The sequence below is a fragment of the Vagococcus sp. genome (assembly GCF_052102835.1).
Lineage (GTDB): Bacteria > Bacillota > Bacilli > Lactobacillales > Vagococcaceae > Vagococcus.
In genome coordinates, this window is the sequence record NZ_JBQEIL010000008.1 from 57,672 (window position 1) to 114,838 (window position 57,167).

51 protein-coding genes (1 of these 51 only partly in view) are annotated in these 57,167 nt (G+C 33.7%); 10 read left to right on the forward strand and 41 right to left on the reverse strand.

All coding sequences use genetic code 11. The features are described from left to right. The 3 genes in view from ACTJFD_RS08865 to ACTJFD_RS08875 are tightly spaced (each overlapping or abutting the next) and all read right to left on the reverse strand, a layout consistent with a single transcriptional unit that may run on beyond the window. A protein-coding gene (locus ACTJFD_RS08865) for an amino acid ABC transporter ATP-binding/permease protein (RefSeq protein WP_442261011.1) crosses the window boundary here: on the reverse strand, positions 1-569 show its 5' portion. The gene continues 1,060 nt to the left of window position 1, outside the view; the window shows 569 of its 1,629 coding nt (coding positions 1-569); it begins with the start codon at positions 567-569; its stop codon lies off the left edge, out of view. Further along, positions 553-2,301: an ABC transporter ATP-binding protein/permease gene (locus ACTJFD_RS08870; protein ID WP_442261012.1), complete on the reverse strand. Its 1,749-nt coding sequence runs from the start codon at positions 2,299-2,301 to the stop codon at positions 553-555. The genes ACTJFD_RS08865 and ACTJFD_RS08870 overlap by 17 nt, the downstream gene beginning before the upstream one ends. Then, positions 2,298-2,705 carry a YbaN family protein gene (locus ACTJFD_RS08875; protein WP_442261014.1) on the reverse strand — a complete coding sequence of 136 codons (408 nt, stop codon included), beginning with the start codon at positions 2,703-2,705 and terminating at the stop codon, positions 2,298-2,300. Before ACTJFD_RS08875 ends, ACTJFD_RS08870 begins: the two co-directional genes overlap by 4 nt. 263 nt (positions 2,706-2,968) lie before the next feature. Here ACTJFD_RS08875 and ACTJFD_RS08880 point away from each other — a divergent pair, with 263 nt between their 5' ends. The 3 genes from ACTJFD_RS08880 to ACTJFD_RS08890 all read left to right on the forward strand — a co-directional run bounded on the left by ACTJFD_RS08880 (position 2,969) and on the right by ACTJFD_RS08890 (position 5,324). Then, on the forward strand, positions 2,969-3,721 hold the full coding sequence (locus ACTJFD_RS08880; RefSeq protein WP_442261015.1) for a DUF6681 family protein: 753 nt from the start codon (positions 2,969-2,971) through the stop codon (positions 3,719-3,721). 54 nt (positions 3,722-3,775) lie between these two features. Next, a complete protein-coding gene (locus tag ACTJFD_RS08885) occupies positions 3,776-4,798 on the forward strand; it encodes a DNA/RNA non-specific endonuclease (RefSeq protein ID WP_442261017.1) in 1,023 nt (340 codons plus the stop codon). Between the two features lie 199 nt (positions 4,799-4,997). Next, the gene (locus ACTJFD_RS08890) at positions 4,998-5,324 is read left to right on the forward strand and encodes a hypothetical protein (protein WP_442261018.1); all 327 of its coding nucleotides are present in this window, start codon (positions 4,998-5,000) and stop codon (positions 5,322-5,324) included. Between the two features lie 55 nt (positions 5,325-5,379). Here ACTJFD_RS08890 and ACTJFD_RS08895 read toward each other — a convergent pair whose 3' ends face one another. The 3 genes from ACTJFD_RS08895 to gdhA form a co-directional block, all read right to left on the reverse strand. Continuing rightward, entirely contained in the window at positions 5,380-6,213 is an 834-nt protein-coding gene (locus ACTJFD_RS08895) for a bifunctional 5,10-methylenetetrahydrofolate dehydrogenase/5,10-methenyltetrahydrofolate cyclohydrolase (protein WP_442261019.1), read from the reverse strand. Between the two features lie 269 nt (positions 6,214-6,482). After that, the gene (locus ACTJFD_RS08900; protein ID WP_442261021.1) at positions 6,483-7,829 is read right to left on the reverse strand and encodes a glucose-6-phosphate isomerase; all 1,347 of its coding nucleotides are present in this window, start codon (positions 7,827-7,829) and stop codon (positions 6,483-6,485) included. A gap of 126 nt (positions 7,830-7,955) precedes the next feature. Next, on the reverse strand, positions 7,956-9,305 hold the full coding sequence (gene gdhA / locus ACTJFD_RS08905; protein WP_442261023.1) for an NADP-specific glutamate dehydrogenase: 1,350 nt from the start codon (positions 9,303-9,305) through the stop codon (positions 7,956-7,958). Positions 9,306-9,469: 164 nt separating this feature from the next. Between gdhA and ACTJFD_RS08910 the strand changes: the two genes are divergently transcribed. After that, entirely contained in the window at positions 9,470-10,738 is a 1,269-nt protein-coding gene (locus tag ACTJFD_RS08910) for an NAD(P)/FAD-dependent oxidoreductase (protein WP_442261025.1), read from the forward strand. 131 nt (positions 10,739-10,869) lie between these two features. Here ACTJFD_RS08910 and ybaK read toward each other — a convergent pair whose 3' ends face one another. From ybaK to ACTJFD_RS08925, 3 genes are read right to left on the reverse strand one after another with little or no spacing between them, the layout of a single operon-like run. Continuing rightward, positions 10,870-11,355 carry a Cys-tRNA(Pro) deacylase gene (ybaK, locus tag ACTJFD_RS08915; RefSeq protein ID WP_442261027.1) on the reverse strand — a complete coding sequence of 162 codons (486 nt, stop codon included), beginning with the start codon at positions 11,353-11,355 and terminating at the stop codon, positions 10,870-10,872. Further along, positions 11,348-12,133, reverse strand: coding sequence for a type I 3-dehydroquinate dehydratase (gene aroD, locus ACTJFD_RS08920; protein WP_442261029.1), 786 nt, complete (start codon positions 12,131-12,133; stop codon positions 11,348-11,350). The genes ybaK and aroD overlap by 8 nt, the downstream gene beginning before the upstream one ends. An 18-nt stretch (positions 12,134-12,151) precedes the next feature. Then, positions 12,152-13,336, reverse strand: coding sequence for a class I SAM-dependent rRNA methyltransferase (locus ACTJFD_RS08925; RefSeq protein ID WP_442261030.1), 1,185 nt, complete (start codon positions 13,334-13,336; stop codon positions 12,152-12,154). Between the two features lie 211 nt (positions 13,337-13,547). Here ACTJFD_RS08925 and ACTJFD_RS08930 point away from each other — a divergent pair, with 211 nt between their 5' ends. The 3 genes from ACTJFD_RS08930 (at position 13,548) to ACTJFD_RS08940 (ending at position 17,174) form a co-directional block, all read left to right on the forward strand. Further along, positions 13,548-15,686, forward strand: coding sequence for an LTA synthase family protein (locus ACTJFD_RS08930; protein ID WP_442261031.1), 2,139 nt, complete (start codon positions 13,548-13,550; stop codon positions 15,684-15,686). Positions 15,687-15,822: 136 nt separating this feature from the next. Beyond that, positions 15,823-16,614 carry an FtsX-like permease family protein gene (locus tag ACTJFD_RS08935; protein WP_442261032.1) on the forward strand — a complete coding sequence of 264 codons (792 nt, stop codon included), beginning with the start codon at positions 15,823-15,825 and terminating at the stop codon, positions 16,612-16,614. Further along, entirely contained in the window at positions 16,614-17,174 is a 561-nt protein-coding gene (locus ACTJFD_RS08940) for a hypothetical protein (protein WP_442261034.1), read from the forward strand. The genes ACTJFD_RS08935 and ACTJFD_RS08940 overlap by 1 nt, the downstream gene beginning before the upstream one ends. A gap of 58 nt (positions 17,175-17,232) precedes the next feature. On the opposite strand, the gene ACTJFD_RS08945 is transcribed toward ACTJFD_RS08940, so the two are convergent. The 9 genes from ACTJFD_RS08945 to pcrA form a co-directional block, all read right to left on the reverse strand. Further along, positions 17,233-17,673 carry a gamma-glutamylcyclotransferase family protein gene (locus ACTJFD_RS08945; RefSeq protein WP_442261035.1) on the reverse strand — a complete coding sequence of 147 codons (441 nt, stop codon included), beginning with the start codon at positions 17,671-17,673 and terminating at the stop codon, positions 17,233-17,235. A 14-nt stretch (positions 17,674-17,687) separates the two neighbouring features. Then, on the reverse strand, positions 17,688-19,499 hold the full coding sequence (gshAB, locus tag ACTJFD_RS08950) for a bifunctional glutamate--cysteine ligase GshA/glutathione synthetase GshB (protein WP_442261037.1): 1,812 nt from the start codon (positions 19,497-19,499) through the stop codon (positions 17,688-17,690). Between the two features lie 294 nt (positions 19,500-19,793). Beyond that, positions 19,794-21,173 carry a 23S rRNA (uracil(1939)-C(5))-methyltransferase RlmD gene (gene rlmD, locus ACTJFD_RS08955; RefSeq protein ID WP_442261038.1) on the reverse strand — a complete coding sequence of 460 codons (1,380 nt, stop codon included), beginning with the start codon at positions 21,171-21,173 and terminating at the stop codon, positions 19,794-19,796. 56 nt (positions 21,174-21,229) lie between these two features. Further along, positions 21,230-22,252 (reverse strand): diacylglycerol kinase, encoded by a 1,023-nt coding sequence (locus tag ACTJFD_RS08960; protein WP_442261039.1) that lies wholly within the window; start codon positions 22,250-22,252, stop codon positions 21,230-21,232. A gap of 22 nt (positions 22,253-22,274) precedes the next feature. Next, positions 22,275-23,705, reverse strand: coding sequence for an Asp-tRNA(Asn)/Glu-tRNA(Gln) amidotransferase subunit GatB (gene gatB / locus ACTJFD_RS08965; protein WP_442261041.1), 1,431 nt, complete (start codon positions 23,703-23,705; stop codon positions 22,275-22,277). Further along, on the reverse strand, positions 23,705-25,174 hold the full coding sequence (gene gatA, locus ACTJFD_RS08970) for an Asp-tRNA(Asn)/Glu-tRNA(Gln) amidotransferase subunit GatA (protein WP_442261042.1): 1,470 nt from the start codon (positions 25,172-25,174) through the stop codon (positions 23,705-23,707). The genes gatB and gatA overlap by 1 nt, the downstream gene beginning before the upstream one ends. Beyond that, positions 25,174-25,479 carry an Asp-tRNA(Asn)/Glu-tRNA(Gln) amidotransferase subunit GatC gene (gatC, locus tag ACTJFD_RS08975; RefSeq protein WP_442261043.1) on the reverse strand — a complete coding sequence of 102 codons (306 nt, stop codon included), beginning with the start codon at positions 25,477-25,479 and terminating at the stop codon, positions 25,174-25,176. Before gatC ends, gatA begins: the two co-directional genes overlap by 1 nt. Before the next feature lie 42 nt (positions 25,480-25,521). Next, positions 25,522-27,546 carry an NAD-dependent DNA ligase LigA gene (gene ligA / locus ACTJFD_RS08980; protein WP_442261044.1) on the reverse strand — a complete coding sequence of 675 codons (2,025 nt, stop codon included), beginning with the start codon at positions 27,544-27,546 and terminating at the stop codon, positions 25,522-25,524. 19 nt (positions 27,547-27,565) lie between these two features. Next, positions 27,566-29,812: a DNA helicase PcrA gene (gene pcrA, locus ACTJFD_RS08985; protein ID WP_442261046.1), complete on the reverse strand. Its 2,247-nt coding sequence runs from the start codon at positions 29,810-29,812 to the stop codon at positions 27,566-27,568. A 157-nt stretch (positions 29,813-29,969) separates the two neighbouring features. Here pcrA and ACTJFD_RS08990 point away from each other — a divergent pair, with 157 nt between their 5' ends. Both ACTJFD_RS08990 and ACTJFD_RS08995 read left to right on the forward strand, forming a co-directional pair. Beyond that, on the forward strand, positions 29,970-30,380 hold the full coding sequence (locus ACTJFD_RS08990; protein ID WP_442261048.1) for a DUF4430 domain-containing protein: 411 nt from the start codon (positions 29,970-29,972) through the stop codon (positions 30,378-30,380). Next, positions 30,373-30,891 carry an ECF transporter S component gene (locus ACTJFD_RS08995; RefSeq protein ID WP_442261049.1) on the forward strand — a complete coding sequence of 173 codons (519 nt, stop codon included), beginning with the start codon at positions 30,373-30,375 and terminating at the stop codon, positions 30,889-30,891. Before ACTJFD_RS08990 ends, ACTJFD_RS08995 begins: the two co-directional genes overlap by 8 nt. 193 nt (positions 30,892-31,084) lie before the next feature. Here the strand turns inward: ACTJFD_RS08995 and rpoD are convergent, their stop codons facing one another. The 18 genes from rpoD to ACTJFD_RS09085 all read right to left on the reverse strand — a co-directional run bounded on the left by rpoD (position 31,085) and on the right by ACTJFD_RS09085 (position 51,356). Then, the gene (gene rpoD, locus ACTJFD_RS09000) at positions 31,085-32,209 is read right to left on the reverse strand and encodes an RNA polymerase sigma factor RpoD (RefSeq protein ID WP_442261051.1); all 1,125 of its coding nucleotides are present in this window, start codon (positions 32,207-32,209) and stop codon (positions 31,085-31,087) included. Positions 32,210-32,232: 23 nt separating this feature from the next. Next, complete coding sequence (gene dnaG, locus ACTJFD_RS09005; RefSeq protein WP_442261053.1) at positions 32,233-34,089, reverse strand: DNA primase; 1,857 nt, start codon at positions 34,087-34,089, stop codon at positions 32,233-32,235. Positions 34,090-34,251: 162 nt separating this feature from the next. Then, positions 34,252-36,597, reverse strand: coding sequence for a cation-translocating P-type ATPase (locus ACTJFD_RS09010; RefSeq protein ID WP_442261055.1), 2,346 nt, complete (start codon positions 36,595-36,597; stop codon positions 34,252-34,254). Positions 36,598-36,763: 166 nt separating this feature from the next. Beyond that, a complete protein-coding gene (locus ACTJFD_RS09015) occupies positions 36,764-37,972 on the reverse strand; it encodes a PASTA domain-containing protein (RefSeq protein WP_442261056.1) in 1,209 nt (402 codons plus the stop codon). 181 nt (positions 37,973-38,153) lie between these two features. Then, positions 38,154-40,484 carry an Ig-like domain-containing protein gene (locus ACTJFD_RS09020; RefSeq protein WP_442261058.1) on the reverse strand — a complete coding sequence of 777 codons (2,331 nt, stop codon included), beginning with the start codon at positions 40,482-40,484 and terminating at the stop codon, positions 38,154-38,156. Between the two features lie 105 nt (positions 40,485-40,589). Continuing rightward, entirely contained in the window at positions 40,590-40,733 is a 144-nt protein-coding gene (locus ACTJFD_RS09025; protein WP_442261060.1) for a hypothetical protein, read from the reverse strand. Between the two features lie 189 nt (positions 40,734-40,922). Next, the gene (gene glyS, locus ACTJFD_RS09030; protein ID WP_442261062.1) at positions 40,923-42,998 is read right to left on the reverse strand and encodes a glycine--tRNA ligase subunit beta; all 2,076 of its coding nucleotides are present in this window, start codon (positions 42,996-42,998) and stop codon (positions 40,923-40,925) included. Position 42,999: 1 nt separating this feature from the next. Next, the gene (gene glyQ, locus ACTJFD_RS09035) at positions 43,000-43,899 is read right to left on the reverse strand and encodes a glycine--tRNA ligase subunit alpha (RefSeq protein ID WP_442261064.1); all 900 of its coding nucleotides are present in this window, start codon (positions 43,897-43,899) and stop codon (positions 43,000-43,002) included. 65 nt (positions 43,900-43,964) lie between these two features. Beyond that, on the reverse strand, positions 43,965-44,129 hold the full coding sequence (locus tag ACTJFD_RS09040) for a hypothetical protein (RefSeq protein ID WP_442261066.1): 165 nt from the start codon (positions 44,127-44,129) through the stop codon (positions 43,965-43,967). 47 nt (positions 44,130-44,176) lie between these two features. Beyond that, positions 44,177-44,956: a DNA repair protein RecO gene (gene recO, locus ACTJFD_RS09045; RefSeq protein WP_442261068.1), complete on the reverse strand. Its 780-nt coding sequence runs from the start codon at positions 44,954-44,956 to the stop codon at positions 44,177-44,179. A gap of 82 nt (positions 44,957-45,038) precedes the next feature. Next, the gene (gene era / locus ACTJFD_RS09050) at positions 45,039-45,944 is read right to left on the reverse strand and encodes a GTPase Era (RefSeq protein ID WP_442261070.1); all 906 of its coding nucleotides are present in this window, start codon (positions 45,942-45,944) and stop codon (positions 45,039-45,041) included. A gap of 15 nt (positions 45,945-45,959) precedes the next feature. Then, positions 45,960-46,349, reverse strand: coding sequence for a diacylglycerol kinase family protein (locus tag ACTJFD_RS09055; RefSeq protein WP_442261072.1), 390 nt, complete (start codon positions 46,347-46,349; stop codon positions 45,960-45,962). After that, complete coding sequence (ybeY, locus tag ACTJFD_RS09060; RefSeq protein ID WP_442261074.1) at positions 46,333-46,809, reverse strand: rRNA maturation RNase YbeY; 477 nt, start codon at positions 46,807-46,809, stop codon at positions 46,333-46,335. The genes ACTJFD_RS09055 and ybeY overlap by 17 nt, the downstream gene beginning before the upstream one ends. Positions 46,810-46,811: 2 nt before the next feature. Next, positions 46,812-49,010 carry an HD family phosphohydrolase gene (locus ACTJFD_RS09065; RefSeq protein ID WP_442261075.1) on the reverse strand — a complete coding sequence of 733 codons (2,199 nt, stop codon included), beginning with the start codon at positions 49,008-49,010 and terminating at the stop codon, positions 46,812-46,814. 22 nt (positions 49,011-49,032) lie between these two features. Beyond that, positions 49,033-49,992, reverse strand: a complete 960-nt coding sequence (locus ACTJFD_RS09070; protein ID WP_442261077.1) for a PhoH family protein — start codon at positions 49,990-49,992, stop codon at positions 49,033-49,035. Positions 49,993-50,152: 160 nt separating this feature from the next. Further along, positions 50,153-50,596 carry a GatB/YqeY domain-containing protein gene (locus ACTJFD_RS09075; protein WP_442261078.1) on the reverse strand — a complete coding sequence of 148 codons (444 nt, stop codon included), beginning with the start codon at positions 50,594-50,596 and terminating at the stop codon, positions 50,153-50,155. 25 nt (positions 50,597-50,621) lie between these two features. Then, a complete protein-coding gene (gene rpsU, locus ACTJFD_RS09080) occupies positions 50,622-50,798 on the reverse strand; it encodes a 30S ribosomal protein S21 (protein ID WP_071456767.1) in 177 nt (58 codons plus the stop codon). A 111-nt stretch (positions 50,799-50,909) separates the two neighbouring features. Continuing rightward, entirely contained in the window at positions 50,910-51,356 is a 447-nt protein-coding gene (locus ACTJFD_RS09085) for a Fur family transcriptional regulator (protein WP_442261093.1), read from the reverse strand. 69 nt (positions 51,357-51,425) lie between these two features. On the opposite strand from ACTJFD_RS09085, the gene ACTJFD_RS09090 reads away from it, so the two are divergent. Further along, a complete protein-coding gene (locus tag ACTJFD_RS09090; protein ID WP_442261080.1) occupies positions 51,426-52,247 on the forward strand; it encodes a pyruvate, water dikinase regulatory protein in 822 nt (273 codons plus the stop codon). A 42-nt stretch (positions 52,248-52,289) separates the two neighbouring features. On the opposite strand, the gene ACTJFD_RS09095 is transcribed toward ACTJFD_RS09090, so the two are convergent. The 5 genes from ACTJFD_RS09095 to xerC are packed head-to-tail and all read right to left on the reverse strand — an operon-like array spanning position 52,290 to position 56,918. Next, positions 52,290-53,159 (reverse strand): aldose 1-epimerase family protein, encoded by an 870-nt coding sequence (locus ACTJFD_RS09095; RefSeq protein WP_442261082.1) that lies wholly within the window; start codon positions 53,157-53,159, stop codon positions 52,290-52,292. Between the two features lie 21 nt (positions 53,160-53,180). Beyond that, positions 53,181-53,975 carry a GTP-sensing pleiotropic transcriptional regulator CodY gene (gene codY, locus ACTJFD_RS09100; protein ID WP_442261084.1) on the reverse strand — a complete coding sequence of 265 codons (795 nt, stop codon included), beginning with the start codon at positions 53,973-53,975 and terminating at the stop codon, positions 53,181-53,183. A 37-nt stretch (positions 53,976-54,012) separates the two neighbouring features. After that, positions 54,013-55,419 carry an ATP-dependent protease ATPase subunit HslU gene (hslU, locus tag ACTJFD_RS09105; RefSeq protein ID WP_442261085.1) on the reverse strand — a complete coding sequence of 469 codons (1,407 nt, stop codon included), beginning with the start codon at positions 55,417-55,419 and terminating at the stop codon, positions 54,013-54,015. 12 nt (positions 55,420-55,431) lie between these two features. Beyond that, positions 55,432-55,980: an ATP-dependent protease subunit HslV gene (gene hslV, locus ACTJFD_RS09110; protein ID WP_442261087.1), complete on the reverse strand. Its 549-nt coding sequence runs from the start codon at positions 55,978-55,980 to the stop codon at positions 55,432-55,434. 41 nt (positions 55,981-56,021) lie between these two features. Continuing rightward, complete coding sequence (gene xerC, locus ACTJFD_RS09115; protein WP_442261089.1) at positions 56,022-56,918, reverse strand: tyrosine recombinase XerC; 897 nt, start codon at positions 56,916-56,918, stop codon at positions 56,022-56,024. Between the last annotated feature and the right edge of the window lie 249 nt (positions 56,919-57,167).

Genomic DNA, 57,167 nt, shown 5'->3' on the forward strand with positions numbered 1-57,167 from the left:
TAATTATCACCAATACTTCTTGCTTTTTGATATTGTAAAATTGGCAATAAAATACCCAAAATCGCATAAATTAGTAACGTGAAAGCGCCTAAAACTAAACTATAACTCGCAAAAAACGCAAAAAGCCCAAACGTCATAACTAATCCAATCAAAGCAGGTGAAATCGTATGAGCAAAAAATATTTCTAGCATCTCAACATCACTTGTAATTAGCGCAATGTAGTCACCTTTCTGACGTGAGAGTAACTTAGCAGGAGCTAATGTTCTTAATTTTTTAAACAGAGCATGACGCACATTAGCTAAAGTATGAAAGGCTATATAATGATTCATATATTGTTCACCATACCTCGCAATTCCCCGAACTAAAACCAAAACTAGAAATATTATAGCTAGAAAAGGCATTTGTTTTTTCATCATAATTAAAAATATTAAACTTTCAATACCAATGTATGATATTAAAATGACTGATGAGTAACTAATGACACCTAACAATACTGCTGTAAAAACTTGAAATGGGACTTTTTTAACAAAAGAAAGTAACCATTTAACTGTTTTAATTGTTTCTTTCATTGTATAAATCCTCCCCTACCAACGCTCGTTCTCGATTAACGAATTCATAGTACAAACTCTTCTTAGCATACAAATCACCTGGTTTACCTTGCTCAGCCAACTTACCTTTATTCAAAACAATAAGCCAATCCATCTCTTGAACTGTATAAATTCGGTGTGAAATAAAAATAACAATCGCATTATAAGATAACTCTTGAACAGCTCTTAAAATAGCAACTTCACTTTCATGATCAACACTAGAAGTGACTTCATCAAATACATACACTTTTTTCTTAGCTAATAATGCACGCGCCACAATAAAACGTTGTTTTTGTCCACCAGAAAAAGCAGCTCCATTACTTTTGATTGTTTCATTTAACTCCAAAGGTAAAGATTGAACGAACTTTGTTAAATGTACTTGTTCAAGCACTCTCCACAAATCATCATCAGTTGCTTGTGAATCACCCATCAGCAAATTATCTTTAATCGTTCCCTCAAACAAGTAACTTTTTTGATTAACAACTAAAAATGTTTCTTCATAAAAAGAATTAGTAAATTCATTTAAGTTGGTTTGATCGATTAAAATCGTCCCCTCATAATTAAAATAATCACCACTTAAAATTTTACTAAGTGTGCTTTTTCCTGAACCCGAATGGCCAATAACCCCATAGACTTTGCCCTTTTCAAAACGTGTGTTTATTTGCTCTAACGCCGGTTCATTTTCATTATATGAGAATGTTAATTCCTCAACGGTTAGTTCATTAAAATAATCTAGATCATTTATTACACCAGAAGTACGTGTTGCTGTATCTAAAAAATCAAACAAACGTTTAGAAGCACTAATTCCATTCATTGCAACGTGAAAGAAGGCACCCAATTGACGGAGTGGAATAAAAAATTCAGACGCTAATAAAATAAAAGTAAGGGTTTGAGCAAAATTGATAGCCCCTAGAGAGTAACCTCTCAATGCTAAAAAGATGCCTAACGCAGCACCTCCATAAGCCACAATATCCATAACAATTAAAGAATTTAATTGCATACTCAAAAGTCGCATCGTTGCCTTTCTAAAAGATTCTGCATTTCGATCCATCTGTTTCTGTTTATTTTGATCTTGATTCAGTACCTTAAGTGTTGTCAATCCCATTAAATTTTCATAAAACTGCTCGCCTAAAATAAGATAACCGTCCCAATAATTTCCTAAAACACGTTTAGCAATTTTCATAATAGCCATAATCGATATTGGAATTAGCGGAATACAAACTAACAAAACAAGTGCTGGTTTTAAATACATGAAAGCCAATATTAAAAAGACAGTGAAAGTAGATAATAAACTGTAAAATAATTGAGGGATAAAACGAGCAAAATAATTCTCTAATTGTTCAACTCCTTCAACTGATAATTGAGTTAACTCACTGCTTCCTAACTTTTGATGTTGACTAATACCTACTTCTGTACTTTTAGTCAAGACTGCTTTCCGAATATCTAACCGTAAACGTCGTGAAACAGCATGAGAGTATTGGTGCAAATAATAATTGGCAATCGATTTAACAATCAAAGCTACCACTACCACCATACTCATCCGAACGATTAAATGTAAGGGAAGTTTAAACGTTTCAAAATAATGCGTTATTCCTCTAATCAGCATAAAAATAATGGCTAAGTTTGCGATTAACATTAGCCATTTGGTTAATACTATTCCCCAAAGATATTTTTTATCCTTTTGAAGTAAACCTAATAATCGTTGATTTATCATGACTTAACTTTTTCAACCTCACTTTTTTGTTTCACTAACTTGACTTCTTTCTTTTTAAAGTAAAAATAAAAGAAAAAACAGTGAGCTGTGAAAATAATAACTAAACAAGCCCTCATTAACGTATTTGGAACCAATACGAAAGGAACCGCCATGATAATAAAAATCACGGTTAGAGCTTTCCGACGCTGCTTAAAAGTCATTTGTTTTTCAAGCACCATCTGTTTAACATATTTATGGTACCAATTACTTGATACAAATTTGTCATGAAAGTTCTTCGAGCTTCTTAACCAACAAAACGTCGTTAATAAATAAAATGGGACGGTTGGCAATAATGGAATCAGAATCCCAATCGTTCCTAAAACAAAAGCAATACACCCAACGATAAAAAAGAATATTCGTTTCATCTAAATCCTCCCAACCTTTGATACTATATCTAGTCTAATTGAAAACAATTATCAATGCAATGACTATTGTTAATAAAAACACACTTTTCTATAGAAATAAAATTAAAATGATTATATCACAAAATATTGATCATAAAAATGCGTTATAATAACAAAAGATAATTTTATTTCAATATACTTTCATATTACAGACATTTTTTGCTATAATGGTTTATAATTAGTCAATTATTCTCAGTTTAAAAAGGAGAGAAAAGAGGAAAAAAATGAAAAAGTTAATGTTCGGTTTATTACTATTGCCTACCGGACTTGCGATTTTTCTGTTATTATTAGCTACCTATAAGTCTGATTTGCAAGTCTTACTATTTAGTATCACCATTTTCTTAATGTTAATCGCGATAGAAATCCTTCTTTTTGAAAGTATTATTAAATCAAAAAAACGTAAAGGAGAAAAAAAATATTTAAATAAAACTTCCGATATAGAGGATGAATTAAAGCAAGTCGAAATATCTAACACAGACATAGATAATGAATTTGATTATGAAATTACACCCAAATTCGAATTTTTCAGTACTTCCGTATCAGGTGTAAAGTACGATGGCCGAAATCGACGGTTAAGAAATTATGTTGAAAAGCTAAAATTTGAAAATTATTTTTTCTTTTCTTACGATGGCCTTTCAGATGAAGAATTGACTGAAAAACTGAAACAAAAAGATAAAATTTGGGAAATCAATGAAGAGTTCTTACCTTGGGCTGAAATTAAATTCGAACCTAATAAATATGATGAAAAAGCAATTGCAGTCTACGTTGGGGAAAATGAATCTGAAGCTTTTAAAGTCGGATATATTCCTAAAAGAAATAACCGTCGTTTATTGCATCTTTTAGAAGACCACAAATTTGTTGATGTTGGTGCTAAAATCAGTGGGGGAACCTTTAAAACGTTATCACAAACTGGTGATGTTTGCTTTAGCGAAAGTCCTTATCGACTTGAACTAAATATTACGTTAAAATTAAAGTAAAGAAAGCATTTATTTAAATGCTTTTTTATTTTTTGAAAAGGAGTTTTTTTATTTATGGCATTATCTTCAGTTTTTACTTTAACAAAAAGAAAGCAGCAAAAACAACTTCGGAATAAACTGATGATTGTCTTTGGTCTATTTTTTATCTTAACAGGATGCTCACCTACTAAACAAACTATGAACTCTAGTGATGAGACGTCCTCTCCCCATCAGTCAACAGCGATAAAAGAAGACATTTCAACCAATGATCATCAAAAACAAGCTTCTATTAAACAAGATAATCATCGCAGTGAGACCTTACAATCGCTCGCTAATAAAGAATTTGATGGTACCCAAACCATCACAATCAATCATAATCTCCCTCAATTTTCTAAAGAGGATTTATCAATTGATAAAGGTGGTTGGGAAAAATATGGCGAATTAGATTCTTTAAACCGAGCAACTTCTGCCGAGGCAATGCTTAATCAATCCATTATGCCAACAAAAAAACGAGGAAGCATTTCAAATGTAAAACCTTCTGGTTGGAAAAACAAAAAAATTAAAGGGGGCTATCTCTACAATCGCTCACATCTTATCGGGCATGCTTTAGCGGGAGAAGATGATAATTGGCAAAACCTTATCACCGGGACTAGTCAGTTAAATAACCCAGAAATGTTGCGTCACGAAATGGATGTTAAACACTATCTTGATCAAAGTGCCAATCACTATGTTCGCTATTCAGTCACTCCCATTTATCGTGACAATGAACTTGTAGCTCGGGGAGTCCAGATGCAAGCGCAATCAATTGGTGATAATGCTCTCCAATTTAATATTTATATTTTTAACGTACAAGATGGCGTAACTATTAATTATCAAGATGGTTCAAGTCAAATTGAAACTACTGCTCTCGAACAGACAACGACAAATAAAAGCAATAGCAACACGCAACACACAGCAACGACTGAAATAGAATCTGTATTTATCACACCTAGCGGTTCAAGATACCATACTCATCCGCATGGCAAAGGAAATTTCAAACCCGCAACACTGCAGGAAGCAAAAGAGAAGGGATACACTCCTTGTAAAGTTTGTTATTAGAAAAACTTTTTATTTATAACTTATAAACAAAATTTTTAAAAGATAATGAACATTAGTTTCCAAAAACGTATGAATTAGGTTATAATAGAGATAGTTTATTTTTTTGGAGGATCTTTAGTGAAATTAACAAAATTAGTGATGGGGGGGGCTCAGTATTTTAATTGCAATCCCTCTTTTAATCCAAACACAACTAGTTAAATTGAAAATATTACCAATTGAAGCTTTTGACATTAGCAAAACAATGGGTGTTTTACTTGCTCTTATCATGATTATCACAGGTTTCATTACCATTTTTACGCGAACGCATCAACAAGCTGATTTACTAATAGCTGCTCCTTATATTATTTTTGGATTCATTTGTTTACCCTTTTCCGGTCATTTTTTAGCTCTACAAAAATGGGCTATTTTTAGTATTATTTTCGGGTTAATTTTTATGGCCCTTCAAGCTCTTTTAATAAAAAAACAAATAGAAAAAAGAAAAAAAATTCGACAAAAACGAAGAGGGACTTCCAAAAAAAAGCATTAACCATAATCATAAAAAAGCTTTCCTTTCTCCAGTTTTTAGAGAAAGGAAAGCTTTTTTATTTATTTTCAAATGATTGAACAACATGTTCAGCCAATGTATAGGTCGTTACTGTCCCAACACCCCCAGGTACAGGCGTAATACTTTTCACCTTATCGTAGACACTTTCGTAATCAACATCACCACACAAATGTCCTCTCTTATCAACATTGATTCCAACATCAATAACAACGGCTCCTTCTTTAACATACTCTTCGTTTACTAATGATGGTACACCGGTCGCCGAAACAATGATCTCAGCTCGTCGACACTTTTCTGCTAGGTTAACAGTGTCAATATGACAAACCGTTACCGTGCACCCCGCTTCAACTAACAATAAACTTAGTGGTCGGCCAATCACAAAGCCAAAGCCAATTATAACAACATCTTTCCCTTTTAATTCTATCTCTTGATAGGCTAAAATTTTTAAAACTGCTTCTGCCGTACAAGGTAAAAAGCCTTTTTCATTATCTAAATAAATTTTTAGTGTATTAATCGCACCAATACAATCAACATCCTTACTAGGATCAATTTGCGCTACCACATGCTCTAAACTCAAATGTGAAGGTACTGGATTAAATAACAATATTCCATCAATTTCCTCATCATTGTTTAATTGATCAAATTCGAAATCAAATTTTTGTTGAGAAATATCATTCGCTAAATGCGTTGTTAAAACTTTAATATTCAAACGCTTCATGACTTTAGTTAGTGATGTTTCATAGGCCGAATCGCTTGTCTTATGTCCAACTCTTAAAATAGCTAGTGTCGGTAACCGGCCTTCATATTGTTTATTAGCTAACGCTATCTCTATTTTTTCAACAACTCTTTTTCCCGAGATATCCTTTATCATACAATCCTCCTTAAAAAAATAAAAAAATATACTTATCCATTTTAACACAAATTTTATGATGACAGCATGCACACTTCTAGTAAATCAAACAATTTTCTGTCGAGGGTTCAATAAAGAAGATATTTAGGTAAAAAAGAGCATTAAAAAAGGATGAATATGAGAAAGTTCTCAAATTCATCCTTTAACTGAAAAGTTCTATTTAACAATGTTGTCTCATAGAAAAGTGAGACAGACAAGTTGCTTTAAAACAAATGATACCTTTTGGCCTTTTATAGACGTTCGTTTAACTCTTTAGCTAAATCTTCAAATCCTGGTTTACCTAAAAGTGCGAACATATTTTTCTTGTAAGCTTCGACACCTGGTTGATCAAATGGATTAACACCGTTTAGATAGCCTGAGATACCTACTGCAATTTCAAAGAAATACATTAAATAGCCTAAAGTATAAGCATCTGTCTGAGGGATGTTGATCACAAAGTTAGGGACATCACCATCAGTGTGTGCCAATAAAGTACCTTGGAAGGCTTTAGTATTAACGAAGTCAATCTCTTTGCCTTCAATATAGCCTAACCCATCTAAGTCCTTATCCATTAAGGGGATTTTAACATCATGACGAGCTTTATCTACTTTGATCACCGTTTCAAAAATATTACGACGGCCTTCTTGAATATACTGACCTAACGAATGTAAATCAGTTGAGAAATTAGCACTTGAAGGATAGATTCCTTTTTGATCTTTTCCTTCAGACTCACCAAACAACTGTTTCCACCATTCAGAAAAATATTGTAAGTTTGGTTCGTAATTAATTAATAGCTCTGTTACTTTACCTTTACGATATAACACGTTTCTTAAAGCTGCATACTGATAAGCTTGATTCGTTTTTAAGTCATCAGAGGCATATTCACTTCTAGCATCCGCTGCGCCTTTCATCAAACCATCAATGTCAGCACCAGTTACAGCAATTGGTAATAAACCAACAGCAGTTAAAACTGAAAAACGACCGCCAATATCATCAGGAATAACAAACGTTTCCCAACCTTCAACATCCGCTTCAACTTTAACAGCGCCTTTAGCTTTATCTGTTGTCGCATAAATACGTTTGTTTGCTTCTTCTTTACCATACTTACTAATTAATAATTCTTTAAAGACACGGAATGCAATTGCTGGTTCCGTTGTCGTACCTGATTTTGAAATAACGTTAACTGAAAAATCACGATCTCCGATGACATGGATTAAATCAGCTAAATAACTTGAACTAATACTGTTACCAGCAAAGAAAATTTGTGGTGCTTTGCGTTCAGTACTATCTAGTAAATTATAAAATGAATGATTTAAGAAATCAATCGCTGCTTTCGCCCCTAAATATGAACCTCCAATACCAATCACTACCAAAACATCTGAATCGGATTGAATTTTCTTAGCCGCTGTTTTAATGCGTGAAAATTCATCCTTATCATAATTAACTGGTAAATCAATCCAACCTAGATAATCACTTCCTGCACCTGTTCCTTCACGTAATTCTTTATGAGCTGCACTTACTTGAGATTGCATATAAGCCAATTCATTTTCTCCGATAAATTTACTTACTTTAGAATGATCAAAATTGATATGTGCCATAATTACCCTCCTAAGTTTTTTAGTGTTATAACACTTCAACATTCATATTTTACCATTTTTTCGTGTAATTCACATTAAAATTTCTGAAAAACACAAATTTGTTACGGCTAACACTTTCAATTCTGGTTAGACAAGTCCTTGAAGGGTCATTGCCAAAGCCACTCGCTCAAAACCAGCGATGTTGGCACCTGCCATTAAATCCATAGGCGTTGAATATTCATTTGCTGTGTCGCGACATTTTTTATAGATATTTTCCATAATCTCATCTAGCTTTTCATCAACTTCTTCAAATGTCCATGGTAAACGCTGTGAATTTTGTGACATTTCTAAGCCGGAAACAGAAACTCCACCTGCATTAGCCGCTTTTCCAGGACAATAAATGACCTGATTTTCTTTTAAAATAGTCACAGCTGTTAAAGTTGTTGGCATATTTGCCCCTTCTGCTACAATTTTAACCCCTTGAGCTATCATATTTTGTGCTTGTTCAGCTGAGATTTCATTTTGAGTTGCACATGGTAAGGCAATTTCATATTTTTCATGTGTTTCCCAAATATTTTGTCCTTCAAAAAACTGAGCGTGAGGATGTATTGTTAGATATTCGTTAATCCGACCACGTTTTACTTCTTTAATTTCTTTAACAGTCGCTAAATCAATTCCCTCATTATCAATAATATAACCAGATGAATCAGAACAGCCGATAACTTTTGCTCCTAACGCTTGAGCTTTTTCAATCGCATATATTGCGACATTTCCACTACCTGAAACAATGACTTTTTTATTTTGTAAAGTTTCGTTAATATCTGCTAGTAAATGTTTCACAAAATAAACTAAGCCATAACCGGTTGCTTCCGTTCGAGCAAGACTACCCCAAAAAGCTAGTGGTTTTCCTGTTAATACACCTGCTTGATAACTATTTAAACGTTTGTATTCACCAAATAAATAACCGATTTCTCGACCACCCACTCCAATATCTCCCGCAGGAACATCTTGATTCGGTCCAATATATTTTTGCAACTCTTGCATAAAACTTTGACAAAATCGCATAATTTCAGCATTTGATTTACCCTTAGGATCAAAATCACTACCTCCCTTTCCGCCACCAATCGGAAGTTGAGTTAAACTATTTTTAAAAATTTGCTCAAACCCTAAAAATTTAACAATACTTTGGTTCACCGTTGGATGAAAACGTAAACCTCCTTTATAAGGTCCTAACGCGGAGTTATACTGAACTCGAAAACCTGTATTCACTTTCCAGTCACCCGTATCTGCTTGCCAAGGAACTCTAAATTCAATAATTCTTTCTGGAATCACCAAAAGTTCTAGTAAATTATTCGCCACATATTGTGGATTCTTCTCTAGAAAGGGAGCGACGGTGCCCAAAAATTCATCGACTGCCTGCATAAACTCAGGTTGGTGCGCATAATTTTGTTCTAATTTTATTTTTAATTCATATAAATAAGTTTGGACTTCTGTCATCAATAACCACTCACTTTCAATTGCTAATTTGTTAATAGTATACACTATTTATGGCGATTCTTTAAATAATTGATTAACTTTTTTCTAATTATCATACGAAATGAATAAAAAAAAAACGATATTATATGTTAAACTTAGATGACTTAAACTTAAGGAGGAAACACATGAATTTTGATGTAATCGTCATCGGTGGCGGCACTAGTGGACTAATGGCGGCTATCAGTGCAGCTGAACATGGAGCAAAAGTTGCTATCATAGAAAAAAATAGACAACTGGGTAAAAAACTACGACTCACAGGAGGTGGGCGTTGTAATGTGACTAATAACCGACCACCTGAGGAAATTATTGAATTTATCCCTGGCAATGGGAAGTTTCTATATAGTGCTTTTTCACAATTTAATAACTACGATATTATGTCTTTCTTTGAATCACACCAGATTCCATTAAAAGAAGAAGATCATGGTCGAATGTTTCCAGTCGCTAATACGTCAAAAGCTATTGTCGCTGGTTTAACTGAACAATTAGAAAAAAATAAAGTTACTGTTTTTTTGAAAACCGAAGCAGAAGAAATTATATGTGATCACGAGAGTATCACTGGTGTCAAAACAAATGAAGTAGTTCTTACTGCACCGTGCGTTATCCTATCAACAGGTGGTAAAACCTACCAGTACACCGGTTCAACTGGCGATGGCTACCACTTAGCTAAATCTCTAGGCCACCATGTGACACGACTTTTCCCAACAGAATCACCCATTAAATCAGATGATCCAGTCATCAGTTCAAAAAAACTACAAGGTTTAGCTCTTCGAGATGTTAGCCTCTCTGTGATCAATCAAAAAGGTAAAACAATCGTATCACATCAAATGGATCTCTTGTTTACACACTTCGGAATATCAGGTCCGGCTGCTCTAAGATGTAGTATGTTTGTCAATCAAGAACTGGCAAAAGGAATAAAAAAAGTCCCCTTACAATTAGATAGCCTTCCTAAATTAACAGCACAAGAAGTTAAGCAACAATTATTAATAAAAATATCAGAAGAACCAAAAAAAGCCATAAAAAATGGCTTTAAAGGAATTTTACCCGATCGTTATCTTGAATTTTTAATTGAGCTAGCCGCTATCGATGAAACATTACCATTAAAACAATTAACAGATGAACAACTAGATGGGTTAGTCAATAAAATAAAAAATTTCAGCCTTACCGCATATGCTACCTATCCTTTAGATAAATCTTTTGTTACTGGAGGGGGGATTGAATTAAGAGAAGTTCAACCTAAATCAATGGAAAGCAAGCTCATCAATGGCCTCTTTTTTACAGGTGAATTATTAGATATCAATGGTTATACTGGTGGTTATAACATCACAGCCGCATTCATTACTGGCTATGTTGCAGGTAAACACGCTGCTGAGATTTCCAGTTATCATCATTATTAATCATAAAAAACCTCTCTTGAATAAAAATAGTTGACTTTGGCTATCTTTTATCCAGGAGAGTTTTTTTGTGAGCAATATAATAAATCATATGGATAGTTTTTTCAATCCACATGATTTATTATGCACCCTTTTTAAGTTGTAATATCTGCGACTGTTATCCCAATAATTTTTATCAAATCATTTGGATTTATTCCTAATTGAATTCCTCTACGACCACCTGAAACATGAATTTTAGTTAATCCGATAGCTTGTTGTGCTAAATAAGTTGACAGTTTTTTCTTCATTCCAACGGGGGAACACCCCCCATGAACATAACCTGTTAACGGTTCTAACTCTTTCATCGGTAACATTTCAACTTTTTTATTACCACTTACTTTCGCTATTTTTTTCAAATCTAATTCATGATCCGCAGGGACAATCGCTACTAACGCACCTGTCACATTACCAACAGCTACCAACGTTTTAAAAATAGTTTCTTCTTTTAAACCAAGTTGTGCTGCCGTATATTTTGCACTAACATGAGATTCATCCCAGTCATATTCAGTCACTTCAAATTCAATTTTTTTTTGCTCGAGAAATCGAATAGCATTTGTTTTTTGAATTTTTTTCTTACTCAATAAAACCCCTTCTTTTTTCTTCTTTATCAAATAATTTAAAACCACTTCTTAATTCCTCAATCGTCATCTGTCCCGGAGCAGAACTCTGTTTACCATTATTGGCAAACGTCATCACGGAACCAAATAATTCACCTGTAAAACGGGTTAGCTTTCCTAACTCTCCCATACCCAATAGGACAAAGGGCGCATCTGGATGTTTCATCTTAACCTGATTTGAAGCACTTAAAATAGTTAAAACATCTTCCATACTATTCGGTGTTACAGCAATTTTACTGATATTAGCACCCAAAGTGACCATATCAGTAATTGTTTCAACTAATTCATCTTTATCCGGTGTCAATAATGTATTATGATGTGAAATAAGTACTTTCACATTATTTTCATACGCAAATTCCATAATATTTAAATTAAATTCTGGTAATCGAGCAAGCTCTAAATCAATCGCATCAACTAAGCCTGTTTTAATCATATAATGATTCAATCGAAAATAAAAATCATCGTCAATTTCTTGTCCGCCACCCTCTTCTAAAGAACGGAACGTGAAAATTAAAGGTTTATCTTCAATAGCATACCGAATAAAATAAGCGGCTTTACGCATAAAGGTTAAGTCATTAATATACATAAAGTAATCCGCGCGCCATTCAATAATATCACAGTCTAATTTACTAACACGCATCGCTTCTGAAAATAACTCTTTAAAATTATTTGCGATGAGTGAAACACATACTTTAGGGTCACTATTACCCAAAGTTAAATTTCTAATTTTAAAATTTTCCATAATCTTCGATCCCATCCATTAATAAATTTGATAGATTAATACTTTCAAATAATTTCCTTCAGGATAATGTTTTGAAACTGCAAAATCCGTTGGTAATTGATTTAAAAATAATTTCTTATATTTTCGTTCATTTTTCTTAATTCCATTTTCAATCATCTCTTCAAAACGCTTAAGCGAAACATTCGCTGCATTACTTGATGCAATCAATGTCCCCTCAGGATTTAATATTGCAACTGCTTCTTCGACCAATTCAGCATAATTTTTAGCCACCGAGAAGGTCTTTTTCTTATTTCTTGAAAAGCTAGGTGGATCTAAAATAATCAAATCAAACTTTCGATCTTTTTTCATTGCATATTTATAGTAATTAAAAACATCCATTACGATAATTTCCTGCGTTTCTGGATCAATTGCATTGACTTCAAACATCTCTTGTGTTTTATTTAGACTTCTTTTTGCTAAATCAACACTCGTTGTCTCTAATGCCCCACCCATCAAAGCGGCTACAGAAAAAGCTCCTGTGTAACTAAACGTGTTTAAGACTTTTTTACCCATACTTAGTTCTTCCATTAAGCGTTGACGAACATCCCGCTGATCAAGAAAAATACCTGTCATTAACCCATCATTCAGATGGGTTGCATAATTAATCCCATTTTCCTTAATCAGTAAAGGTGTAGGTGCTTCTTTCCCTGATATAAAACTAGAATCAGCTAAAGTTAACTTAGACTGAAATCTAACCTTTTCATAAATCCCTATTATTTCATTTTTTAAAATTTTTTCAATAATTTTTATGATATCTTCTTTAAAAGAATAGATTGTTTCATTATACCATGAAATAACCAGATATTTATCATACCAGTCGATTGTAATCCCACCAAATCCATCACCTTCGCCATTAAATAAACGAAAAGCTGTAGTGTCATCATCATTCATTAGTACTTGACGATTACTAAATGCGGTGATAAATATGTTTTCTAAAAAAGAGACACTAATCGGTTCATCTTCAGAAAAACTCAATAACCAACCAATTCCTTTATTTTGTACTCCAAGATAACCATAACCTAAAAATCGTTTTTTTTCATCAATAAACTTTAACCATTCATTCGGAATGCTTTCAAGCTGATGTAATAAGTCATGTGGTGATATTAATGGAAATAAGTGTTTAAACTTCTTGTTTTTTTCATTTTTAATTACAATTTCTTTCATTGTTTCGTGTTATCCTCTATTCTAATCTGTCATATATAATACTATATCAGTTTTTGATAAAGTAAGCTAAAGTTTTTTAGCTTTTACAACCCTCTCATTCCATATTAATATGTAATTGACACAATTAATGGATAAAGGTAAAATGATAGAGGTATGTTCAATTTTATATTTGAACAAATGACTAGTTACAGTTTAGAAAGGAAGATTAGTCTTGAAACATAACTATCAAAAAAATTGGATAAATTCCAGACTTGGATTTTTTGCTACACTAGCATTCTTTTTCTGGGTCAAAACGTGTATTGCGTATTTTGTTGATTTCAATTTAAATATGGAAAATATTTTTCAGTATTTTATTCTGATTATAAATCCAATCGCAACCACTCTTTTGTTATTTTCAGCAGCTCTCTATGTTAAAAACCCTAAAAAATCATATATTGTCTTGCTAATTATCTCGTTCTTAACAACACTTTTACTTTATTCAAATATTATTTATTATCGGGAATTTACCGACTTCATCACTGTGAATACAATGCTTGGAGCAGGTAAAGTGAGTTCTGGATTAGGTAAAAGTACAATTAAGATGATGCGACCTTACGATATCATTTATTGGATTGATATCATTGGTTTAAGTTTAGCGTTAATCTTTAAAAAAATAAAAATTGATACTCGTCCTATAAAAGCTCGAGGTGCCTTAGCGGTCACAAGTTTTGCTGTTTTCTTATTTGCAGTGAATTTAACATTAGCTGAAGCCGATCGCCCTGAACTTTTAAAAAGAACTTTTTCAAGAGATCATATTGTTAAATATTTAGGAATGAATGCTTTTACTGTTTATGATGGTGTTCAAACTTATAATGCTAGCCAACGTCGTGCTCAAGCAAGTGAAAATGATTTAGTCAGCGTTCAAGAATATGCTAAGGACCACTATGCTAAACCAAATGAAGAATTATTTGGAATGGCTAAAGGACGTAATGTCATTTATATCCATTTAGAAAGTTTCCAACAATTTTTAATTGATTATAAGTTAAAAGATGAAAACGGTGTTGAACATGAAGTCACTCCATTCATCAACCAACTTTATCATTCCAATGAAACCTTTAGTTTTGATAATGTTTTCCATCAAGTAGGTTCTGGTAAAACAAGTGATTCTGAAACTCTTTTAGAGAATTCATTCTTTGGACTTGGTCAAGGTCCGCTATTTAGTCAATTGGGTGATAAAAATACGTTCCAAGCCGCTGCAAATATCTTAAATCAAGAAGCAGATTACACAAGTGCTGTTTTTCATGGTAATGGCGGGTCTTTCTGGAACCGTAATGAAACTTACAAGCATCTAGGTTATGACTACTTCTTCGACGGTAGTTACTATGATGTTAATGAAAGTAATTCGTTCCAATATGGTTTACATGATAAACCGTTTATGTCACAATCTGCTCAATATTTGGAACACTTGCAACAACCATTCTATACTAAATTTATCTCAGTCAGTAATCACTATCCTTATTCACCTCTAAAAGGAGATGAAGGTGGTTTTCCAATGGCAAATACACCTGATGCAACGATTAATGGTTACTTTGCTACTGCCAATTACTTAGATAAATCCATTGAAGAATTTTTCAATTATTTAAAGGAAACAGGTGTTTATGATAACTCAATGATTATCCTATATGGTGATCACTATGGTATTTCAAACTCACGTAATAAATACCTTGCTGACTTGTTGGATAAGTCAAAAGATGATTGGGGAGATTTCGATGATGCCCAACTTCAAAGAGTACCATTGATGTATCATATTCCTGGCCAAACAAAAGGTAAAGTTTCTCATACTTATGGTGGTCAAGTTGATATGTTACCAACATTATTACACCTACTAGGGATTGATAATTCTAAATACATTCAATTAGGACAAGATATGTTCTCTAGTGAAAAAGACCAAATTGTGGCCTTTAGAAATGGTTCATTTATGACTCCAAAATATACCGTCGTTGGACAAGCCGTTTATCTGAATGAAACAGGCGAGTTATTAGAAGAACTTACACCTGAACAAACAACGGAGATAGAAGATCTTAGAGAAAAAGTAACCACTCAGTTAAATTCATCAGATGCCCTAACAAATGGTGATTTATTAAGGTTCCATACTGATAGTGGATTAAAACCTCTTGATCCTAAATTATTCGATTATAAAAACGGACTAGAAAAAGCCGAAGCGATTGAAAAAGAAAAGGGAAGTAAATCAACTAGTATCTATTCACAACATGGTAACAAATCGACAGCAGATTTATTTAAAACTAAAACTTACCAAGAGTACCATGGTAATGCAACAACGACGTCGTCTAGCACAACAGAAAACAAATAAAAATAATTTAAGATGTACTATTCTTACACTTTTTTAAGAATAGTACATTTTTCGTTCGATGATTAATTTCGGTTTATTCATATTTTTTTCACATCTTCACGTTATAATTTTATTGACAATTGATGGAGGGATACAAATGAATTTGATCAAACAGTCTTATCGCGCAATTAAATATCATAAACGAAATACATTGTTATTCTTTGTGTTCTTTTCTGTATTTCTTATTTTATTCGTTGTCAATAGTCAACTGATTTTAACCCAACGAGCGTCTAATCAATTAATACAAGACAAGTGGGACAGCTTTAAAGCGATTACTTCTTTTTCTTCAACTAATTTACATGAAGAGATTATTAAGAACAATCACAATATTTTAAGCCTTTATAATCACTATTTTATTTTATTGATTACATTTTCGTTTGGCATCTTCTTCTTATATGGACTCGTTACAACTACTTTAAGACGTCAAGAAATATCTTATATGAAAAATCTTGGCTTAAAGAAATTACAAGTTGTTAAACATCTCTATACTGAATTAATTTTAATTTCTGTTGTTAGTTTTCTTGCCATCACTTTCGTTCTCTGCGTTGCTCAAAATTTATTTATTCAGACGACCGCTCAAATTAATCATCAAGTAGCAACACGTGAGTTGTCTGATCAAAAAATTATATTTAATCAAATTTCTCAAGATGATGCTTCCTTAGTCCCTACGACAAAAGAAATCGACAAAAAGATAATCAACAGTTCTCAGTTGTTTTTACCTTTTAATGAACGATCAATCTTTTCTAATAATCATCAAACAGATAATATTGAACGGTTAACCTCAAATATCTCAAGAAACTTTTTATTTTTAATTGTTCTCTGTGGGATAGCAACCCTTTCAGGTTCTTTACTCTATCTCTCATTTTTATATAAAAGGAAGGTTAGTTAATGACTCAATTACCTACAGATCAAACACAATCACTAGCTTCATTAATTTCTGATAAAATTACACTCGTTTTCGACAATCATAAAAACGAAGCAAATGATGCTGATTTTTCCTCTATGGAATGGGACCCCTCATCCTGTGAAGAAGAACTCTCGTTTTTTGATTTGTCCTCTAAAGTAAATGTCATGATCCCTTTTCTTACCGTGCAGGAAAACTTGTTACTAGGTATCTCAAGAAAAGACACCGATAATGTTATCGATGCAATTTTAACCCAACTGCCTATTTTTCATTTACCAAAACGTATTCTAGAAGCTTCGGCAAATGAAGTCACTCAAAAAGAGCAAGTTTTACTTCAAATCATACGTGCAATCTCTTTAAAAAAAATTGTCGTTTTTGATCATATTGACAAAGATAAAAAACAATCTTTGTTCATCAATAGTATCCTACCTGCGCTCTTCAAAATAAAAAAGAATCAGATAATTTCGGTCATTATTTTGACTGATGACAAGGAACTACTAGACTCCGTTTATTATGATCAAGTCTTTTTTATTAAAACTAAATAGAAAAACCTATTTGAGTAAATTCAGTACTACGTACTTACTCAAATAGGTTTTTCTGTTTTTAAATAAATAATGATTCCTGATAGGCTTTTTCAAGTATACTTCTAGCAAACAATGCACTCTCATATCCCTCACAAATTGTATTAAAATACTCTTCTGAAGGGGTTGCTCTTTCCGCTATTGGATTCATGATATAAATCATGACACTCAAAACTCTACCTTGCCATTCAACTTCTACTAACTCTTTACTGTACATTGAAGGATAGTCTTCATATAAATCTAACGCTACTTCGTCCTCTGCCGTAATTTTCCAAATTAAAACAGGGACTTCACTTGCTTTAGCTTTACTTACCGTTGCATAAGCATGTTCTGTTACTCTTCTAAATTCCAATTTATAATCCTTTAAGACCGTCGCTCCTAAAACAATCGCAGACGGACAACGTTGTTCCATTTGTCCTAAATTTAAATTAGAACCGTATGCTAAATAATAGCGTTCTTTCATGCAAGTACCTCCTTTTATTTACTTGTTTCCTTAATTTCTGGAAATAATTTTTCTAACATTTTACTAGCTAAGGGACGACCTTTACCCTTGAATGGATACATATGCATATGAATTGCTGGGTTAAAATTAGCTTCAATAATACCATAATCCAATGAGATTTGATTAGCTGGGCGATGATGATCTTCAATCATTAAATCAATCCCCGATACAAAAGCGCCTAGTGACTGAACTGCATCTGCTGCGATTTTTTTATAACTCTCATCCATATCATCCGTCATATCTATCGAATCTCCACCCGTACTAACATTTGAATTCTCTCTAAGGTAAATTACCTGTCCCTCCGTTGGAATGCTGTGGATGGTCATTCCTTGCGTTTTAAGCATTAGCTTTTCAACATCATTCAATTTAATAAGTTGTAACGGACGACGATAGTGTGTTCCTCGTAATGGATCTTGATTTTTCTGGTTAACTAATTCTTCGACTGTTCGGATGCCATCTCCTTTAATATTAGCTGGGACACGGAGAATTATCCCTTCAACTTCACCATCTAACACATAAAAACGATACTCCGTTCCAGAGATAAATTCTTCAATTAAAATATGCTCATCCTCTTCAAAAGCAATCCGAATTGCCTCGTTGAAATCAACTTGAGTAAATCCTTCTTCAAATATTGAAATTCCTAAACCAAAATTAGTCGATTTAGGCTTCACTACTATCTTTTGATGACAAAATTCGATATAACTCGCTTCGGCAATCGAAAAAGAACTATACTCTTGTCCCATGGGTACACGAAAACCATTTTCATTCAAAATATTTTTTGTGACTGTTTTATTTTCCATAATTAGGGGTGAAACATAACTATCTAAACTTGTCATATTTGTGTTTTTAACATACTCAACATGATTTTGATAATAAAGCTTCACAAATTGATCATTACTATCTAAGATTTCAAAATTAATTCCCTTTTCAATCGCACTTGCTAACATTAATTGTGTTGAAAGCTCCATTTCCTCAAAACCAGGTAATTGAAAAGGATTATCCCAAATGTAGTCATGGTATTCTTGATTTTTTTCTATGGACGACTTTGTTGGAAATGTTAAAGTCTTGACTTTGGTTAATGATTCAACTAATTCTAACTCCGGACTATTTCCATTAATTTGAGCTAACATTACTGATAATTCTTTCGATAATTCAAAAACATTGGCCACTTTTTTTTCCTCATTTAAGGCATAGAACGCATAGAGAAACAATAATTTTAAACTCATCAAATGCTCAGAAGTTAAGGATTGGTCTGTTTCCTGACTTAATTCTAAATTTGAAAAGGAGAAAACCTTTGTTTCTTTTTCAAATTTAATTTCAAGGTTTTGTTTAAAAATAGGGCCTAACATAGGGATTAATAGATAAAGGCGATCTACCAAAGTTTGACTTAACTCTAATAAAATATCTTTATTTTCTATTTCAAGTTCCGATTGGAAAAAAGAATTTAATTTAACTTGAAATTCCCAACAACCACTCTTAGCCTGTGTGTCTAAGTAAAAGGGCTTGCCCATTTTCCTCAAAAAAACAGCTTGTTCTGCAGCCAAATATTGAAGAATAGAAAGTTCGCTAAATAAAAAAGGCGTCCTAAACTGAACTTTTTCATTTTGTAAATCTAAAAAAATAGAGTGTTCATTTTTTTGAAAGTAGGAAGTATTCTCCTGTTTACTTTTTATTCTATTACCTTGTGAATCCACACAACCTTTTTTCAAAATGACACTAAAATGAACTCTTTTAAAATACTCAATTAATTGTCGCTTTTCATTTAATAATTTTGGAATGTCTAGCATAAGTCGCTCTCCGTATCCTGTTATATTTATCAAAACGCTGATAATTTTCGTTTCAGATATAAGTAAATAATAGCATTGCCTCTGCTCTAGGGCAAATACTTCCTATTTTAAAACTAAACGTCTTTGATAAAGAGTTGCAATTTAAAACTGACTAACTTAATTTTTTATAATAAAAAAACAGAACTTTTTGAAGCGACCCCCAAAAATCAGATTTTTAATCTAACTTCTAGGGCCACTGCATTTACAGCTCTGTTTTCGATTTGAAGCTATTCAATTTTAACGATTGTTTCTTTCTTAACGTCTTTCTAAAAGTGCAACACTTTCCACATGTGATGTTTGAGGGAACATATCAATCGGTTGAACTTGTGATGTATGATAACCCAACTCAGCATAAAGTGCTAAATCACGAGCAAACGTTGCTGGGTTACAAGAAACATAAACAATTTTCTTAGGTTTCATTTCAACTGATGCTGTAATAAAACTTTCATCCAACCCTTTTCTTGGTGGGTCAACAAAAATAACATTTGGTTTAATTCCCTTTTCTAACCATTGTGGGAAGACAACTTCTGCCTTACCTACTTTAAACTCAATATTTTCAATTTCGTTTAGTTCAGCGTTGATTTTCGCGTCATTAATTGCTTCTTTGATGACTTCAACACCATAAACTTTTTTAACTTTATCCGCTAAACTAATCCCAATTGTCCCGATTCCACAATAAGCATCAATCACAACATCTGTTGGTTTCAAAGTCGCTAGTTCCATCGCTTTTTGGTATAAAACCTCCGCTTGTAAAGTGTTGATTTGATAGAATGAACGAGCGGAAATACGATATTCTTTTTCTAATAAATAATCAATAATATATTCTTTTCCGGATAAGCAAACAAATTCGTCTGATAATAAAACATTTGTTTTTTCAGGTTGGACATTTTGCATAATTGAGATTACTTCTGGCAAAGCTTCTTCAATCTCTTTACACATTGCCTCTGAATTAAATAATTTTTTCTTTCGCGTCACAAAAACAATCATCATTTGATTCGTAAAATGACCTTTACGAACCATAACTGTTTTGATAGTTCCAGAATTATCAGCTTCATTATAAGGCTTTACATGATATTTTTTTAAAATATCTTTGATTACAACTAAAGCATCGTCAATTTTTTTATCTTGAATATAAAAATCATTAATTGCCACTAAATCATGACTATTCTTACGATAAAAACCAACTTCTAACTCACCATCAATTTTTCGAACTGGAATTTGTGCTTTATTACGATAATGTAATGGGTCAGCCATTCCTAAAACTGGTAAAACTTCAACATTTGTCAATTTAGCAATTTTTGTAAGGCAATTTTCGACTTGTTGTTGTTTAAATAATAATTGACGCTCATAGGTCATATGGTGTAGTGGTGCAATCCCTGTTCTGATTAAAGATTCATCGATTTCTTCTACTCGATCTGGACTTTTAGTGACCCAATTTAAAACTTTTGCAAAACCAAATTTTTTGCCTACTTTTAAAATTAAAACTTCAACTACTTCGCCTGGAATCGCATTTTCAATAAAAAGGGGATAACGTTCAACTTTGGCAACGCCTAAACCTTCATGTGTAAAATCAACAATTTCAACTTCTAACGTTTCATTTTTTGTTACTGGAATTTCTTTATTTGTTTTTTTCATATTTACCGTCCTTAGATTATTTAAAAAAGGAAAGACTAGACACTAATTGTCCAGTCTTAATCTTCATTGGAAATTTTACCATCACCATCAATATCTTCGTTGGTGAGTTTTTCAACCTGTTTAATAAATTCATCGCTAGCTTTCTCTGCTTCACCCGAAACAGCCGATTCAGGGATTTCATCAAGATTAGCATAAATTTCAATATGTTGCTTTAAATTTTCGAAAGTCATCGGTGCATCCCCACCATATTCACCATCTAAATTTATCATCATTCTAAAATCTGGATCAATTGCATCAGCATAAAGTTTAGATGTTTTAACATAAATAATTCGTGGATCATTAACATGTTTCCCACCATTAATCATTAATGCAACCAAATGCATAATTTCAATAACATTGGCTGTTTTAACAATAATTAAAGAAAATTTACCATCATCTAGTTGAGCATCTGGCGATATTTTTTCAAAACCACCAATTGAATTAGTTAAACCCAAAAAGAACATCGAGGCTTTTCCTTCATAAACCCCGTCATCGTATTCCAGTTTCATTTCAATTGGTTTCACACGAGGTAACATCTCTGCTCCTTTAACAAGATAAGCAAGGTAGCCAAAAAGACTTTTTAAGTGAGAAGGAACTTCGTAAGTCAATTCTGTTAAGTACCCACCCGCTGCAATATTCATAAAGTAAGTTTCACCTGCTTTACCAATATCAGAATGAATCGTTTGGTTTTTCAAAATAACTTTAGCTGCTTCAACAAAATTATCTCGAGGAATTCTTAAAGCTCTTGCAAAGTCATTAGTTGTCCCACCAGGAATAATCGCTAACTTAGGTCTTTTTTCTAACCCTGCAATTCCGTTAATTACTTCGTTAATCGTACCGTCACCACCTGCCGCAACCACTAGTTCAAAACCATCCAATGCGGCACGTTTTGCTTCTTTTTTTGCAGAATTTGGTTCAGGTGTGGTCGCAAAAGCACTTGCTTCATATCCTGCTTGTTCCATCACATTCAAGATATCAACGATACTTTTTTTCAATGCTTCTTTTCCCGATGTTGGATTGTAAATTAATCGTGCTCTCATGTCATCCTCCTATCCAACGTTTTTAACGTTTTGATAATTCTTGATTTAGTAATTGGTTCACAACTCCAGGATTTGCTTTTCCTTTTGTTGCTTTCATCGTTTGACCTACTAAGAAACCTACGGCACGGTCTTTACCATTTTTAAAGTCTTCAATTGATTGTTCGTTTTTATCTAAAATATCATTAATTATTGGTAATAATTGAGCGGGATCAGAAAGTTGAACTAATCCTTTCGCCTCAACCACTTCTTTTGCATTTCCACCATTTTCAATTAATTCTTTAAACACCTTTTTAGCAATTTTTGAACTGATCGTTCCATCAGCAATCAGATTAATCATTCCCGCTAAATTCTCAGGTGTTAACTTAGTTTCTAATAGCTCTAATTTTTCACTATTTAAATAAGCAGAAACTTCACCCATTAACCAGTTAGAAGCTTGTTTAGCATCTGCACCATTCGCAAGTGTGTTGTCAAAGAAATCTGACATTTCTCGAGATAGTGTTAAGACCATCGCATCATATTCGGGTAAACCAAGCTCTTCTACATAGCGTATACGACGAGCTTGAGGTAACTCAGGAAGGCTTTCTCTTACTTTTTCTACCCATTCATCTGAAATCTCAAAACGAGGTAAATCTGGTTCTGGGAAGTAACGATAATCAGCCGAACCTTCCTTTACACGCATCAGTAATGTCTTTTTCGTTGCTTCATCATAACGACGTGTTTCTTGTTGGATAATTCCTCCTGATAAAAGAACACGTGCTTGACGTTTTTCTTCATGTTGTAATCCTAGTTTTACATGACTTAATGAGTTTAAGTTTTTTAATTCTGTTTTTGTACCAAATTCTTCTTGCCCATAAGGTCGTAATGAAATATTAGCATCACAACGCATCGACCCTTCTTCCATTTTAACGTCACTGACGCCTGTAAATTGAATGATTGAACGAACGGCTTCTAAATAGGCATAAGCTTCTTCAGGCGAACGCATATCAGCTTCAGAAACAATCTCAATCAAAGGAGTCCCTTGACGATTTAAATCAACATAAGAAAAACCATCTGTTCCATGAATATTTTTCCCAGCATCCTCTTCCAAGTGAACACGTTCAATTCTAATTTTTTTCTTTTTACCTTCTACCTTAATTTCAACCCAACCATCGTGTCCGATTGGCTCATCAAATTGTGAAATTTGATAAGCTTTTGGGTTATCAGGGTAAAAATAATTTTTACGATCAAAATGGGTCTCTTGTGAAATTGTACAATTTAAAGCAAGTGCTGCTTTCATACCATATTCTAAGACACTTGTATTCATTACTGGCAAGACACCAGGCATACTAAAATCAACAACGTTGGTATTTGTGTTCGGTTCTGCTCCAAAATGAGCGGCAGAAGATGAAAATATTTTACTATCTGTTTTTAATTCAACATGGATTTCTAATCCGATGACTGTTTCAAAATTCATTAATCCCGACCTCCTAGAATTACTGGTTTCATTTTATGGAACTCTGTTGCCTCTTCAAATGCTGCCGCAGCTTGATACATCGTGACTTCATCAAAATAATTACCAATTAATTGTAAGCCAATTGGTAGTCCTTCAGAGAAGCCAGCAGGAATACTCATACCAGGTAAACCAGCTAAGTTAACAGGAATAGTTAAAACATCACGCATGTACGCTGTAACAGGATCATCTGCATCCGCACCAAAATCATAAGCAACAGTTGGTGAAACGGGACCTAAAATTAAATCAACCTCTTTAAAAGCTGCTTTAAAGTCATTAATTATTAATGTACGAACTTGACCAGCTTTTTTAAAATACGCATCATAATAGCCAGAACTTAATGAGAAGCTTCCTAACATAATGCGACGTTTAACCTCTGTTCCAAATCCTTCAGAACGAGAATTCACGTAAACATCATCTAAATCGTGGACATTTTCAGAACGATAACCATAACGAATACCATCAAAACGTTGTAAGTTTGATGAGGCTTCTGAAGAAGCGATAATATAATAGACTTCTACTCCATATTTAGAATGTGGCAAGCTGATTTCTTTAACAGTTGCACCTAACGCTTCATAAGTTTTAACTGCATCGTTAACTGCTTTTTTCACATCCGGATGTACACCTTCACCCATAAATTCTTTAGGCACACCGATGGTTAGACCTTTAACGTCTTGACCGATTTTACTAGTAAAATCTGGAACTGCAACTTTTGAACTCGTACTATCTTTAGCATCGTAACCAGAGATAGCATTTAAAACCAGTGCATTGTCTTCAACTGTACGTGTCATTGGCCCAATTTGATCTAAACTAGAGGCAAATGCGATCAAACCAAAACGAGAAACACGACCGTATGTTGGTTTTAACCCTACAATACCATTAAATGAGGCTGGTTGGCGAATACTACCTCCTGTATCGCTTCCTAAAGAAGCTGGAATTTGGCCAGCTGCAACTGCGGCGGCAGAACCTCCCGAAGAGCCTCCCGGTACTTTGCTTTCATCCCAAGCATTTTTAGTCTTTTTAAAGTAAGAAGTTTCCGTTGTTGCGCCCATTGCAAACTCATCCATATTTAATTTCCCAACTGGAATCAGATGATTTGCATATAAATTCTGAACACTTGTCGCATCATATACAGGTTCAAAATTATATAACATTTTACTTGCCGCTGTTGTTAGTAAATCTTTTGTAACAATATTATCTTTAATCCCAATTGGAACACCTGCTAAAGGTGTTGCCACAGTGATTCCTTCTTGATCTAATTTTTCGGCTTGTTGTAATGCTTTTTCTTGGTTTAATGTAATAAAAGCATCGATTTTAGGTTCCGTTGCTTCAATGCGTTTAAATGTTTCGGATACAACTTCTTTAGCAGATACTTCTTTTGTTTGTAAACGTTGTGCTAATTCTTTAACAGATAATTCATGTAATTTTGTCATTATGCATCTGCCTCCCCATTATCGATAATCACAGGTACTTTAATAAAGCCATCCTCTGTCTGAGGCACATTCTTCAATAACTCATCTCTTGATTCACCTGGAATAACGATGTCTTCTCTCATCACGTTAATTTCTGAAGCAACATTAGAGGTAAATGGTACTCCTTCAGTATCGATTGAATCTAACGTTGCGACCATATCAATAATTTGACTCATTTGGCCTGTAAATGTTTCTAGCTCTTTATCACTAAAAGATAATTTTGATAAATTTGCGACTCTTTTAATTTCTTCATTTGTAATTGCCATTTATGTCCCTACTCTCTTTTCTTTAATCATAACATCTCTATTTTATTCAACTTTCGAACTATTTTCAATGGCTGTTATCATTTGTTTTTCATTCCAAACTAAAATGCCTAATTTTTCAGCTTTTGCTAATTTGCTTCCTGCCTCTTCGCCCGCAACAACAATGTCGGTTTTCTGGGAAACACTACCAGTAACTTTCCCACCAAGTCTCTCAATTTTTTCTTTAGCTTCCGTCCTTGTATAATCATACAACTTACCCGTTAAAACGACTGTTTTATCTTTAAAAGGCGATTCGACAGACTCTAACGTGGCACTCGTCACTCCAAGATAAGTCAGATTAACGTTTAACTCTTTAAAAGATTGAATTAATTGTTGAGTTTCTATTTTTTCAAAATATTTTTCGAGACTATCCGCAATGATTGGACCAATTGTTTCTATTTCATTCAATTCCTCTTTAGTGGCAGCCATAATTTGATCAATATTCCCAAAGTGAGCCGAGATAATCTTAGCTGCTTTCGCACCAACATGATTAATCCCTAGACCAAAAATTAATTTTTCAACCGAATTTTCTTTGCTTACTTCAATCGCCCGTAAAATATTATTTGCTGATTTCTCTTTCACTTTATCAAGCATCAATAATTCTTCTTCTGTCAATCGATAAAGATCAGCTACATTCCTAATCAGGTCTCGCTCATACATTTGTTCCAATAGCTTAGGCCCTAAGCCGTCAATATTCATTGCTTGGCGCGAAACAAAATGATTTAATCCTTCTTTAATTTGCGCTGGACACATCGGGTTCATACAACGTAAAGCAACTTCAGATTCAATTTTTTCTAAAGCCGACTGACAAGTCGGGCAAAGCGAAGGCATTTGGTAAGGTTCACTTGTTGCCGTTCGTTTTTCAACTAAAACTCGAGTGACCTCTGGAATAATATCACCCGCTTTATGAATCATCACTACATCTTCCAAACGAATATCTTTTTCTTGAATTAAATCCGTATTATGCAAACTCGCTCGAGAAACTGTTGTCCCCGCCAACAATACTGGGTCCATCACTGCTGTAGGTGTCACAACACCTGTTCGCCCTACTGTCCATTCAATTGAACGAATCGTCGTCTCAGCCTCTTCCGCTGGAAATTTATAAGCAATGGCCCAGCGAGGTGCTTTGACGGTAAAGCCAATTTCATTTTGCTGTTTAAAATCATTAACTTTAATGACAATACCATCAATTTCATAAGGTAAATCATGACGTTTATCTGTAAAATAGCAAATATAATCCCATACCTCTGAAATATTTGCGCATAATTTTCTTTCATGGTTAGTATGAAAGCCTAAGTCATCTAAACGGTGTAATGCTTTTTCTTGAGTAGCCATACCTAAGACTTCTGGTTGTGCAACCGTATAAATAAAAGTGCTTAAATTACGTTTAGCCGTGACATCCGCATTTAATTGACGCAAGCTACCAGCAGCGGCATTTCGAGGATTTGCAAAAACATTTTCGCCATCCTGTTCCCTTGTTTCATTCAATGTTACAAATGACTGTTTCGACATGTAGCATTCACCACGTACCTCAAGGTTAAGAGGTTCTGGTAACTGGTGTGGGATATCTTTAATCGTTTTTAAATTAGTTGTGATATCTTCGCCAACCGTTCCATCTCCTCGCGTTGAACCTTGCATTAACTTTCCATTGACATACCTTAAATTAATCGCTAAACCATCTATTTTTAACTCAACCATATAAGTTAAAGAATGTCCGACTATTTTTTTGACACGCTCATCAAAACGAATCAAGTCAGCTTGATTAAACGCATTTCCTAGACTTAACATGGGAATAGTATGCGTTACTTTTTTTAACTCACTTGATGTTTCACCACCCACACGTTGAGTGATTGAATCTTCCGTTACAAGTTCAGGGTATAAACTTTCCAATTCTAAAAGTTCAGCGTAATGACGATCATATTCACTATCTTGAACAGTCGGTTGGTCCTTTTCATAATACTCACTCGCCCATTGATTTAATAAACCATGCAAGGTTTGGACCCGTTTTTGTATTTCACGATCAACTGTCATTTCTTTTCTTCCTCTCAGATTATACTTTTTCAATAGGAGCGAAAGCTGCTAGTAAACGTTTGACTCCTTGTGATGGAAAGGCTACATCTAATTCTAAATCTTTCGCACGACCACTAACCTTTACAACAGTACCAACTCCCCACAATTTGTGCGCTACTTTATCGCCTGCTTGCCACGTATTTAAATCGCCACCCGTTTTAATTTTTGATGAAACAGATGTCTTTTGAGGTTGGATATACTTAGCACGTTGTGGTGTTCCTGACTGCCGAGAAAAGTTAGCCTGAGAATTCGGTTGCGCACCTTCACGTTCTAAAATTGTCTTATCAATTTCTTCTAAAAAGCGAGAGGCACGATTATATTGAATACGACCATACAACATTCGACTAGAAGCATTGGTTAAATAAAGTTGCTTTTCAGCTCGAGTAATACCAACATAAGCTAAACGGCGCTCTTCTTCTAATTCCTCATTTTCTAATAAGGCACGAGATAGTGGGAAAATCCCCTCTTCCATTCCAACTAAAAAGACATACGGAAACTCAAGTCCTTTTGCTGCATGTAGCGTCATTAACGTAACTTGACCATTCTCTTCTTCCAAGTTATCAATATCCGAAACCAAGGACAAATCATTAAGAAAGAGTGCTAATTTACTAAACTCCGCAGCCTCTAACTCATCTTCAAACTCTCCTGCTTCTATTTTACGATCAAATTCTTGTGTCACTGTGAGAAACTCATCTAAGTTTTCAATTCGAGAATGTGATTCTAATGTGTTTTGAAGTTTTAAATCATCCATGTAGCCACTTTTTTCTAAAATCTGTTCAACCAGTTCAGTGATACTTAGAAATGGAATCATCTTTTGAAAATTTTCAATCATGGAACCAAAATTTGCAAGTTCTCTACCGGCTTTACCACTAATATTAGTTAAATTAACATCAATCGCTGCTTGGAGTAATGTCCAGTCATGAATCGTTGAAAAATTACGTAATTTTTCAATTGTACCTGGTCCAATCCCTCGCTTAGGGCTATTGACCACTCTCTCAAAGCTTAGTGAATCACTCGCATTAGAAATGATATTTAAATAAGCAAGAATATCTTTTATTTCCTTACGATCATAGAACTTATGTCCACCAATCATTTTGTAAGGTAGATTTGCTTTTAATAACATCTCCTCTACCAAACGGCTCATTGCATTCGTACGATAAAGAATACAAAAATCACCGTAAGATCCTTGCGTTTCACTTGATATTTCCTGAATCTTAGACACAATATACTGTGTTTCTTCACGGTCTGTTTGTCCACGATAATAAACAATTTTTTCTCCAGGTTCATTATCAGTCCATAATTCTTTTTTCTTACGTTCTTGATTATTTTGAATCACATCATTTGCAGCTTTTAAAATATTTTTAGTTGATCGATAATTTTGTTCTAGCAAGATAACTTTAGCATCACTATAATCTTTTTCAAAATTCAAAATATTTTGCATGTCGGCCCCACGCCAACCATAAATACTTTGATCCGCATCACCAACAACACATAGGTTTTTAAAACGCTCTGATAACATCTGCACCAACGTATATTGGGCATGATTTGTATCTTGATATTCATCCACATGAATATATTGAAACTTTTGTTGGTAATATGCTAACGTCTCTGGATTTTTTTGAAGTAATTGAGTCGTTAACATAATTAAATCATCAAAATCCATCGATTGATTATGCCGCAATTCCTTTTGATAGCGATGGTAGCATTTAGCTACTATCTTTTCAAAAAAACCAGTATAACGTTCTTCATAAGCTCGTGGAGTTAACAATTCGTTTTTTGCTTGACTAATAGCATTAATTAAACTACGTGGTTCGTATTTTTTAGGATCTAAATCTTCCTCTTTAACAATCCGTTTCATCAATGTCAATTGATCAGATGCATCTAATATCGTGAAGTTTCTTTGGTAACCTATCAAATCGATATCACGACGCAAAATTCGGACACACATCGAGTGAAACGTTGAAACCCAAACGTCTTCACCTGCACGACCTAAAAGAGCAATAACTCGTTCTTTCATTTCACGTGCAGCTTTATTTGTAAATGTAATCGCAAGGATATTCCAAGGATTAATCTCTTTTTCTTCAATGAGGTAGGCAATACGATGGGTTAAGACTTTTGTCTTACCACTCCCTGCTCCAGCCATAATGAGCAACGGTCCCTGAGTGGTTAATACCGCTTTTTGCTGTTTATCATTTAGACCAGAAATTAGTTTTTCTTTGTTAAACATAAATACGAACATCCTTTCTTACTCAATCTTATCTATTATAGCAAATAAACCAAAAAAATTCTTTCAAAATCATCAGATAAACAAGGAAATATTTGATTTTTAACAAATTAACCGTTATGATAATTTAGAAATTTAGATAAAATTATTGGAGGACAAAATGAAAAAAATAGCAATTAAACTAAGTTTAGCTACAATACTGTTCATCACAGTAGGCTGTGGTCAGACAAATGAGAAACCAAAATCAACAACAAAAACAGCGAGCACCGTGACTTCACTCGAAAAAAAAGAAGACAGAGCCACTATTACTCTCATCGAAGATGAAAAAGAAGTTACTTCAAAAACAATTGAATTCAAAGAAGGAACAACTATCATGGCTATTACTAAAAAAGCATACGATCTCACTGAAGACAAAGGTTTTGTTACTGAAATTGATGGTATAAAACAAAATGAAAATGAAAAGAAATATTGGATGTACTATATTAACGGTAAAGAAGCAACTAAAGGAGCAAATGAAATTAAAGTTCAAAAAAATGATAAAATCGAATGGCGCTTAAATTCTTTTGAATAAAACATCCTCTTTATATTTTATAACTTATGTCGGCTTAATCAGTACCGCTTGTTATGTGGGACGGATTGCTTTTAGCTTTTTACCAAATATTCAACCCGTTACAACTATCTTGATTTTAACAACGCTCATTTTAGGTTTTAAATTTGGATTAAGTGTTGCGGTTGTCACCTTACTAATTTCTAATCTTTATTTAGGAATGGGACCTTGGACTTTTGCACAAATTGGAGCTTACTTAGCCATTATTAGTTTAACTTTTCTTTTAAGAAAACTATTAAACAAAAGCACACTTTTAGTTAAAAGTCTCTTTTGTGGTCTAATGGGATTTGTTTTTGGATTGGTTATTTCTCTAATTCAAGCTCCTTTTTTCGGACTAACGGCTTTTTTACCCTATTACCTACAAGGACTTAGTTTCGATTTCTTACATGCTGTTGGAAATGTTGGCTTTTCCCTTATTTTATTTCCAATTTTAACGCCTCTATTCAATAAAATAAAAGAAAAACATTTTTTATAAAAAATGAGACTGTATCTTAAGTAGTCTTGCGTGCCAAAGCCAACGATTAAATAATATAAAAAAGGATGAATCTGAGAAAAAACTCAAATTCATCCTTCAACTAAAAAGTTCCTATCCACCCTATCTGACGAGGTTCCAAAACATTCAACTAACCATGGCTTACATAACATGGTGGTTGAATGTTTTTATTTATTTATTCTAAAAAGTCTTTTAATTGTTTCGAACGTGATGGATGACGTAGCTTTCTTAAGGCTTTTGCTTCAATTTGACGTATTCTTTCACGTGTCACACCAAAAACTTTACCTACTTCTTCTAAAGTACGTGTACGACCATCATCTAAACCAAAACGTAACCGTAACACATTTTCTTCACGGTCTGTTAATGTGTCTAAGACACTTTCTAATTGCTCTTTCAACAATTCGTAAGCAGCATGTTCTGCTGGACTCGTTGCTTCTTGGTCTTCAATAAAATCACCTAAGTGCGAATCATCTTCTTCACCAATTGGCGTTTCTAATGAAACAGGCTCTTGAGCTATTTTTAAAATTTCTCGAACTTTTTCAGGTGGTAACTCCATCTCTGCTCCAATTTCTTCTGGTGTTGGTTCGCGACCCAAATCTTGTAATAATTGTCTTTGGATACGAATTAATTTATTGATTGTTTCAACCATATGAACTGGAATACGAATCGTTCTCGCTTGGTCAGCAATCGCACGAGTGATTGCTTGTCTAATCCACCAAGTAGCATAAGTCGAAAATTTAAACCCTTTTTCATGGTCAAATTTTTCAACGGCTTTCATCAAGCCCATATTTCCTTCTTGAATTAAATCTAGAAATTGCATCCCACGCCCTACATAACGTTTGGCAATACTAACTACTAATCGTAAGTTAGCCTCGGCAAGTTCTTGCTTCGCATCTGGATCTCCTTCTTTAATACGTAAAGCTAACGATACTTCCTCTTCAGCGTTTAATAAAGAAACACGACCAATTTCTTTTAAATACATACGAACAGGGTCATTAATTTTAACACCTGCTGGAGCTATTAGATTTTCTGGTTCTTCTTTTTTCTTTTTAGGTTCTGTTTTCTTAGCAACCTCTAAACTACGAGCACTTGGTTCACCGTTCTCGTCAACAACACTAATTCCCGAGTCTTCAACTTTTTGAATTAATTCGTCCATTTGGTCCGAACTCAACTCAAAAGGAGTGGCCAAAGTATCCGAAAGTTCATCGTAAAAAACGGATCCTCTCGGTTTGTTTTTCTTGATAAAAGCGCTCATCGCTTGTTTGTAACTTCCCTTGCCATTAACTATTTCACTTGCCATAAAACAAAGCCCTCCTAAATAATTTAACTTATATTTTTCAACTCTTTTTGGAGTTGAATAATCGCAATCATCATTTCAAACTCTAATTGCTTGTTACCTACTTTTACTGCTTCTTTTTGCTCAAGTAGTTTTTTCTTAATCTTGTGTGTAATTCTTTCTTGTTTAATCACTTTCAAACAATCTGATAACTCTTGTTCTGAGCTTTCCTCACTGTAAATAGCCATCGTAATTTCTGTTAACAATGATTTCAAATAATCCTCTTTTAGATAATCAAACATCTCAGCTATCGTCACTTGACCATAGCTTGAAGAATAACTCATAATGTGCGTATATAATTCTTGATACACATCGTGATAAAATGCAAAATTTTCAACCTCCTTTAAACGAGGAAGAAAACTTCGTTCCGTTAATAAGCGATACAATAATAATCGTTCTGCTTTTTCGACCTGTTCAATATATCGAACTTCTCGCTGTTGCGGAATTATAACTTCCTTACGATGCTCTTGATAAATTCCTTGGTTACGTTTATTCCGCTCTTTCTGCTGTTTTTGACGTAAATCATTTTGTAAAGTTTCCTTAGAAACAGAAAATTCATCTGCTAATTGCGTTAAAGCCATATCTGTTTCTATCACAGAAGGGACATCAACCAAAGCATTCAATAAATCTTCAATATACTCGAGTTTATCTGTTTCTATTTCAAAATTTCTATTCCGTTTAAAGAATAACTTTCTAAACTGAAAAACAGTCTCGCGACTAGTATCTAATAAATTTTTTAGTTCTGTTTCTCCATACTTTTTACGATAATCATCTGGGTCTAACTTATATGGAATTGAGACAACCTGACACGTTAATTGACTCTGTTTTTGAATCAAATCAAGCGCTCGATAAGTTGCTTCAATACCAGCATTATCACCATCATAACAAACAAGAACATTCTTAGTAATGCGTTCAAGCATCTTTATCTGCTCCAGAGTTAAACTAGTTCCCATTGAGGCCACACCATTTTCAACACCAGATTGATCTGCTGAAATCACATCCATGAATCCTTCAAACAAAAAAACTTCATTCGTTTTCCGTATCATTGGACGTGCTCGATGATAATTATAAAGAATAAAGCGTTTATTAAAAATATCTGTTTCCGGACTATTTAAATATTTAGGTTGGTCTGACAAATCAAATTGTTCATCTACCAATAAACGTCCTGAAAACCCGATAATTTTACCTTGATTATTAGCAATTGGAAACATAATCCGTTGATAAAAACGATCCAAAATAGTACCATTCTCTAATTCATAGAAAAGTCCACTTGATTTTAACAATTCAGAATCAAATTCTTTTCCTTCTAAAACTTGCTTTAAAACTTGGCGTTCAATTGGAGCAAACCCTAATTGGAATTTCTCAATTGTTTCTAAAGTCAAGCCTCTATCTTTTAAATAGGTTAAAGCTTTTTCACCAACTTTAGTATTAATTAAAACATGGTGATAAAACTTAGCAGCTTCTTCATGTAAGACTATCATCTGATTCGTTTTATTCTGAGTTGACGTCTGGCTTGCCGTTAATGAATAGTTTTCTACATTAAAATATTCAGAAATGTCTATTTCGCTTTCTTCTGCTACTTTACTAACTGCTTCCGGAAAACTCAATCCCTCAATTTCTTGAACAAATGAAAAGACATTGCCTCCTTTCCCACATCCAAAACAATGGAAAATTTGCTTGTCTTCCGCGACTGAAAATGAAGGTGTCTTTTCATTATGAAAAGGACACAAACCTAAATAATTTTTACCAGATTTTTTCAACTGAACATATTGTCCAACAACGTCAACAATATTGGTTTCTGTTCGTATGTTTTCTATAATTTCTTGAGGAATTAATTGAGCCACTTGTCTATCCTACTCCCCTTTAATCACAAATATTAAGTAACAAAAGTCGCCCTGTCTACAGTGCGACCTTACGGCATAATATTACATAATATATTATATCACATTTAGTCAATTTTGCAATTCACATTGTTTATTTTTTAAACGTTCTAAATCAAGTAACCTTCATTTTGTTTCTTTTTTCTCTTTTTTTAGTCGATATTTTTCTTTGATTAACACGTGATCCAAAATTATTTTACCAAGGAACGTCAAACCAATTAACATTATAAAAAGTGGGACTAGATTAAACGGCAAGAAAGTCAATTGTAAGATGTTTTTAAAGAGCATCGCTGCGATATAAGTTCCAATCGTTGTCGATAACGCTATGAACAGACGAAGAGCATTAAAGGGAAGACAAGCTTTGATAACTGCCATCGAGCTAACTGCAATTAACATGTAAAACATTAGTGTATTTGTAGTAACAAAATCCCAACGATAATATTGACTTAAGCCATAGACCGTAACAACATTGAAAATAACCAATAATGCGTTTGGTAACGCTCGACTCAAAGCTGTCGGTAGAAATTTTGTTTTTATTGGTCGACGGTCATTTTCGAACTGTAAAAAGAAGGAAGGATAGCCTTCAATAGCTAAGTCAAGCAATGTAATTTGAATTGGAATGAAAGGAAATGCAATCGTTGTCAACACACACAATAAAGACAATATAAATGAATAAATTGTTTTTATAAAAAAGACACTTGCTACCTTAGTTACATTATTAACAACTCGCCGTCCTTCGAATAAGATTTCTGGTAATGTTGTAAAATCAGAATTCAGCAATACTAAATTAGCTACTTGTCGGGTCGCATTATCTCCTTCTGCCATAGCAATACTACAATCTGCCTCTTTAAGTGCCAACATATCATTGACACCATCCCCCGTCATCGCAACAACATGTCCTTGATTTTTTAATTCTTCAACTAGTATTTTCTTTTGTTTAGGTGATACGCGACCGAATACGCGATAATCATTGACTAAAGAACGTACCTCATCATCAGATGTCATACTTGATAGATCGATATAAGAATTATAATCCGCTAAGCCAGCCCGTCGAGCAACATTGGAAACAGTCACTGGATTATCTCCTGAGATAACTTTAATCTCAATTCCTTCCTGACTTAAGTAGGCTAATGTTTGATTGGCGTTTTTTCTAATCGGGTCATCAATAACTAACATTGCTAAAGGAGATAGTGTTGGTAAGTTTTCATCTGGTGTCACTCGCTGATTGGATAAACCTAACATCAACACTCGGTAACCTTCTTTTTGCGCTTTCAGAATTTCTTTGGGTAATTCATTTTCTTCAAATAATCGTTCTGGTGCACCTAAAACAACTGTACCCAACGCCTCAAAATCCATGGCACCCCATTTTCTTTCAGATGAGAAAGGGATATCCACTATTTTGCGAAAGTAATCCGAAGGTTCAAAATGAGCTCTAATGGCTTGCATTGTAATATTATTATCATTTGAATTTTTTAAATAGCTTCCAATAATTGCTGTAAATGCCTCTTGATGTTCTTGACTTAAGAGTATAACCTCTTGAACTTTCATTTTACCTTCTGTTATTGTTCCCGTTTTATCTAAACATAAAGTATCAACATGAGCTAATGTTTCAACAGAATACATATTTTGTACCAACACTTCTTTTTTACCTAATTTCATGACCGCAGTCGCTAAGGCGATACTTATCAAGAGAACCATTCCTTTAGGTAACATGCCTAGAAGCGCTGCTGCAGACGAGACAACTGCTATTTTAAGTCCACCCCCACCTAACCAAAATGCTTCTGCAAATAACATGAGACCTAAAGGAACAATGATAAAACTAGTAAATTTAGTAATTTTACGAACAGACCTTATTAGTTCTGAAGTAATCGTTTTAGGTACTTTAGCTTCTTCTACTATTTTTGTTGCATAATTATCCTTCCCAACATGTCTCACTTTTCCAAAAATAAAACCACTTGAAATAAAACTACCTGAAAGCAGCTCATCTCCTAGCTGTTTTTTTATTAAATCTGATTCACCCGTCAATAAAGCTTCGTTCACTTCTACATTTCCTTCTAAAATCACCATATCTGTCGGCACTTGATCTCCAGCAACTAATCTTACAACATCATCCATCACCAACTCTTCAGCTGTTGTTTTTTCTTCCTTGCCATTACGAATCACACTTATTAAATTTTGATTTACAATTGAGAGCTGTGCGACTAGATTTCGTGCACGAATCTCAAGAGTAATCCCTATCAGTATGTTTATTATGATAATCACCATAAAAAATAAATTGCTATAGGCACCTACCGCTGCTAAAAAAACAGCTATTATTAAATTCAGAAAATTAAATAAAGTAAAAATATTATCTTGAACTATTTTTTTAGTTGATTTAGAAACATCTTGTTCATAATTGTTGACTTGCCCTAACTGTTGTCTTTCTCTAACCTCTGCTGTATTCAGGCCGACCTTTTCCTTTTCCATTTTCATTCCCTACCAGTCCTTTATCTAGAATCAATCTAATAAACTATTTTAACCTAAAAAATATGTCTTTCATATGAACTATTTCTTTAATTAATCATAAGTTTTATGGCCTCGATAGAATCAAAAATGAATGACAAGATTCACTCATCATTCATTTTACTTTATTGATAAATTAATAACCCCAATAATTTGCTGCTCCATTACTAATTCCAAACTCTAAATGTTGATCTAACGGCATGAATTGATTACATATATTCTCTTGAACTACAGTTCCCTTAGGTTCTGCAGAATAAACTTCATACGTATTAAACGTTATTTTTGCACCTTTCGAGTTAAAATCATTGAATAGCTTATGAACAATTTCACCTTCGTTACTGCCATAATAAGATGTAAGATAAGGTTGTCCTAACGAATAAGTTACTTTTCCTTGAGCGTTCGTCATCAATTGATTAGGTTCTAACGTTTGAGAAACAAACGCACCAAATGGTTTTGAATCTGAATACTCTTCAATTAACAAAACAGCCTCTTCTTTAGCTGTCATTTTAGCTTCTGTCAAATCCATTTGACTAAAATCAGGCATTTTCTTTACTTCTTTGCCCTTAGAAATCGTAAAACTAATATCAGAAAGGCTCTTTAACTTTTCTCCACTTGCTAAACTTTGTGATACTATTCGGCCCGATGGAATTGTATTCGAATAAACTTTAATAAATTCACTTGTCAAATCTACTTGTCCTAACCATTCTTCAACAACCGCTTTTGTTTGACCTGTAAAATCAGGCATCTCTTCTTTATTTGCAAAGTCAGAAAGTGGGTTAACCAAAATGGTTAGTTTACTACCTTTTCTAATTGTTTCTCCTGCTGGAACAGATTGTAAATTGGTCCAATTACCCTTGTCAATAAGACTCTGAGTGGCCAATTCAACTTGATTTACCTCTGCCCAATTTTGAATTTCTTTAGCTGTTGCCTGCCCAAAATTAGGGACTCGAATCTCACGTTGACCTTGATTCCAAATGATCATAGAAAAACCAACGATTACAACAAGTATTAAAATCACAATCGGTAGATTTGTACTTCTAGTTGTTCGTTCTTCCTTCTTCGTTAAACGACTCGCTTTACTTTTTGATTTTGTTGCTTCATTATCTCTATGATTTTCAATAATTAATTTTTCAAATTCATCATCAACCAACTGCGAATCATCGAACATTAATTTTCTTTTTTTCTTTTTTATTGTTGGTTGCTCGACAGATACCATTGATTTTTTCTTTCTCTTTTTTACACGTCTACGCTTCATAACGACTTCGTCTCCAGTCGAACTAATGACTCTACGTGTAGTAGCTACTTTATCTTCTAACTTATCAGATTTTTCAAATGGTTTCTCCATGCTTTTTCTTTTACCCCCTCATCATTTCAAAACTAAAGTATTTAATGCAGGGTGTTTATAACACACACAAGACTATCATACCATTTTTTAAAATGGATAACACTATCCTTTTAAATAAAAAAGATAACTAGAAATTAATCTAGTTATCTTTTTAACTTTACTATTTCACACGACTGACTAATTATTCGGTTGGTGCTACTTCTTCAGCAGGAGCAGCAGGAATAACCATTGTCATCGTACCTTCAAACCCTGCAGCATCTACGACAGTTACTTCAACAGTTTTACCTGGTGTTACTGCCTTAGTTACTAATTTTTCAACAGCAACATCTTTAGTTAAACTACCAAAACCAACAGTTGTTAATTCTGCTGCTGTCAAAGCAACTCCATCAAGTTTGATACCTTTAACTGTCACAGGTTCCACTGTTGTATTCGTAAGGTTCATTTTAAACTCACTATATTTACCTTCAGTGTATTTAGTAGCATCCACTACTAGATTCATAGTTAACGAAATTGCCGGTTTAACAGTAATTTCTCTAACTCTCGCAATACCATTATGAGCAGTTGCCGTTATAATTACTGTTCCTGGAGCAATCCCTGTAATTTTTCCGTCTGCATCAACAGTTGCGATATTATTATTTGAACTCATCCAAGCAATCTTTTTATTCGATGTATCTGCTGGTAGGACACTAGCCTCTAATTTTCCTGTTGCAGCAACTCTTACAGAAGTTAAGTTATTTGTAATATCAACACCGGTAGCTACTTGTTCAAAAATAGTCACTCTACGGGTAACGTTGACTACCTCATCAGTGTCTTTATTTTTAGCACTGTATTCCAGTACATAAGTACCTAATTTAGTTGGATTAACCACACCTGTAACTGTAAAGTCAACAGATTCGCCAGCCCCATTTTTAGCAATAACCCCTGCTTTAGGTTCAAAAGTTCCTACTGATACATTTTGTCGAACATCTGAAACACCCTCAAACTTAATTGGGCGATTGTCTTTAACAGTGATTTTTCTTGTTTCCGTAAACACCTTACCATTAATCCCGTTCACAGTATAAGTAACGGTTTGTTCGCCAGCTTCATTTATCTTAAAGCCAGTAACTGTATAAGGCATTTCTTTTTTATTGTGATCTAAAACTTTTACGCCAGCTTTCAAATCAAAATGTTTAGCTTCAGTAATATTAATCGTATTGACAATATCTTTAGCAAATTCAAATTTAGGTTTAGTGATAACATCTATTTTTGCATGTTGAGAAATAAATTGATTGTTGTTATCTTTAAACCAATACTCAACATCATAAGTTCCTGGTTTAGTTATATCCAATTTTTGTTTATCAAAATTAACCTTAAATGTTTTACCTTCAGTATCTTTTGCTACAACTCCGGCTAAGAAATCAACGTCAGTTTGATCCACATAAATTTGTAAATCTTTCACACCAGTTAAACCAGCGACATTAAATGATAGTTCTTTTTCAGCGACGTAACCAATTTCTTTATCGTCTTTATCTAAAACTAAGTAATAAGTATTGCCATCAAAATGACGATAATATTTAGTAGTCGTTAGTTTTTGATTCAGATAATCTGATGTTTTCACTTTATCTTTCAAATCTAACTCTGTATAAATTGAAACATCAGCATTTTTCAAGCTTACTTGTTTAGCTGGTTTTACTGCGATTCCTTCACTTGTAACCTCAGTATTAAGCGCTAAATCAGAATCTTTTGCATATCCACGCCAAGCACCTTTAGCATCATATAAAGAATAAACAGTTACTCCTTGATAACTAATATATTTCCCAGTCACTTTGTAAGGCATTTCTTTAGCAACTTCACGCTTATTAGTAGTGGCAACATCATTATATAAAGTTACTTTATTTGTTTTTGGTACCACATACATATTCTCTGACAACCATGCACCTGTGGCAGTTTTTGAAATTTTCAATGCATTATCTTGAACATAACCTTGCCATTTTCCATCATTGTCATATAGTGAATAATAAACTTTAAAGTTTCGGACATACTTATATTTAATATGATATGTTTTATCTACTAATGACGTCGTTGTACCTTTACGAGCAAAGTTTAAATTACTGTAAACAGGCTCTTCTTTTTGAGTTACTGTTGCATAAATATTAACTGCAGAATTTGAATTACCCGTATCAACAAAAGGACGAGTTGCATCACTATTAATATAACCTAACCATTCATTATTTAAGTTATACATTGAGTAATAGGTAGAACCATTGTAATGATTATAACTATATTTGACTTGTAATTTACGATTTAAAAAGTCTTTAGATAAATTTTTACGAGTCCAATTAAAATTACTATATAGCGTGTAATTTGGATTTCTCATTACTACAAGGTCATCTTTACTAAATGCGTTGCCCGATGCTCTCTTAGATAGTGAGAGTGCATCGCCATTAACATAGCCTAACCATTGATCTTTTTTATCATAAATAGAATAATAAGTTGCTCCTGTATTATATTCATAACGATATTTTACTTTCACAGTCTGATTAAAAATCGTACTTGTTTTACCTTTTGGAGCCCAGTTAAAATTACGCCAAGTCGTATAATTTTTGTTAATGACAGTCGCATAACCATTATGTGAGTATCATTTATAACTTACTTGAGGGGCTGCATAAACAATATTACTATCTTTAACAGTATCATTTGGCAGTAACTCAGCAGGATTCATAGCGATTCCACCTAGTAGTAACGCACTAAACAACACTTTTGACAAAGTCTTCTTATTCAATTTAGGTCTCTCCTTTTTTAAACACTTATAGTCTACATTATATAATCTAAAAATAAAAATAGCAATGATTATCTTAATTTTAAAATATGTCTTATTTGATTTTATAATATCGTGATTTAAGTCTTGATTTTCATAGTTAAACCAAAAAAACATTACCGATTTTACACGGTAATGTTTTTTAATTAGTGCTTACTTAACAATTAAATATTCTAAATTAGCAAATGAAATAACTAAATTTGCTAATTTTTTTAATTGACTTAAACGATTTTGTCTAAGTTCATCGTCATCAACCATCACCATTGTATCTTCAAAATATGCTTGAATTAGCGGGGTTAATTGTTTTAATTCCATAAATACTTCATTTAGAGATAACTGCGATACATTTTTTTCAATCGTTTCAACAGCTTGATATAAAGCCTTTTCTGCCTCGTTTTCAAATAATTCAGGCTTTATTATAATTTCTTGAGTGATTTCTTTTTTGGCAGATAAATTTAACACTCGAGTTAATGACTCAATGGATGCTTTAAAATCTTCTTCTGCCATTTGTTTTTTTAGAATCTCTGCCACTTCAAACATTTGACTTAAATCTTCTTGTTTACTCTCAACAACAGCATCAATAATGTCATAGCGAATTTTTTTAGCCGCTAACCATTGCTTGATACGACCTTTCATAAAAGTTGATATTGCATGCTCTTCATCTGTTATGGTGATACCAAACTTGTCAGCTTCTTGGTTAACTAATTGGTTCATTTGACGTTGCAACTCAGCGATTGGAAAATTCCACTCTTTATTTTCGATAATGCGAATCACTCCGTAAGCTTGACGTCTTAATGCGTAAGGATCATTTGATCCTTTAGGTCCTAATCCAACCGTAAAGAAAGTAAAGAGGGTATCTAGTTTATCGGCAATGGCTAAGACTGCTCCTATATTTGATTCAGGTAAATCACTATCACTTGAATTTGGTAAATAATGTTCTCTTATCGCTTGAGCAACAGCTGCATTTTCGCCTTTAACAAGTGCGTATTCTTCACCGATGACTCCTTGTAATTCAGGAAACTCATTAACCATATTCGTTACTAAATCAAATTTATAAATCTCACTTGCGCGATTCAAATCAACTAATTCCTTACTTGACAACCCAACAAATCCGCCTAAGTACTGGGCCATTGCCTGAACGCGTTGCATTTTCTCATACATTGATCCAATTTTGACATGAAAAGCAACGGATTTCAAACGTTTTACACTAGCTTCGATTGAAACTTTTAAATCTTCATTGTAGAAAAATTCTGCATCCTCTAAACGTGCACGCAATACTTTTTCATTACCACGAGCCACATTTTCAATATAGTCTTCATTACCATTACGAACAGAGACAAAATGATTTAGTAACTTACCATCTGCTGATAAGACTTCGAAATAACGTTGGTGTTCTTTCATCGAAGTAATCAACACTTCTGCAGGAACTTCTAAATATTTTTCATCAAAATTCCCAACAAAGGACGTTGGATATTCAACAATATTGTTCACTTCTTCTAATAAACCATCATCCAATGGTACCAGCCAATTTTCCTTGGTAGCAATTGCATTAATTTGTTCTTTGATTTTTGCTTTACGCTCCACCGCTGAAACCATCACCGATTGAGCAAGTAAATCCTTCTCATAATCTGCAGCATCTTTAATTACAGTTTCTTTTCCTAAGAAACGATGGCCTCGAGAGCGATTAGAACTTGCAACATCAAATAAAGTCATCGGGACAATCTCTTTATCTAAAAGCGCCACTAACCAATGAACCGGACGAATAAATTTATAATCATAGTCGGCCCAATGCATAGAAATTGGAAAATTAAGTGAAGCAATTATTTTTGGTAATTCTTGTAAAATTTCAAAAACAGGACGACCAACTTCATATTTATTTGCAAAGACGTATTCCACACCTTTTAATTCTTCAATAAACAAAGCGTCTGGTAAAACACCTTGCCCTCTAGCAAATCCTAAAGCTGCTTTTGTCCATTCACCCTCAGCGTTTTGTGCTATCTTTTTAGCAGGTCCTTTTGCTTTTTCTTCAATATCTTGTTGCTTTTCTGCCAAACCATTAATTCTAAATGCCAAACGTCGAGGTGTTGAGAAAGGTTCAAACGAATCGAAGGTTAAGCGTTGTTCTTGTAAAAATTTAATCACATTGGTTTCCAATTGTTTCATTGTTGGCGTCACCAAATGTGCTGGAATTTCTTCTAAACCAACTTCTAATAAAAATTGTTTTGTCATCTTATTTTTCCTCCTTCTTTTCTTTTTGCAGTAAAGGAAATCCTAATTTTTCACGTTCCGCGACAAATGCTTTCGCCAATGCTCGAGCCATATTTCGAATACGAGATAAGAAACCTGCACGTTCTGTTACGGATACTGCTCCACGTGCATCAAGTAAATTAAACATATGGCTACATTTTAAAACATAATCATAGGCTGGATGAACTAAACCTTTTTCAATACAACGTTTTGCTTCTGTTTCGTATTTACCAAACAAATCTAATAATAACTCTTGATTACTAACATCAAAAGAATAAACGGAGTGTTCATATTCAGGCTGAACAAAAATCTCACCGTACTTAACACCATTTGTCCACTCTAAATCATACACACTTTCTACCTCTTGAATATAAGAAGCCAATCGTTCTAAACCATACGTAATTTCTGACGTAACAGGATGACACTCTAAGCCACCCACTTGTTGAAAGTAAGTAAACTGAGTAATTTCCATGCCATCTAACCAGACTTCCCAACCTAAACCAGCACATCCCATTGAAGGGTTTTCCCAGTTGTCTTCAACAAAACGAATATCATGTTGTAATGGATCAATTCCCAAGACTTTTAAACTTTCTAAATATAATTCTTGAATATTAAGAGGTGATGGTTTCATCACTACTTGAAATTGATGATGTTGGTATAACCGGTTAGGATTATCCCCATATCGACCATCCGCTGGACGACGTGAAGGCTCAACATAAGCTGCATTCCATGGCTCTGGTCCAATCGCTCTTAAAAATGTATAAGGACTCATTGTTCCTGCCCCTTTTTCTGTATCATAAGCTTGCATCAACATACAGCCTTGTTTTGACCAATAATTTTGTAAAGCTAAAATCATTTCTTGAACGGTTAATCCTTTTGTCATGTGATTTCCTCCTTATTTTTTACAACAAAAAACCCTATGCCTTTATAAAAGACATAGGGACGAATTTATATTTCGCGGTTCCACCCTACTTCTGATAATTGGTTATCAGCAGCTTCGTTTTTCTTACTCCTGAGTGCCTTCGTAAAAACTTTAGAAACCTGACTTTCACTCACACAGGATCGCTTATTTTCTAAACTATTCTTACTACTCATCTCAATCAACGTAATCATTTAATTATTCCTATCTTAATAAGATTTTTTCAATTTGTCAATTTAAATTATTCGTTTTCTCGGTTTTTCAAAACATCTTGCCAATTTTTCATTTGGTCGATAAATTTTTTGCTTTTCAAATGAATTCCCACATACTCTTCATAAAGCTGATCAATAATCGTTCGAAGCTCTTGTTTCGTCTCTGTTTTTAATGATATTGACTGTATTTGTTCATAGCTAATCGACGAAAAAACACGAAGAAAATGAACAGCAACTGGATCAAAGTGATAACGATGGGGATCTAACGACCAATGCTTCTCACAAAGAATACCACTATACTGTGCAGAAAAATCAAATTTGCCTTGTGTCTCTCCACATACAGCACATTGTAACCAATCAAATGAAAAACCGAATCTTTTTAAAATTTGAATTTCAAAAATATTAGTCACTACTTCAGCATCTATTCCTTGATTTAAAAAATGCAAGGCCTCTTTAGTAAACCCATATAAAGCTAAATCAATTTCACCATCATTAATTGCGACATCCACTAAATTTAAAATATAAGTAGCATAAGCTGAAATAAAAATATCTTTTTGAATCGTATGATAGGGTTCAATACTTTTTATAGCCTTCATGAAGGATAAGCCATCTTCATTAACATCAACCACATAATTAGCCAACGTATAAGGTTGAATCGCCGCAAGAAAAGGATTGTTTTTCCGATGAACATGACGAATATAAAACATTTTCTTACCTTTTTTTTCTGTAAAAAGTTTGACTAATTTATCTTTTTCCTTATAATCTCGATTGAAAAGGACTAGCGCTTCCGTTTCTAATTGTCGTTCCAATTTAGCCCCTCCTTATACCTCAAACACAAAAGAAGGGCTGTAACAGGACTTTTAAAATGCTGTTACAACCTCTTTTTTATAATTAATAATCCATCTTACGATAGCCAAAGTTTTGTAAATCTCGATGTTTGTCACGCCAATTTTTTTGGACTTTTACCCATAATTCTAAATAAACTTTATTACCGAGTAAATTTTCAATATCTTTACGTGATTTTGTCCCAATCGCTTTTAGCATTTTGCCACCTTTACCAATAATAATCCCTTTTTGACTATCACGCTCAACAATAATCGTTGCTTGAATATGAATTTTATCAAATTCATCTCGTTTCATTGTTTCTGTTACAACAGCCACTGAGTGAGGAACTTCTTGTTCTGTCAATTGAAGGACTTTTTCACGAATTAATTCTGAAACAATAAAATATTCAGGATGGTCAGTTACTTGATCCTCTGGATAATACTGAGGACCTTCTGGCATATCCTTAACCAATGTTTCTAACAATGTCGGCACGTTATTTCCTTCTGTGGCCGAAATCGGAATAATTTCCTTGAAGTCTAACTCTGAACGATAATCATCAATAATCGGTAGTAATTGATCAGGATGAACTTTATCAATTTTATTAATTAGCAAATAGATTGGTGCTTCTGCCCGTTTTAGACGTTCAATAATAAAATCGTCACCTCGCCCACGAGGTTGATCCGCACTGACCATGAAAAGAATCGAATCTACTTCTCGTAAGGCACTATAAGCTGTTTCCACCATAAAGTCGCCCAATTTAGTTTTAGGTTTATGAATTCCCGGTGTATCGATAAAAATAAGTTGTGCCTCATCCGTTGTATAAACACCTTGAATTTTATTTCTTGTTGTTTGTGCCTTATCACTCATAATGGCAATTTTCTGAGCTACAATCCGATTTAATAATGTTGATTTTCCAACGTTTGGTCGTCCTATGATAGCAACAAATCCTGATTTATAACCTTCTTTTAACATGTTGTTCCTCCATTCTTAAAATAAGCTGATTATTTTAGGTAGAAAGATAATCAATCCTATAACAACAGCAATCACTGATATCACTAATACCCCACCTGCAGCCATATCTTTGACCTCTTTAGCAACAGGGTGAAACTTTTTGTTTGTTGTCAAATCAACTAAACGCTCTAAACTAGTATTCATAATTTCTGCAAAAAACATCAAACCAATCAGAAAAACTAAAATGATCCATTCTATTTGATTTAAACCAATAAAAAGAGAAAAGCAGAGGATACTAATTGCTGCTAATAAATGATAACGCATATTACGCTCACTTTTAATTACTAGCCATAATCCTTCTGTCGCATGATGAAAAGATTGCAAAAAACTTTTATTTTTACTTGTCTGTTTATCTTTTAAGTCCATAACTATCTAATATCTTTCTCTGTAAATCAAACATCTCTTTTTCATCTGCTGCGTTCATATGATCATATCCATTTAAGTGTAAAAACCCATGAATAACAAGAAAACCTAATTCCCTTTCAAATGAGTGGTTATACTCAAGTGCTTGCTCTTTCACTTTATCAATCGAAACAAACAAATCACCGATATTTCTTGGGATATCAAAGGCTTCAAAATCAATAGAAAAGTCTTCTTCACCTTCATCTTCGATAGCAAAACTAATCACATCCGTTGGTTGATCTTTTCCACGATACTTTTTGTTGATTTCTTGAATTTCATCATTACCGATAAAACTGATCGACATCTCGGTATCTTCAGCTAATTCAACTTCTGGAAATGTAGCTGCGTAATCCATCAATTTTACGACCCATTTTGTCTGTTCTTCAGTTAACAAAAATTGCTCATCAATAACTGTTAAATCCATCTCTAAATCCTTCTTTCTTCTTGTTCTTGTTTCATTTTTTCAGCTTCGGATTTCATTTTAGGATATTTTATTCTTGAATGGAAAGTACTACATAATCCATTCACAATCGAATCCTCCACGATTTTCAGCTCTTTTAGTGTCAAGCCAGAATCAAGCAATTGACCATCTTCAATTCGACCTTGAATTAAGTCATGCACAAATTTTCTAATTTTTTCATTTGTGGGATTATCCATCGCACGAACCGCTGCTTCAGCACTATCAGCAATATTAATGACTCCTATTTCACGACATTGTGGAATAGGGCCTGGATAACGAAAAGAAGCTTCATTGGTTTCACTATTTCGTTCTTGTTCTTTAATATAAAAATATTTAACCAGTGTTTTCCCATGGTGCTGTTGACAAACATCAACAATAAATTGTGGCATTTTTGCTTCTTTTAATACTTTCACACCATCTGAAACATGTCCAAATATTATTTCTTTACTATCCGAAGGTAATAAGAAATTGTGGGGATTTTCTGCCCCGGCTGGTAAATTTTCAACAAAAAAGTTCGCATGTTTTAACTTACCGATATCATGATAATAACAAGCTACTCTGGTTAATAAGGAACGACCACCTATTTCAGCAACAGCATTCGCACTTAACGAGGCAACCATCATACTATGATGATATGTTCCGGGTGCTTCTTCTAAAAGTTTTTTAAGTAGCGGGTGCGTAGGGTTGCTTAATTCATTTAAAACAATGACACTATCATCCGTAAATAGTAATTCAATATAAGGATAAAGTCCAATAGAAAGAATAAATGAAAAAATCCCACTAACGAAGGCGAAAAAGATATTGGTTAACGTTTTACTATCTGTGATTCCCATCCCTTGATATGCTAATAAAACAGCCGTAAAAAGGATTGGCATGACAATCAATAAAAATGAGGCTTGTGTTAATTGTTCACTAATTCTTTTCCGATCAAGGAAAGTTGAGATGCTCCCAGCAAAAACATATAGCATGCTGATGACTAATAACGAGGTTGTACCCGCTAAATTATAAAAGATAAACATTGAAAATATTGACTGGAATAAAGATAACAGTATTCCCCAACGCTTTCCTAAGAAAAGATGAAGCACCAATGGACCGAACGCCGCTGGAAAAATCAAGCCAACAGCATTTGTCGTGTCTTTTTGAAATAAGAAGATGACTTTCATCAAAAAAATAGATACTAAAATCGCAACAAAATAAAACATTAAATTAGTATTTCTCAGATTTTCATTTGGTTCTTTAAAATAAAGATAACTAACTAAAATAATTTGTAAAAGTAACACACATAATACTGCTATAATTGGAAAAATTGAAGTCGATTGATTATCTAAGCCAAGTAAAGATATTTTTTCCATTGCTTTAGAATCAATCTGTTCACCTTCTCGAACAATTATTTCACCTTGATAAATCATGGCTGGTTGAACGGTGTTAAGTGCAATTTCTTTCATTTTGTCTGTTGCTTTTTCATTCGCTACTTCATTGACGACAATACTCTTTTCAATAATTTTGCCAACAATGGATTGACTTGTTGTCGAAATATTTAAAAAATTGACTCGTTCTAATGCATCCTGTTTTTCAATTTGTAAATTAGAATTTCTAATTTTTTTTGTCATTACCTCATCAACCAGTTTTAAACTCGCTTCTTTAGTTGCTGTGAGCTCATTGGGAGACAAATCAAAAAGTTGTTCATAAAAACTATCTGGAAATGATTGATAATACGTTAAATCGTCTGCATTTAGTTTTTCAAACTTTGATTTCAACATCGGTAATTTTTCTTCAACCGTTAGCTCAGAGACACTTTTTTTATCTTTTGCTTTTTCTAAGTTCTGATTATATTTTTTCTGCGCTTCATCATTAACTTCTGTCACCATAGAAAAAAGCTTAGTCATTAAATTTTCCTGAACTTTAGCTTGGTTACCATCGTAAGTATATTCAGGTGAAACACTTTCTGTAGCCAATCGTTGTTTTTCTTCTGTTTCTCTTTTATTCTCAATGGTTTTATTCGCTCTAATCGTTTCTTCGGCTAATTTACCGATTTTAAAATCAACTTGTTTTTGACGAACACTTCCAAACATAAAAGCAAACAAGATTAATGACATCGTCAAAACAAGGATAGGTAAAAATTTCTTACCTAATTTTTGTGGCAAACTTTTTATGTCGAATGTCATAAGATTACTCCTTTTATCTTTTTTAGTTTCTTTCATAGGCTCTGATGATATCTGCTACAACAGGGTGTCGAACAACATCATTGGCAGAGAATTCAACAAACTCAATTCGCTTAATCCCTTGTAATAATCGTTCTGAGTGGATCAATCCACTCTCAACTCCTTTAGGTAAATCAATTTGAGTTTTATCGCCGTTAACAATCATTTTAGAACGATAACCTAAACGTGTCAGAAACATCTTCATTTGCGCGTTAGTCGTATTTTGCGCCTCATCTAATATGATGAATGCATCTTCTAACGTACGCCCTCTCATATAGGCTAATGGCGCAATTTCGATGACACCACGTTCCATCAAACGATTTGTATGTTCCATTCCAAGAATTTGATACAACGCATCGTAAATTGGTCTCAAATAAGGATTCACTTTTTCTTGTAAATCTCCAGGTAAAAAACCTAAACTTTCACCTGCTTCAACAGCCGGTCTTGTTAAAATAATTTTTTGAACTTGACCATTTTTTAATGCAGCAACAGCCATTACCACTGCTAAAAATGTTTTACCAGTACCTGCTGGACCAATTCCGAAAACAATATCACTTGTTTTAATGGCATTAACATACTGTCTTTGACTTAAATTTTTAATTTTTATTTCCTGTCCCTTAGCATCTTTTATTAGCGTATTTTCATAAAGTAATAAAAAAGAAGATAATGTTTGACTTTGACTCATTTTAATTGCCGTTATCACATCTTGACTATTTAAAGAATGGCTACGACTGATTAATTCGTGTAACACTTTTAAAATGTTATGTGTTTGCTGAACATCGTTCGCTTCGCCCTCAATATGGATTATTTCTCCTCGGGTTGTTATCTCAACATTTAAGTAATCTTCTAAAAGTTTAAGGTTTTTATCCTGAGCTCCAAATAGATCTGATAGATCCTCTTGGTTCTTAATCGTTATATCTTTAGTCACTATTTCATGATTTGTCAAATATTCTGCAACTCCTTTATTGATGTTCTTATACTTGTAAATAATACCACAACTTGAATAGAACACCAACAATTGATTATTGACAAAAAAACAAAAAGGCATGAAAGTTAAACTTTCAATGCCTTTTTATCTAGTGAGAAAATCTCAACTAACATGCGGATTATGATATTAATTTTTTGACTAACGTATTAACTTTTTGACCGTCTGCACGACCTTTAACTTGCGGCATAATGATTCCCATTACTTTTCCAAAATCTTTCATTGAATCAGCTCCGGTTTCATCAATCGCTCGTTGAATTAACTCTGTTAACTCACCATCCGTTAACGGTTGTGGTAAATAACGTGAAACAATGGCGATACCTTGCTTTGTTTTTAAAATCAAATCTTCTCGATTTGCTTTTTCAAACTCCGTTAAAGATTCTTTCCTTTGTTTCATTTCCCGAGACACCACAGTCAGTTCATCATCAGCTGATAATGGACTTCCTTTAGCAATTTCTTCATTTTGCAATGCAGATTTCACTAATCTAAGGATAGATAATGCTTCTTTGTCTTTGTTTTTCATCGCTACTGTTATATCACTATTCAATTGCTTCAATAGTGTCATAATATCAGATCCCATTCATTAAAAACTAGTATTTTTTACGCTTTCTTGCAGCTTCAGACTTTTTCTTACGCTTAACACTTGGTTTCTCGTAGTACTCACGCTTGCGGTACTCTTGTAAGGTACCAGTTTTTGAAACGGAACGTTTGAAGCGACGAAGAGCGTCATCTAATGATTCGTTTTTACGAACAACAGTTTTAGACATGTAAATCCCTCCCTCCAAACTTTTGATAACCGTTTTTCATATTATTAACTCAACAAAAAACTGTTCGTTATATATTATAACGAATTGAGATTTTTCAGTCAACTGTCAGTTTCACTTTTTTAAACATTTATTGCATTTTCCTAAAATTTCGAAGCGATGATCCTCTATTTCACAGCCTGGAAGCTGCTCTTTTAAAAAATCCATCGGACAAAGATTTATTTCTCGAGTAGCTCCACACTCTGTACAGATAAAATGATGGTGATGATGCGAATGTTCACAGACATCACAGTGAAAACGATACTTTTTCTCACCCATAAGTTCTGTTTCCTCTAATAAATGGAGCTTTGTAAAGTCTTTTAAATTTCGATATACCGTATCATAACTCATCCCCTTATATTTTTGACTCATATAATCAAAAATTTCAGTTGCTCCTATGTAGCGATCCTCTTGTGCTAAAAAAGTTAGAATCTCTTCACGTCGTTTCGTATACTTCAAACCATTCTCTTTCATAATGGCTAAAGATTCATCAATCTTTTTTTGCAACTTTTTCACCCCCATCATTCAACTACTCATCTTCAATTATATGATATAATACTTAGAAAGTAAAAGTAAAGAGAGGAAGTTCCTATGTCACAACAAACAATCTACATTTTTATCATTTCTGATTCTGCTGGAGAGACTGGTGCAAAGCTATCCGAAGCAGCGATGGTTCAATATGAAAACGCAGAAGTTCATTTCAAAGTTATTCGCAAAGCTTTTGTCGATGATGAAGCCGAACTATTGTCTGCATTAAATTTAGCAAAACAAGTCAATGCAATTGTTCTACAAACTCTTGTCTCTGAAAACCTTGTTAAATTAGCGGTCACTTTCTGTCAAAAAAATAATTTGTTTAATCTTGATCCCATGTCACCACTGATTTTTGAAATTTCACGTCGTTCTGAAATTGAACCTGCACGTGTGCCTGGTGCTAGCCATCCCCTAAATAAAAATTATTTCGAACGCATGAGCGCGATGGAATTTGCTGTAAAATATGATGATGGTAAAGACCCAAAAGGTTTTCTCGATGCTGATATTTTATTACTTGGTGTTTCCAGAACCTCTAAAACACCTCTCAGCCTCTTCTTAGCTAATAAAAATTTAAAGGTTGCAAATTTACCTCTCATTCCAACAGCACATATCCCAAAACAACTATGGGAAGTAGATCCTAAAAAAATTGTCGGGCTTACAAACGATCCAAAAGTATTAAATACTATTCGTAGAGAACGAATGAAAGCTTATGGCTTAAACCCTGACACAGCTTACTCTGACATCTCAGCGATTAAAGATGAATTAAAATTTGCGCATGAATTATATCGCAAGATTGGATGTATTATTATCAACGTGGCTCAACTTTCGATTGAAGAAACAGCTTCTATTATTTTAAGTGAGTTGGAACTTGAACATAAATAAAAAAAAATCTTTTCTACCAATTCATGGTAAAAAAGATTTTTTTTAATTAATTTCGATTTGATAATTTGCAGTAAACGTTTCAGATTGTTTTAAATAATTGATTCCATATTTTTCTTCAAGATTCCCCGTTGAATCAGCAGAATCGGCGATTCCCCACCAAGGTTCGATGCAAACAAAGGGGGCATCTTTTTCAGATAGGCTCCAAAAACCAACAAAAGGCGCTTCTTCATATGATAACCTCACACCATGATCCGTCAAATCAGACAGTATCTGAAAACTATTTTGTCCAGATGTTCTTAAAATAATAGCATCCTCACTAAAAAGTTCTCGTCCAATCATAATATCTGTATTTGTTTGAGCAAGTGTTGCATGTTCCAAATCAATAAAAGGACCAACAAGTGGTAATTGCGTACGACTTTTCGATGGCATAAAAGACAAATAATAGTCTTCAAACCACGTGCCTTCAACCAACGGAACATTAAATCCTGGATGTCCCCCTATTGAAAAATACATTTCTTCGCTCAAATTTAAAACATCATACGTCACATCGAGTACATTTTTTTCTAGACGATAAGTAAGGCGTAGCTCAAAATCAAAAGGATACATTTTTTGCGTTTCTGCATCACTTTTCAATAAAAAAGTAACACTATTTTCCGTCTTTTTTTCAACTTCAAATTCTTTATCTCTAGCAAATCCATGCTGAGACATCTCATATTTTTTTCCTTTATATTTGTAAGCATTGTTTTTCAAACGCCCAACAATTGGAAATAAAACAGGCGCATGGCGTCCCCAAAACTCATCATTTCCTTGCCAAATATATTCTAATTCTAAACCTTTTAACTGAAAACTTAGTAATTCTGCTCCATGAGCTGTCAAAACAGCTCTACTTGTACTACTCTCTAAAAAAATCATTGGACTCCTCCAAACTACTTATTAGATTAATTCCGTTGCATTAAGTTCTTCTTTAAAAAAAGGATTAATTATTTTTATATATGTTCCTTTCATACCAAGGGAACGCGTTTCAATAATACCTGCAGACTCCAACTTTCGAAGAGCGTTAACAATCACTGAACGTGTGATACCAATTCGATCAGCAATCGTCGACGCTGTTAAACGACCTTCTTCACCTTCTAATTCTGCAAAAATAGCCTTTACTGCTTTGAGTTCACTATAAGACAAGGTTCCAATCGCCATTTGAACAGCCGTCGTCTCACGTATGATTTTTTCAATCTCATGGGATTGCTGATAGAGTATCTGCATTCCGACAACCGTCGCACTATATTCAGCTAAAATTAAGTCAGTAGTGTTAAATGAATGGTCTAATCTTCCTAAAACAATGGTTCCTAAACGTTCACCAGCGCCAAAAATAGGAACAACTGTTGTTAAAGCATTTGGGGCTTCCTCTCTTAGTTCAACAGGAAATACAGTTAAATCATTTGTCAAAGGAATATTTTCTTTTGTTTTATGATTTTTCTCTAACAAGTTTACGTAATAGTCTGGTAACTGTTGAATACTCAACATACTATTAATTCGTTCGTTATTGACTTGATGTAAAACAATATAACCAATAATTGTACCCTTTTTATCTACAATAAAAACATTGCTATCTAGTACATCCCCTAAAATATCAGCCATCTGATTATAAGGTAAATCAGAATTTAGTGACAATGCGTTTTCTTTTTGAAGCAATTCATTAATCATCCTTGTTTTATTTAACAACGAATCCACGGCTTATCCGCCTTTCTACAACGCTTCTTTTTTATTATTATAAAATATAACGACTTAAATCTTCATCTTTTGCGATTTTATCTAATTTTTCATTAACATAATTTTCTGTAATTGTGATCTCGCCCATTTGCATATCTGATGATTCAAATAATAAGTCTTCAAGTAGTTTTTCCAAAATAGTGTGTAGACGGCGAGCTCCAATATTGTCAGTTTCACTATTTACGTCATAAGCAATCTCGGCAATTCTTTCGATAGCTTCTTTAGTAAAGGTCACTGCAACATTTTCAGTTCCTAAAAGCGCTATATATTGCTTAATTAAAGCATTATTAGGCTCTGTTAAAATACGAACAAAATCTTCTGCTGTTAAATCATCTAATTCTACACGAATTGGGAAACGACCCTGTAATTCTGGAATTAAATCACTTGGTTTACTTAAATGAAATGCTCCTGAAGCAACAAATAAAATATGATCAGTTGAAATCGCACCATATTTTGTATTAACTAAAGAGCCCTCAACGATTGGTAAAATATCACGTTGAACACCTTCCCGAGAAACTTGACCACTATTTTCTGATTTTGAAGTTATTTTATCAAATTCATCTATAAAAATGATACCATTATCTTGTGCTAAAGCAATCGCAGAACTATTAATATCTGCATCATTGACTAATTTTTCAGATTCTTCATTAATCAGAATTTCACGGGCCTCTTTAACTGTTAGCGTTCGCTTCACTGTTTTTTTAGGGGTTAACGCATTTAAAGTATCACTCAAGTCAATTCCCATCTGTTCTAATCCATTATTCATGCTTGGAGCTGTTTTCTTTTCCTCAACTTCAATAGTAATCTCACGATTTTCAAGTAATCCCTTTTCTAATTGTGATTTTACTGTTTCACGACTTACACGAATCTTATCCGTAACTTCTTCTTGTTCTTCTTGAGTCGAGTTTGCCTGTAATCCATTCATCATTTGCATCATAGCTTCAAATTGGTTTGTATTCTTCTTTTGCTCTTTTTTAATTCCAGGAACCAATAATTTCACCAAACGCTCCTCAGCTACTGCTTTTGCCTGAGAGTAAACTTGGCTATATTTATTTTTACGGACAATACCAATACTTGCTTCAACTAAATCACGAACCATTGATTCTACGTCACGTCCTACATATCCTACTTCTGTGAATTTAGTTGCTTCGACCTTAATAAAAGGTGCGTTAACAATTTTAGCTAAACGACGAGCAATTTCAGTTTTACCGACACCAGTTGGTCCAATCATTAATAAGTTTTTAGGGGTAATCTCTTGTTGCATTTCCTCATCTAATAGCATTCGACGGTAACGATTTCTTAAAGCAACCGCTACTGATTTTTTAGCGGCTTGTTGCCCTACAATATATTGATCTAACTCTGTTACAATTTCTTTTGGTGTTTTTTGCATTGTATTTGTATTCATCTTATTCGCTCCTTATAGTTCCTCTAAAACAATATTATGATTCGTGTAGACACAGATATCAGCCGCAACTTTTAATGATTCTTTAGCAATTTCGCCAGCTGACATACCTTCACGTCCGTTACGCTTCATTGCTCTCGCTGCTGCTAAGGCATAATTACCACCAGAACCAATAGCTAAAATACCATCATCTGGCGCAATAACTTCACCCGTACCAGAAACAACTAACATTTCCTTATCGTTCATAACAATTAACATTGCTTCTAATTTTTGCATCATTTTATCACTGCGCCACTCCATGGCTAGTTCAACAGCCGCACGCATTAAATTACCTTTGTATTGGTTTAATTTAGCTTCGAATTTTCCTTCTAAATTAAAGGCATCAGCAACACTTCCCGCAAAGCCAACAACAACTTCATCGTTATAAATACGACGAACTTTTTTAGCTGTTCCCTTCATGACAACAGATTCTCCCATTGTAACTTGACCGTCGCCAGCCATTGCAAATTTTCCGTCCTTTTCGACTGCACAAATTGTTGTAGAATGAAATGTTGTATATCCCATATAAAAAAACTCCTTCAATTTAATTTTAGTTTTTGTTTTCTTCACGCACGTGGGTGGAAATGACGATAATTTTTTTGTAAATTTTCTGTCGTCACATGGGTGTAAATTTGTGTAGATGACAAACTAGCATGTCCCAATAACTCTTGAACCGTACGCATATCTGCCCCATTATTTAGTAGATGAGTAGCAAATGTATGGCGTAACATGTGAGGATGAATATCGGTCGTCAAACTACTTTTTTCAATAATTGATTTTAAAATATACCGAACACCGCGAGCTGTCAACGGGGCTCCTCGATGATTGACAAGTAAAAAGCTATGCGAATTAACTAACGAAATCATTAACTCCACACGTCCATTGTCAATAAATAATTGCATTGCTTCTTCTGCAAAAGTACCAAATGGAACATAACGTTCCTTGTCACCTTTACCATGAACTAAGAAAACATGATTTTCAAAATCAATATCTCTTAATTTTAAACCGACACACTCAGAAACCCTTAAACCAGAGCCATAAAGTATTTCTAAAATCATTCGATTTCTTTGAATTAAAGGCTCATCCCCTTCAACTGCTTCAAATAAAGCTTCCATTTCTTTTTCATAAAAAAAACGGGGCAATTTAAAAGAACCTTTCCTTAAACTAACATAACTAAATGGGTTCTCTTGAACAACTTTATTTTTTAATAAAAACTGATAAAATGAACGTAGACTTGAGGTTTTGCGACTAATTGTATTACGACTATAACGCTTATCATACAAATAGGCTAAATAAATTCTAACTTCTTGAACAGTGACTGATTTAAAATCAGCTTCTCCTGTTTCATCTAAAAAATGGTAAAAACTCACGATATCTTCCTCATAAGCTAACTGAGTCAAAACGGAGTATTGACGCTCAACATCTAAATATCTCAAAAAATTTGTTAAATCATCCATTTCCATTTTCCTTTCGCGATTTACAAAATTAATGTATCATACCGTTGTTTAGATGACAAATGAATTGTCAGAATTTAATGATTTTTACACAAAAATGACACAATTACTTCACATTGTTAGCAGATAGAATAACAGAGTGCTAATCTTGTGATATAAAAAAAGCTGATTTTAGAGCAATCAGCTTTATTCTCAATGAATCATTGAATAGGTTACACTTAGTTGAACAAAAAAGATAAGGTGTCTATACTTAATAAA

Bases quoted from the DNA above. Each gene is read 5' to 3' on its own strand.
- gdhA (WP_442261023.1), bottom strand. From the start codon at position 9,305: ATGACAGAAGTCCAAACTTATTTATATGAATTAAAAATAAAATTAGAA.
- gatA (WP_442261042.1), bottom strand. From the start codon at position 25,174: ATGACAAAATTACATGAATTATCTGTTAAAGAATTAGCACAACGTTTA.
- ACTJFD_RS08875 (WP_442261014.1), bottom strand. From the start codon at position 2,705: ATGAAACGAATATTCTTTTTTATCGTTGGGTGTATTGCTTTTGTTTTA.
- ACTJFD_RS08960 (WP_442261039.1), bottom strand. From the start codon at position 22,252: ATGAGAGCACGATTAATTTACAATCCAACATCGGGAAAAGAAGCATTG.
- rlmD (WP_442261038.1), bottom strand. From the start codon at position 21,173: ATGAAAAAAACAAATAAAGAAATTCCAGTAACAAAAAATGAAACGTTA.
- hslV (WP_442261087.1), bottom strand. From the start codon at position 55,980: ATGGGATATACAACATTTCATTCTACAACAATTTGTGCAGTCGAAAAG.
- gatB (WP_442261041.1), bottom strand. From the start codon at position 23,705: ATGAATTTTGAAACAGTCATCGGATTAGAAATCCATGTTGAATTAAAA.
- ACTJFD_RS09090 (WP_442261080.1), top strand. From the start codon at position 51,426: ATGTCACAACAAACAATCTACATTTTTATCATTTCTGATTCTGCTGGA.
- ACTJFD_RS08885 (WP_442261017.1), top strand. From the start codon at position 3,776: ATGGCATTATCTTCAGTTTTTACTTTAACAAAAAGAAAGCAGCAAAAA.
- ACTJFD_RS09010 (WP_442261055.1), bottom strand. From the start codon at position 36,597: ATGAAAATGGAAAAGGAAAAGGTCGGCCTGAATACAGCAGAGGTTAGA.
- ACTJFD_RS08925 (WP_442261030.1), bottom strand. From the start codon at position 13,336: ATGAAAGAAATTGTAATTAAAAATGAAAAAAACAAGAAGTTTAAACAC.
- gatC (WP_442261043.1), bottom strand. From the start codon at position 25,479: ATGGCAATTACAAATGAAGAAATTAAAAGAGTCGCAAATTTATCAAAA.
- hslU (WP_442261085.1), bottom strand. From the start codon at position 55,419: ATGAATACAAATACAATGCAAAAAACACCAAAAGAAATTGTAACAGAG.
- ACTJFD_RS09055 (WP_442261072.1), bottom strand. From the start codon at position 46,349: ATGGACTTAAAAGATAAACAGACAAGTAAAAATAAAAGTTTTTTGCAA.
- ACTJFD_RS08880 (WP_442261015.1), top strand. From the start codon at position 2,969: ATGAAAAAGTTAATGTTCGGTTTATTACTATTGCCTACCGGACTTGCG.
- pcrA (WP_442261046.1), bottom strand. From the start codon at position 29,812: ATGTTTAACAAAGAAAAACTAATTTCTGGTCTAAATGATAAACAGCAA.
- ACTJFD_RS09065 (WP_442261075.1), bottom strand. From the start codon at position 49,010: ATGACATTCGACATAAAAAGTTTGCCACAAAAATTAGGTAAGAAATTT.
- ACTJFD_RS08935 (WP_442261032.1), top strand. From the start codon at position 15,823: ATGAATTTGATCAAACAGTCTTATCGCGCAATTAAATATCATAAACGA.
- ACTJFD_RS09015 (WP_442261056.1), bottom strand. From the start codon at position 37,972: ATGGAGAAACCATTTGAAAAATCTGATAAGTTAGAAGATAAAGTAGCT.
- ACTJFD_RS08945 (WP_442261035.1), bottom strand. From the start codon at position 17,673: ATGAAAGAACGCTATTATTTAGCATACGGTTCTAATTTAAATTTAGGA.
- gshAB (WP_442261037.1), bottom strand. From the start codon at position 19,499: ATGCTAGACATTCCAAAATTATTAAATGAAAAGCGACAATTAATTGAG.
- xerC (WP_442261089.1), bottom strand. From the start codon at position 56,918: ATGGAAATGGATGATTTAACAAATTTTTTGAGATATTTAGATGTTGAG.
- glyS (WP_442261062.1), bottom strand. From the start codon at position 42,998: ATGACAAAACAATTTTTATTAGAAGTTGGTTTAGAAGAAATTCCAGCA.
- rpsU (WP_071456767.1), bottom strand. From the start codon at position 50,798: ATGTCTAAAACTGTTGTTCGTAAAAACGAATCATTAGATGACGCTCTT.
- glyQ (WP_442261064.1), bottom strand. From the start codon at position 43,899: ATGACAAAAGGATTAACCGTTCAAGAAATGATTTTAGCTTTACAAAAT.
- ACTJFD_RS08870 (WP_442261012.1), bottom strand. From the start codon at position 2,301: ATGATAAATCAACGATTATTAGGTTTACTTCAAAAGGATAAAAAATAT.
- ACTJFD_RS09085 (WP_442261093.1), bottom strand. From the start codon at position 51,356: ATGGGGGTGAAAAAGTTGCAAAAAAAGATTGATGAATCTTTAGCCATT.
- ACTJFD_RS08895 (WP_442261019.1), bottom strand. From the start codon at position 6,213: ATGATAAAGGATATCTCGGGAAAAAGAGTTGTTGAAAAAATAGAGATA.
- era (WP_442261070.1), bottom strand. From the start codon at position 45,944: ATGTTAAAAGAAGGTTATAAATCAGGATTTGTTGCTATCATAGGACGA.
- ACTJFD_RS08900 (WP_442261021.1), bottom strand. From the start codon at position 7,829: ATGGCACATATCAATTTTGATCATTCTAAAGTAAGTAAATTTATCGGA.
- ACTJFD_RS08910 (WP_442261025.1), top strand. From the start codon at position 9,470: ATGAATTTTGATGTAATCGTCATCGGTGGCGGCACTAGTGGACTAATG.
- ACTJFD_RS09075 (WP_442261078.1), bottom strand. From the start codon at position 50,596: ATGACACTATTGAAGCAATTGAATAGTGATATAACAGTAGCGATGAAA.
- ACTJFD_RS08990 (WP_442261048.1), top strand. From the start codon at position 29,970: ATGAAAAAAATAGCAATTAAACTAAGTTTAGCTACAATACTGTTCATC.
- ybeY (WP_442261074.1), bottom strand. From the start codon at position 46,809: ATGGATTTAACAGTTATTGATGAGCAATTTTTGTTAACTGAAGAACAG.
- ACTJFD_RS09095 (WP_442261082.1), bottom strand. From the start codon at position 53,159: ATGATTTTTTTAGAGAGTAGTACAAGTAGAGCTGTTTTGACAGCTCAT.
- ligA (WP_442261044.1), bottom strand. From the start codon at position 27,546: ATGACAGTTGATCGTGAAATACAAAAACGGGTCCAAACCTTGCATGGT.
- rpoD (WP_442261051.1), bottom strand. From the start codon at position 32,209: ATGGCAAGTGAAATAGTTAATGGCAAGGGAAGTTACAAACAAGCGATG.
- ACTJFD_RS08940 (WP_442261034.1), top strand. From the start codon at position 16,614: ATGACTCAATTACCTACAGATCAAACACAATCACTAGCTTCATTAATT.
- aroD (WP_442261029.1), bottom strand. From the start codon at position 12,133: ATGGAAAATTTTAAAATTAGAAATTTAACTTTGGGTAATAGTGACCCT.
- ACTJFD_RS09040 (WP_442261066.1), bottom strand. From the start codon at position 44,129: ATGATTACGTTGATTGAGATGAGTAGTAAGAATAGTTTAGAAAATAAG.